Below are 57671 nucleotides of genomic sequence, written 5' to 3'. Positions count from 1 at the left end.
TAACAATCCCAATACGGATTTACAACGCCATTGACACAGCACAAAAAGTGCAATTCAACCTACTCTCCAAGGAAACGAATAATCCTGTTAAATATGAGAAACGCGACAAGGTAACCGGAGATGTACTAAGGCAAGAAGATATCGTCAAGGGGTATCAGTATGAGCCGGGACAGTTTGTGATCATCGAGCCGGATGATTTTGAAAAGGTAAAACTTAAGAGTACAAAGGTTATAGAACTGGAGGGATTCGTAGACGCCAAAGAAGTTCATGAAACGCTATATGATGCGCCATATTTTGCTGGTCCTGATGGAGATGTTGCCAGTAAGACTTATGCACTCTTAAGTCAGGCATTGAGAGAATCTGGAAAAGTAGGGGTAGGAAAGGTAGTTCTACGAGATCGGGAAAGTGTTGTTTTGCTAACTCCACACGATCGAGGGATCATGATCTATAAGCTTCGATACCCAAATGAAGTTCGAAGTATCAAAGATGTTCCAAACGTGCGAATAGAAGAAGACGCAGATGAGGAGCAATTGAAGCTTGCTAATATGCTCATCAAATCTATGACAAAAAAATTCAAGAAGATTGAATTGGAAGATAAATACAATGAAGCGCTTCGAGACATGATCGACAATAAGATCAAAGGAAATGAGGTGGTTTCATATGTAGAAGAAGAACCGGAAGTGGTTGACATCATGACTGCACTTAAGGCCAGTATAGATCAGGCAAAAGAGTCTAAGAAACCTATGAAAAAGGCTGACAAGAAAGATAAATCTGAAGAAAAAGAAGTAAAAAGAAAAGCTAGCTGATAATGACTAAGGTCGTTCAATTTCCGGTAAATCCTCCCCAAAAACTTGGACCTAAAAAGGTCAGGAGGAGGAAACAACCTAACCTGGAAGATTATGGCCAGCTGAATATCTTTGATCAATTGCCTGAAACACCAATTGTTTCTTTACCAAAGGCGGGTTCATTTTTTGAAGAAGCATTAGTACTCGATGAGCAGGGAAAGGCCGAGGCAGAGAAATTCTATTTACTTTCGATTGAAAATGAACAGTCTGTGGAAGATGCATACTGCAACCTTGGAATACTTAAATCAAGTCAGGGAGATTTGAGTAAAGCAATCGATTATTTGACACAATGCCTGAAAAAGAACCCACGGCATTTTGAAGCACATTATAATTTAGGAAATGTATATTCTGATTTGGGAAATTTAGCCCTTGCAAAAGTGCACTATGAACTCTCAGCTCAGATTGAACCGGAATATCCAAATAGTTACTATAATCTTGGACTGGTCCTTATTTCATGGAAAAAGTACCAGGAAGCCATCCAAAGTATTAATAAATTCGTTGAATTAGCTCCTAGTTCTGAGCATCAAGTAGCAAATGAACTAATCAAGACCTTAAACGCCATAGCCAAATGACAAAAGATAAACACCCTGTACTCAGTGAACATTTTGATCGCTTGAAGGAGTTGATGCCAGATGTATATGCCAAGCATTTTCGTGAAGAACGTGAGACTAAGAATCAGAAATTATTTCGAATGTTAAAACATTCCTTAGGGGTAATCGAGGCTGTTTATCTTCAAAACAGGGATAACTTTTCTATATCGAAAGCTGAAGAATACAGTAAGATTATTGAGGAGTTAAAAGAGATTGGTTACAGCTACTCAGGTCAACAAGAGTTGCTAAATCTTGCTGCTAATTTCATGATTATGAAAGCGAAAAAGCCCATGGTCAAGGCAAAAGGCAAATCACAGGAAAATGAAGGTCGTCAGGCGATGTGATTTTTTTGTGACAGAAATACACCCGCAATTTTTCTTCGTAAATAGCTGAAAAATGTAATGTTTATCAGCATAATCATTCCCACCCTGAACGAAGAAGGCCATATTGGTCGATTGTTGCATTTCTTGAGTACTCATCCTCAAAAGCATGACTATGAGATTATTGTAGTTGATGGGGGTAGTAAAGATAAAACAACCTCAATCGTTAGAGAATTTGGCTTGGAACCTGAAAGTACCAATATGGCCTCTCGAGCGCATCAAATGAATGTAGGGGCTATTCAATCTAAAGGGAAGGTGCTGTATTTTGTGCATGCAGACACGCAACCCGCTGAAAGTTTTGTAGCTGACATCAGATCTGCCATTGAAAATGGAGTTGAGAGTGGATGTTATCGTTTTAAGTTTGACAATCCCCAAAATCCATTGCTGCATGTAAATGGTTTTTTCACCAGATTTCCCTTTAAATGGTGTAGAGGAGGGGATCAAACTCTTTTTATTCAAAAGGACACTTTTGACATGCTTGGAGGCTTTGATGAAAAGTATGTAATCATGGAAGATTATGATATACTCGACAGAATAGAGAGGGAAGGTATTTCTTTTTCTGTTTTGCCAAAAAGTGTAAAGGTCTCTGCAAGGAAGTATCACCAAAATTCCTATTTAAAAGTGCAAATAACCAACTTTAAGGCTATGAAAATGTACCGACAAGGAGCAGATCCAGTCCGAATAAAAAATTATTATACCAATGCCTTGAATTAACTCATCAGCTAGTGCTTTAGGTACTATCTTTAAATAACCTAACGAAAATCATGAGTGACATTCCTGAAAATCAGATAGAGAGCTGGCTGAAAAAGCTGGAGCGTGAAAGCTGGCAATTAGAGTTGTTGGTATCCGCTTTTACCATTTTTCTTCTGATAGGTGCTAACTCGGCCTATAAGGAGTTTTTGCATAGCTTAAGTTATGAGTACAATATGGGAACGCCGGCATTTGGCATTGCAGGGTTGTTTCTAATGATTATCAAAAACTCCATTCAAGCTCTGACCATTGCACTCATTATTCATCTGATGTTACGAGGTTTTTGGATAGGAACAATAGGTCTTAGGTCAGTTCAGCCTACAGTAGACTTTGAAAAACTTAAGTACAATAAGTTTTTTACTGAAAAATTGAAAAAGAATGGAGTGATCAGCCTGGATAAAATGGTTGTTCAACTGGACGAAATCTGCAGTGTCATTTTTGCTTTCTCCTTTTTGATTATCTCTGTATTAATTGCTTTTGCAATGTATTTAATGGGCCTTGGTCTCATTGGAGTTGTTCTTTCCTGGTTTATTAACGTTAGCTCTGGAACCATAGCCACCATATTTATCGTGCTATCCGTGATTGTAGCGCTGGTCTATATAATTATGGGGCTGATTTATATGCTGGATTATTTGACGTTGGGGTTCTTCAAAAAGATCAGTTGGTTTTCAAAAATCTACTATCCTTTTTATAGGCTGTTTAATTTCATAACGCTTTCCAGACTGAGTAAGAGCATATATTATTATTTGATTAGCAAGTTTTCAAAGAATAGAATCAGGATTGTATTTACCGTACTGGGATGCATTGTATTATTTATGTTTTTATTTGAGTATGATCAAAATCGCTATTTCCCGGAAGCGGAAAATACCCTGACTATTAGTGCTGATATGTACGATGATGTTAGGTCGGCAGATGACTACATAGAGACCATAAGTATCCCATCTCAATTTATAGATAAACCTTTTTTTCCGTTATTCCTTCGCTATAATCCTGGTGACAATTCAATCATTCAAGGGAATTGCATGGACTTTGAACCATTAAAAGAGGATGGACTCAATTCGACGATGGGAATAAAAACAGGCAAAGGAGGGTTCCACATAACAAGTAAGGATTATTCGGTCGAGGATTTTGAGCAGCTACTTGCATGCCAGTCCTCTATCTACCAGATTATGGTAAATGATTCTATTTACGAAAACCTCACGTTTCGATTTTATGCACATCCACATAAGGATCAAAAGGGATTGTTGACTGTAATTCCAACAGAAGGATTTAAATCGGGAGAAAATGTGCTGGAAATTAAGAAGGTACACCTTGATTCACTTGGAGATGCTAAAATCAATAAATATGTGACAGTCCCTTTTTGGTTTAAGCCTAGCTAACCAGATTTTTAATCCATGTTGCAGATTTGATTGCGAGTAGATCAAGGATTTCGTCTGTTGTTTTCCCACTCCTTTTTGGGACATTAAATGAATGATCACCTTCTTCAATGATTTCAAGTTGAGCATCTGTTAACTCGCTTGTAACTTCTTTCATCAATTCCAAGTTGGCAAGCTTGTCTTTTGTTCCCTGAATAAACATTTGGGGAACTTTAATATGAGTAAGGTGGGAAGCTCGATCGGTTGAATCCCTACCAGGCGCATGTAAGGGAAAACCGTAATAAATGATTCCCTTTACTTCTTCAATGGAGTTTTCAGCAATGAGGTGAGATGCCATTCTACCTCCGTAGCTCTTTCCAGACAAAAATAGGGGTAATGATGGGTAAATACCTGCGACATGATTTAGGACCATGCTCCATGTTTCAATGTTAGCTTTAGGAGAGCCAGGGGATTTGCGACCTTGCTCCATATACGGGAAATTAAACCGAATAGTAGAGATACCTTCGTTTACTATTCGAACTGCCAGATTACTCATGAATGGGTGATGCATACCTGCTCCGGCACCATGTGCAATGATTAGTACGGCCTCTGGTTCTGACGCCTGATCTATTTCAAATGTGATTTTCCCAAGTTTGTCATTTAAGAATAGCTCCATGCCGTAAATTTACGGGGAGCAGAAATAATAAGAGTATTTAAATGGAATTGACTGTTTTAGGGTGTGGTGATGCTTTCGGTAACGGTGGGAGAAACAACACCTCTTTTTTACTATCCGCTAGTGGGGAGCATGTATTGCTTGATTGTGGTGCGAGTACTTTGATCCGTCTAAAACATGAAGGAATTAATCTAGAAGATATTTCTACGATTATAATCACCCATTTTCATGGCGATCATTTCGGAGGTATTCCATTCTTTTTGATCAGTAGCATGTTTGAACATCCAAGAAAAAAACCGCTCACAATCATAGGACCTAAAGGAGTGAATAAAAAGGTATATGACCTACAGGAAGCCATGTATCCAGGTACAGCTGAAGCTACCATGGAATTAGCAATTAGTTATTTAGAATATGAGGAGGGTATTCCATTGATAATCGGGAATAAAACGATTGTGGCGTGGGAGGTTGACCACAGTATTCCGTCCATCCCCCATGGGGTAAGACTGGAGTGGCAAGGAAAGAAAATAGCATTCTCGGGTGATACTTCATGGACAGATAACTTGATTCCCTTGTCAAAGGAGACCGATTTATTTATTTGTGAATGCAATTTCCTTGATAAAGTAAGTTTTGGACACCTCAGCTATACCGAACTACTAGATACCTTTAATAAATTTGAAACTAAACAACTCTGGCTTACACATATGGCAGATGAAGTAATCGATGCTGATCATTTTATTCTAAATAGACTGTCAGACGGTCAAAAACTGAAGATCTAAATTGAGGAACAATAGAATTTGGTTTATTCCGGCTATCACTGTTACATTAGGTATTTTCCTACTGTCTACTTTTCTGGCTTTTCCGATGCAAGTAGAGGGAGTGGGCTATTTGGATAAAATAGAGCATTGTTTTGCGTATGCAGTACTCGTAATTAGTTTTTTGCTTGCTTTTAAAAAGGCAGAAGGACTTACAAAACGTAAAATTTACTTACTTATATTCTGGGCTTCTATTTATGGTTTTTCGCTTGAGCTCGTTCAATTTGTATTCCTTTCGTATCGCTTTTTTGAATGGAAAGATGCCCTCGCTAACCTGCTTGGTATCTTTAGTGGTCTAGCAATATTTAAATTGTTCGATCGTGGCTAAACAAAAACTATATTATGTTATTCATAAGCCGTTTAAAGTGCTTAGCCAGTTTTCTAATGAAGCCAATAATATAGGGCTGGGTGAAATTTATGCAGGGCTACCCAAAGATGTATATCCAGTAGGTCGACTTGACCTGGATAGTGAAGGTTTGCTCATTTTAACCAATGACAAATCATTAAATAATAGACTATTAAATCCTAAACATCATCACAAAAGAATCTATTGGGTGGAGGTGGATGGCCAGCCGGACCCAAAAGGGCTAAAGCAATTGGAGTCTGGTGTTGATATTAACATAAATGGGAAAACGCATTTTACTAAGAAAGCGAAAGTCAAGGTTATCGCTCCGGATGTTGAAGAGCGAAATCCACCGGTGAATTATAAAAAGCATCCGGTTAGGTCCTGGCTACAAATCGAATTAACGGAAGGAAAAAATAGGCAGGTCAGGAGAATGACCGCTAAGGTTGGACATCCAACTCTTCGGCTTATTCGTGTGGCAATTGAAGATCTATCACTCGAACCTTTAAAGTCCGGTGAAATCACACAGATCAGCGAAAAAGTGATTTACAAAAAATTAAACCTTCTTTAGCTTCCAGTCCAAAGAGTATTTACCACTACCTAATAGGAAAATTGCTGCGAATCCAAAGAAGTATAGCAGTGGAAATTCTTTCTTGCCCCAAGGGTCATCTGCATGCACTACCAATGCCGCAACAAGCATGGTAAGCCCGGGAAGTATCGCACTTAGTCGAGTCTTAAATCCCACAATAAGAAATATTGGAAATACAAACTCACCAAGCACGGCAGCAATTAATGTTGGAGTTTCGCCGAGACCAACTGGATCAGCAAAGGAGTAGTCACCGGACAGCAATCTATTTAGTTTTCCCCATCCGTGGGTGAGCATCATTCCACCAAAACTTAATCTAAGTATCAATGAAGCGAGATTTGTATATACCATGTATTAATTGTTTTTTTTCATTTTAAGTGCACGTCGATACACTTGAGGTGAACTTATTACGATCATAAAAGTATCCCAAAATCTCACCCAATTATTAGGTCGGCTCTCATCTTTTTCCCGAGATTCAAAAAACTTAATTGTTTTCTTCAAGGTGTTGTCCAGTAAAGCCAAATACAATAATATGGTCATAAACCAGATAAAGCATATGTTAAAGTAGAAAGTAGAAACTTCAAGATTTCCCAAAATTTTGATTGGTGCATAAAAGTGTGCTCTACCGATATGGGAATAAGGTCTCATATAGACTGGATCTTTTTTCTGAATAAGTTGATCATCCCCCCGATATACCATGTCCAGGTGAGCTCGATTCATCAGTAAATCAGCCAAGAATTCGTTGTGATATTTCTGTTCCAGTTCAGCAAATCCTTCTCGTCCAAGTTCTTCGACCAAATCAGCATATAGTTTATCTCTTTTTTCCTGAGCCTTTAAATACTCTTTGGCAAAGTAATCTTTGGCATATGCCAGGTAGTTATTTAGTCTTTTGCCAATAGCGGTACTGAAGTACTCGGTATTTAGCTGATCCTCATATGGGAATTGACGCAAGCCATGTATTTCATTCAACGCCTTAATTTCATTTCTTAGGATTCTAAATAAACGCTCTTTATCGCTCCAGTCAGCACTGTCCCGAAGTATTTCATTGTTCACACTAATCATCTCCGGCACCATGAAAGATCGGTAAACTGAATTTTTACTAATGTCTTTATTTACTTCAAAGAAGTGATTTTCATAATCGTTATATCTAAACTGAGCGACTGCCAGCGCTTCATAAGCCCACCTGGATGCCATCATATCACCCACAACCGGGACATTCTTTTGATTATTCAACGTGTGATGTAGTTCATCAAACTTAATCATGGCCCCACCCAATAGCAGTTGAGGCACCAGAATAAATGGTATAAGAATGTAAATATTTATTACTGAATTAAGTGCTGATGAGATATTTAACCCGATCAGGTTAGCAAAGCAAGAAACGGTGAATAAGACAGCCCAATAGTAAATGGTCATCCCATGTATTTCCAGGATATAATTTCCCAGCAGCACAAAGGAAAGTGTTTGTATCGCCGACAGTACAAATAGGAATACTATCTTTGAATTGATATAGCTTAATCTTGAAAGATTAAGAAAGGACTCCCGTTCCAAAATTTGCCTGTCTTTATAAATTTCTTGTGCACTGACTGTAAGCCCCATAAAAAGAGACACAACAATGGACATAAATAGATAGACAGGGAGGTTGATGTTCTCGGAAAAAGCGTACACATTTTCAGGTGAGTATTTAGAAAAGAACCCTAATATGAAAGCTAAAAGCGGAGCTTCTAACATGTTGATTAAAACGTATTGGCGGTTCGAAATTTTAGCGAGTAGATTTCGCCTACTGAAGATTTTAAACTGCTCCCAACTATCCGGAATACGGAAATTGGTAGGAGGAAGGACTGATTCATATTTGAGATGGACCAACTTTGGTTGAATGTTTTCTTTGTACTTAGCATACCAAACAGAAGGATTCACTCTTCTTTTCTTAGTCGATCTACCTCTATCGTCAATTTCCCGGGCCTCAATTATTTGAAGTATTTGTTCGGGTATCACATTACCACATCTAGGACACTCGCTTTCTGCTGCATTTACCTGTGTATTCATCGTCTTGAAATAGACAACAGCATCAATGGGATTTCCATTGTAGATGGGATAACCACCCTTATCCAAAATCCATAATCGATCAAAAAGCTTGAATATTTCAGAAGAAGGCTGATGGATAATAGCTACCACCAGTTTTCCTTTTCGTGTCAGGTCCTTTAGAAGCAGCATCATCTTCTCAGAATCCATAGATGATAGGCCTGAGGTTGGTTCATCTACAAATAGGACCGAGGGTTCTCTCATCAACTCCAGGGCGATATTCAATCGTTTTCTTTGCCCTCCTGAAATTGTTTTATTCAATGGATCTCCTACTTTAAGATCTTTAATGTCCTCAAGATCCAAATCCTCCAATACTTTGTTGACAGTTCGATCGATTAAATCCTCCGAAAAATCACTAAAGCATGTTCTTGCATTGAAGTATAAGTTTTGATAAACCGTCAGTTCTTCAAAAAGGAGGTCGTCTTGCGGAACATAGCCAATTACTCCTTCTGTAGTTGCTTGTTCAATTGAAAATCCATTAATGTGAAGCCGTCCACTATCTAAAGGTATTTTGCCATTCAGAATATTTATTAGGGTAGTCTTGCCTGTACCACTACCACCCATTATTCCTACTAATCTGCCCGAATCCTCTGAAAACGAAAAGGGCTTTAACCCATTACTACTATTCTTAAATTTGAATTCGATTTTATCACCTGCAAGAACCACTCTGGTACTCGTTTCATCCTGAATAAACTTTCGCGTAACCTCAGACTCATAAATCGATGAAATGTTGGGTCCTTTGATGATCGATCCGGGTTTAAGGATATAAGACTTAGCAGGTATGACTTTAATCCCCTCCAAAAACAGATTTAATGGGCCATCGTATCGGAAAACGAATGTGTCCACACTCTTTAGATAGAGTACAGTTATTTTCCCAAACAAGTTTTGAACAAAAAGGTGACGGATTTCATTCGTGGATTTTTTCTTACGAATAATCCAGGCCATTTCTTCAGGCCATTCCGTTTGTTTATTGTCAATGATCAGTATCTTATCCTTACTGATTTCCTTTTCATCAGGATTTAATATAAAATTTTTAAGATTGACAACATCTTCCTGATCCAGATTGAAATTGAGAGCTACAAGAGCTGCAAATTCCTCTTCTTTAGCAGTTACTTTTTCGTCTGCTCGAATTAGCTCCATTAATTGCATAAAAACAATCAGTCTCTCGGACCTAAGGAGCTCTTTATTAAGTTGATTACAGATTTTGGCAATTTGAAGAATACTTGTGCTATCAATAGTGATGCCTTCAGCATCCTTTGCAGTTGGTTGTTCTTTGTAGAAGTTGAGGTAGTCGTAAAATAATTTTATGTACTCAGCGGTGAGTGTTTCATTATTGAGATTCTTTTGAAGGTAGGGGCGAATGACCAATTCTCCTGAATCAACGACACCAGTATCTTCTTTAGCACTTTCTATTATAGCAAAGAGATGAACTAATGCATTAATGATGGATTCGGTCATATTAGGTCTTAAAGATAAAAAAAGCCTCAACTGAAGGTTGAGGCTCTAAAAATATATTTTCAAAATCGATTATCCAACGATGTGATCCCTCATCTCTTTTACACTGTTGGCAATATCGTTGAATTGACCCTCAGTCATCTCTGTTCCATCTCCTAGTTGATCGTAAACAAGATTAATATATCTGAGGTTTGGAAGCACTTTAGATACGTTTTCATCATCCTGATGATTTTCCATGAGCTCAACAAGTTTAACAACCTGAGCTTTTTGATTAGCTAATACAGCCATCAACTCTCCCTTGTTTTCACTCATTTTCACAAGCTCGCATGTAATATGAAGTCCTTCTATCACACTACCGGCGATTACCAAAATGGAAGTTTTTTCTTCACCATTTTGATTTAGGTAATTATATGTATCGTAAAAGGATTCAGTTACAATGAAAATCAATGAATCAATATTGTCCATGTTATTTTCAATGCGTTGAGCCATTGATACATTAAAAGCGGATGTAATATTTAGGTCGTCAATCAACTTCTTAGAAACGTCTAGAAAATCTATTGTTTCCTGAGTTTTATCAAATGTTGCAGCATAACTCAGATCAGCACCATAAACTCCAAGGTTTGCTGCTTTTTGCCAGGTAGCAACGTACTGATCAGCTTTTGATGGATCATTTACTATATCAGGTGAATAGGTGGTATTAGCGTTTCCGAGCATTTGAGAGACCTCAAAAGCAGTTGGAAGTGGATAAGTGAATTCCTTTTCAACGAAACTTTCAATTTCTTCCTTTTTTTCAGCACTGGACTCCTCATTAGCCTTTTTGCCGCCTCCACAAGAGATTAAAAAGAATGCTGAGGTTAAAAATGAAATGTATACTAGATTCTTTTTCATGAGATTGGTTTGTTTATCGTCAATTCAAATTCAAGATTAATCTTTTAATCTTTTTCTTCAAACACTATTGCAGGTAAATTACCTTATTTACTTGATTTAAGTCCAAATTTTGATGAATGCCACGCTCTTTCATGCAAATAATAAAAAAGCATTTTTAATATGCTTTCCACAAAAGCAATGCCGGAAGCTTTCTGAATAGCTGCCGGATCCTCACGGAAGATAAAAAAAGCAATTAAAAAAGTGGTGACTGAAGCGATAATTCTCCACGTCAAAGTCTTATACAGATGCCTAATAGTACTTTTTATCTGAAGCTTTGTTGAAAACCAGGCTCTTTCATGGTAGTAGTATAGAATCATCTTAAGAACTGTTTCAATTAAAGCCACCCAAGAAGCCTTTTCTGTAGCGTTTGGATCTTCACTAAAAAAGATCATTGTAAGAATGAATGTAGTCCCAGTAGCTATAATCCGCCAGGTAATTGTCTTTGCGATATGTCTTTTTTGACCACTCATTTCGGGAAGCGGCAAAAATATGCTTAGAAATCAATTATTAGAGTAATCGCTCTTTAAATTCAGTATTTCGATTTGATTTTATCTGTATTTGAAGGTCTTGGTCATTTTACTGATATGGATTTAAGTGAATTTCATTTGTATATTGTTTTTAAAATGATCGATTTTTACACAAAATGTGCTAATGGCCTTAGGAAGTAACCTTACAAAAAAGGAACCGGAAGAAAACTCGCCTCCAGTTGACCCTCATTCAGAATCAAAAGAATCTGATTCAATTGAAACTATTGAGAGACAGGATGACTCCAAGGTTCAAAACGAAAGCGTAGATGAGGAATCTGTCAGCTATGAGCAGTTCTGTGTGTTTAAGGCTGGAGGTGAGGAATATGCGATCCCTATCAATTTGGTGAAGGAGGTGGTTCCTTATCCTGCAGTTTCTAAAATACCTCAAATGCCTCTGTATATTAAAGGTATGTCAAATGTTAGAGGAAACATATTTGGCGTGATGGATCTAAACCTCTTTTTTGGTGGTGATAAGCAGTCCAAAAATTTGGATGTAAAGTACCTTTTGGTCATTGATCATGAAAAATACCATATGGCCATTGAAATCCCGGAGGTACCGGATACACTAATGGCTTCCGAGAATATGATAGAAAAGCTCTCATCCACTAGATTAAAATCCAAAATAGGACAGAAATATTTAAAAGGAATTATTAAAAAAGATCGAAGGATGATCATCCTATTTGATATATTAGGAATAATTTCAAGCGAGAAGTTCACTGTTGCTGGCTGACACTTTATAGTATTTACAATACCAATATGCTTAAAAATTTTACGATCCGCAGAAAAATGATGTTGTTCATTCTTGGACTAACCATCATAATCTACGTACTCTCGCTGGGATACATTAGCTACAATTTGAGAAGTAATGCCATTTCGGAAGCAGAAAATCTGGCAGATTCTTATGCACTGCAGAAGGCAAACGAAATAAAAGCAATTATAGATGAGGATTTAGCAGTTGCGCGGATCATGGCAGAGACGGTGGAAGAGTATACTTTAATGCCTGATGAGCAGCGTAATTCTTTAAGAAAAACCTTTCTAGATAATGTCCTTTTGCTTTACCCGAAGTATGATGCTACCTGGATGAGTTGGCAGTTAGAATTTATAGATCCAGATTGGAATCAAAGCTACGGCCGAGAGCGGTTTAACTCCTACATGGATGGAGGTGAAGTGAAGTCATCCTTAGAGCTGGCTGAACTTGACGGTAGCAAGGCAAGTGCCATTTACGAAGAGTTTAAAGCTGATGATAGTATGATTGAGCTCTTGAGTGAACCCTATTGGTACCTCGATTATGACTATTCGTCCGAAACAAGGGATTCTTTATTAGGGATCTCACCAACAGTAAGAATTGAAGTAAATGGCAAGTTTGCAGGGGTAGTGGGAACAGACATGTCAGTTGAGGATTTTCAAGGGATTTCAGATGTAGACTTTTATAAAAATGCGTACGCCTTACTTGTGTCTAACGGAGGGATTATAACCGCACATAAAAACGCAAACCTTTTTAACCAGCCAATGGACACTCTCAACATTATCAAAGAGAGTAATTTAGATATCTCAGCTAAAATGGAAGTAGGCGAGCCTTTCTCCTATAGAGCTCATGATGAATCGCTAAATGATAATGTATATGTGTCATTTGCCAGCATTCCAATTGGAAGGACAGACGATACCTGGTGGGCCGTTTTCGTAGTTCCGGTTTCTGAGATAACAGCTGCATTTAATGCTACATTAAGATATACACTTTTAATCGGTCTGATAGGCCTGGTAATTCTTACATATACAATTTGGAAACTGGCTGGAAGTATAACTGATTCCCTGGATGAGTCCAGCAATTTGTTGAAAAACCTTGCTAAGGGAGTATTAGATAATTCATTATTAATTAAGAAAAAATCTAATGATGAACTGGGTGATATAGCTGAATCTGTCAACAAACTATTAGAAGAACTTCGAAAAAAGGCTGAATTCTCACGCCAAGTTGGGGAAGGTAACCTAAATGCTGATTTTGAAATATCGGGAGAAAATGATGTCCTTGGGGCTTCATTGATCATGATGAGAAATAATCTTAGATCTGTGATTGATGAAACCAATGAGGTTGTGAAGCACGCGGAGGTTGAGGGAGACTTGACCTCTCGAATGAATCCTGAAGGAAAAGGAGGAGCGTGGAAAGAGCTAAGTGAATCAATTAATAATCTTTTGGAATCTGTTTCCAAGCCGTTTGCCATTTTAAATGAAATTGCCAACCGAATGGCAGAAGGAGACCTGACGGTCAGGTATACAGAAGAGGCTAAGGGAGATATTTTGAATCTTGCCGAGAATCTTAATAAAGCGCTCGACAATCTCGATGAACTTCTGGATGGAATAGTACAAAATGCCAATATCATTGGTGATTCTTCTCTTGAAATGCTTTCTGCAAGTGAAGAAATGAATACAAATACTGGGGAGATTGCTTCTGCAATAGCTGAGATGAGTAGTGGAGCTCAAACGCAAGTAACAAAAGTCGATGAATCATCTAACCTGGTTGAAAGTATTCAAAGAGCGGCCAGCATCATGAGTAATCAAGCGGAGGAAATTAATAGTGCTGCACACAAAGTGTCCGAGAGCTCAGAAAATGGACTGAAAATGGTGAATAAAGTCGGATTCAGCATGAAAGACATAAAGGCGTTCGCTAATGAAACGGATAAGTCTATTCAGGTTTTAACCGATAGGTCCAAGGAAATTACCCGAGTACTAGGAATAATCACAGACATAGCGGCTCAAACAAATCTTTTAGCACTTAATGCTGCGATAGAAGCAGCTCAGGCTGGCGATGCAGGACGAGGTTTTGCAGTAGTTGCTGAAGAAATCAGAAAGCTTGCAGAAGACTCGCGCACATCCGCAAGGGAAATTGAAAAACTCATTACTGACGTACAAAATGATACAGCTGCCGCTGCAAAAGTCATTGAAGTAATGAATGAAAGTATTTTAGGTGGAGAGAGTGCATCCAATGATGCTTCTGAAGCTTTTAGAGAGATCGCTACCTCCTCCAATCAGAATTTAGAGATATCAAAACAGATTCTTGATGCAACCAACGAACAGATGGAAAGCATAAAGAATGTAGTTAGCATTACAGAAGGCATTGTCGTGATTGCTGAAGAGACTGCAGCTGGCACAGAGCAGGTAGCTAGTTCTGCTACGGAGCTATCTGCAGGAATGGAGAGTTATACTCAAAAATCAGAAGAAGTGACCGAGATTGCCCGCAAACTAAAAGATAAGGTTGGCACCTTTAAATTGTCTAATTAATTGATAAATATCTCAGTTGATAAAAATTGGTATTAGCTAACAATTAGGCTATACTTCAGTTTTTTTTCCTTTCAACACCATTTTCGTGCTATTTATCGAACTATCATAAGGATTTCATTTTCTCTATGCTATACTTGTTTTATTATCATTTGATAATAACTAACAGTTGTTTGTAATACTTTAACCATTAATCATAGAGAAATGAAGAAAAATTTCCTGACAAAAAGAGTTTTCTATTCCTTCTTTACAATTTTATCATGCACATTCGTGATGGCTCAAGATGATGATTTTGATGCTACTGTAGATGAGGATAAGAAAAAAACAGCAACGGGTGGGTTTGGTGCCGACCTTGCTAAGAACGTTAGCTTTGTAAATTTCAACGGGTACATAACGAATGAGTTTTTCTCAGCCCAAGGAGCTAACACCACATTTGACAATCACTACTTCAATATTTTTATATCGTCACAACTGACAGATAGAATATTTATTGAAGGACAGCTTGAATATGAGCATGGTGGAAAAGACATTGATGTAAGATATGCCTATGCAGATTACAAAGTTTCAGAAGCATTTGTTATTCGATCAGGTAAGTTCCTGGTACCAGCAGGTCAATTCAATGAATATCTATATCCTGAATACTTGAACAAGACTGTAAGTAGGGCTTATGTCAATAGAGAGATTGCTCCATCTGCCTGGGGTGAGGTAGGAGTTCAGGTTCGTGGTAGATTAGGTGATAATTCAGAGATGACTCCATTCTATGCTGTTTATGTAGTAAACGGACTAAATGGAGATTCAGGATCTGGAATTAGAGACCTAAGAGGAAACGATAGAGATACCAAAGGTGGAAATGACAACAAAGCATTTGGTGGAGCTTTTGGTGTTGATTTCGGTGATGACATCACCGTTGCGGCAAATTATTACAGTGGAAAATACACGCCGGATAATGAACTGAACCTTGCAATCCTTGGTGCTTCTTTTTACATGAACAAGGAAAAGTACAGTTTGTGGGGTGAGTATCACATGGCTAACCAAGAGGCTTATAATGATGCTACCGATCCAACATCAGGATTTACAGAGTTGAAAAAGAATGGCTTCTATGTTCAAGGTGGTTACATGATAACAGACAAACTGGAACCAATCCTTCGATACGATGCAATTGCGTTAGACGGAGCACCGGATGCGGACAGAAGCAGAATAACACTAGGAGCGAATTATTACCTGGCTGAGACTGCCGTCGTGAAAGTAAACTACGAGTTGGTTAGCGACGATGGAGCCGACTTGGATGATAATGTATTCGGCGTTCAGTTGTCCGTTGGATTTTAATTAAGGAAATCATGCGAAGCATTATAATATGTATTGCTGTTGTGCTGATTTCTGGATTTGGAATGAAAACCACAGCCCAGGTAAACAAATTTCAGGCTCTCTATCTTGTGAATTTCACAAAAAATTTAGATTGGCCAGGAGATAAAGTAACCATAGGTGTGGTTGGCAATACCAAAGCCTTAATTGAACTTGAGTCTTTAGCCGCCAAGTATCCGGATATTTCTCTAAAGAAAATATCTGGAAGTGAATCTATTTCGGATTGTAATTTGATTTTTTTACCATCAGCTCAGAGTAGAAACTTTTCCTTGATCCAAGGAAAAATCGGGAACTCAGCTATTGTTTTAGTAGCAGAAGATCAAAACCTGATATCAGATGGAGCGGAGATGGCCTTTTATATGGAAGGCAATAAACTCAAGTTTTTAATTAATAAATCAGAACTGGACAAAGCTGGTGTTTCAGCCACTGATAAACTTTTATCTGTTGCGAAAGTTGTAAACTAGCAATGGATCATTCAAGCTTTAATCAAGGCAGCCAATTTTATTGGCAGCCTTGATTTATACCTGTAAGTTTAATAAGCCACAACCTAAAACTTCCCCATGAAAGAACGACTAATCAAAATTTTCGGAAGATTTAATATTGCCAAAAAGATTGCGCTGAGTAGTTTAATTGTCATTATTCTTGCTGCAGTTAGCGGGATATACAGTTTAGTAACTCTCCGATCTAGCCGTATTATAGATAATCAAATCACGAGTGATTATTATCCATTGACAAGTAACCTTAAAGATTTTGAAGATCTGGTTGCAAACACCAATAGTTTATCTACGAACTGGATGTATTTGCCCAATCCGGCAGATAAAGCAGCACTTAATGAGATTGAAAATTCAGAATACCCATTTCTGAAAAAAGAAATACTATCCCACGTACATGTATTGGGAGAAGATCATCAGGCAAGAATAAATAAGGCGCTCAACTCTTTTGAGGAAATCTTTGAAAGTGTTCGGGAGTTAAAGAATGGACTCAGTTCGGATGAAGCTTATCAAGACGATTTTTTGATGTTTGAATTAATTCCACTTCTGGACGATCAGATATCAGAGCCTCTTAAGACTTTGCGTGTCAGTGTAATTGAGTGCACTATGTTAGTGCAAACACGATCTGATGAATTGATTGAAGCAAAGTTTAATTCCTTCGATGGAGTTGAAACCGTAATCATTATAATGACGCTGATGGCGATTGTTATTGGTGCTATTACCACTTATTTGACAACCAGGAGAATAGTGGGACCAATAACCAAAGTAAATAGCTTGATTACTCAAATGAGTCGTGGAGAGCTTCCGGAGTTCGAAGCGAGAGAAACCAATGATGAAATTGGAGATATGATTTCCTCAATGAAAATCTTGCGAGAAGGACTTTCAAGCACAGCACAATTTGCAGATGATATTAAACGGGGAGACCTAAATACAGATCACGAATTATTGAGTGAAAATGACATTCTTGGGCACGCATTGGTCTCTATGCGAGATAACCTAAAAAGTGTGATTGATGAAACTAATTCTATTGTATTACTTGTAGCGGAAGAGGGAATTCTGGATAGAAGGTTAGCGACCGATGAAAAGGAAGGTGCCTGGAAAGATATAGCTGATTCAATCAATAGGCTTTTTGAATCCATTTCACGTCCTATTAAACCAATGAGTCAGATTCTTGAAGCTGTGGCGTCAGGAGATCTTTCAGTAAGGTTTGAGGATGATTTGAAAGGTGATTTTAAAAAACTAACCGACAGCTTAAATTTTGCATTAAAAAATTTAAATACTTTTCTTAGCGATATTAGGATCAACGCTAACGTAATTGATGAGTCAACATCGGAAATGTTGTCTAGTGGTGAGGAGATGTCATCCAGTACAGGAGAAATAGCCAGTGCAATTTCGCAAATGAGTCATGGCGCTCAATCTCAAGTTCAAAAAGTAGATGAATCTTCTCAGTTGGTAGAAAATATATTGACCAGCTCGAAGGATGTTTCTTCAAATTCTGAAGGAATTAATAAAGCAGCAAAAAAAGGAGTTGAGAATAGTCAGAAGGGTACAACAATGGTCGAAAATGTCACTGCCAGTATGAATGAAATTATGGGAGTTTCAAGTTCTACCAATGAGTCAATGCAAGTGCTTTTGCAACGGTCAAAGGAAATAGAACGAGTGTTGGGCGTCATCACAGATATTGCATCACAAACAAATTTATTAGCGTTAAATGCAGCGATTGAGGCAGCACAGGCAGGAGATGCAGGCAGAGGGTTTGCTGTGGTAGCAGAAGAGATTAGAAAATTGGCAGAGGATTCCAGAAGCTCAGCTAAAGAAATCGAGAGCCTCATATCAGGCGTTAGTAATGACACAGAGAAAACGGCAAGAATGATGGAAGCCATGAGTCAAAGCGTTGCTAAAGGTGTAGAGGCATCCAGCGAGGCATCAACCGTTTTTGAAGAAATGTCTACCTCCTCAACCCAAACGCTCACGTACTCAGAAGAAATTTTAAAATCGGGTACCGAGCAATCAGAAAAGATCAAGGATGTTGTGACAATCACGGAAGCGATCGTGGTTATTGCAGAGCAAACATCTGCTGGAACCGAAGAAGTTGCATCCTCAGCTACTCAATTATCAGCCGGAATGGATAGTTATATCAAAAAATCTAAGACACTTAACGATATTTCACTAAAATTAAAAGAAGGATTAAGTAAGTTCAAATTATCTTAATCGTTCGAAACTATGCCAGTTATATCAATTGTAAATCAAAAAGGGGGTACAGGTAAAACTACAACCACTATAAATCTAGGAAGTGCACTCGCATCGCTTAATAAAAGTGTGCTGGTAATTGACATGGATTCACAAGGGAATCTGGGTTATAGTTTAGGTTTGGAAATTGATAAGACCATTTCAGATGTTTTTAATTCGGAAGCATCTATTAATGAAATTGTGGAAAGTAGCGAAGGCATGCATGTGGCCCCTTCAGATATGCGACTGGTTGATATAGAATTATCTCTGATCGATTTAGATGACAGACATACTATATTGCATAGAAATTTAGCGAAGCTTTCTAATAGCTATGACTATATTCTGATCGACTGTCCTCCGTCATTATCAATTCTGGCAGTCAACGCATTGTTTGCATCTGATTTAGTCATTATTCCAATGCTGATGGAGGTACTTAGTTTGCAAGGGCTGGACCAAATTATTCATACCATCGCAAAGATCAACAAGACCTATAAGAGGAGTCTTGAGGTTCTGGGGGTTTTACCTGTGATGGTCGATAAAAGACGCAAGTTAAGTGAAGAAGTAAAGGATTATATTAATGAAAATTACGACTTACGAATTTTTGAATCCATGATTCGAAACAATGTTAAAGCATCTGAAGCTCCTTCATTTGGCCAAAGTGTCATTGAATATGCACCCTCATCCAATAGTGCAAAGGATTATATGCAATTTGCAAAAGAAGTAGTGAAATTAATTAAGTAGGCAAATGGCTTTAGGTAAGAATCTTAAAAAGAAAAAGCTTATTCCCTCTGAAGAAGAGGTCAAACCCGCTAAACCCAAAAGAAAAAGCAAACCAGTTCAAAAACAAACCAAACTGATTGCTAAAAAGAAGCCTATTGAAAAGTCTAAGGCAAGAAAGCAACCTAAAAAACCCACGGTTAAGACCAAGCCAAAAGTAAAGGAGCCGGAGATTGAAGTTGCGAAAACATCATCTTTTGCAATTCCTTCCTACATAGCGAGTGAGTTAAACGAGAAAAAGAAGGTTTTACGGGAAAGGTATAAACAGGAAATACAAAGCATAAAAGGTCATGAACTCCAATTCGTTTCTTTTGAGATAGGTAAGGAAACATATGCAGTTGGAATTGAGGACGTAAAAGAGGTTGTTCCGCTCCCAAAACTTTCTGAAACTCCAAATACTCCAAAACACATAAAAGGATTGGCAAATGTAAGAGGCAGTACTTATGTAGTTTTTGATCTTGCCAAGCGATTCAATCTGATGGAAGAAAGGGAGCCCGTATACCTCTTAATTTTAAATTCCACTGATATTAAAGCAGGGTTAATATTACCCGTTTTACCTTCTACCTTTAAATCCAACGGAAATTTGATATCATCTGAATTACAATTGATTGAAGATGCATCTCTTGATGTCTCTTACATAAAAGGGATTATTCAGCAGCAGGAAAAATTGATATTCTTTCTTGATGCGATAGAAATGCTTAAAAACGATAAGGCAGTTGTGGTTCCGGACCAATTAATTAATGAAGGCAAATGAGTAATAGCAAGCTCAAAATATTGGTTGTAGAGGATTCTGCCTTCATGCGATTGCTGATAACGGACCTACTTTCAGATGACAATCAGCTTGAGGTAATAGGTACAGCTGTAAATGGACTTGAAGCTATAGAAAAGGTAAAGGATTTGAAGCCTGATATTGTGCTTCTTGATCTCAATATGGCAGATTATGATGGCCTATATGCGATTAAAGGTATAATGAATGACCGGCCGACCCCCATCCTGATATTAAGCTCGGTTGGTAACACAAACCTGCAACCAGTTTTTGATGCACTTAAGCACGGAGCAGTTGATTACATTAACAAGCCGGATCGCAACAAATCCAAAATGAGAGAGCTTCAAGTGGAGCTCATTCAAAAGATAAAAAGTACTTCCAGAGCAAAGCCTAAAAAAGTTAATATCAGCAAGGCTAAGGTTGAGGTAGTAGCCAAGAAACGAAGAAAAAAGTCTGACTATGACCTGATAGCTATCGGTGCATCAACTGGTGGACCTACGGCAATAGAACGTGTCATTTGTTCATTACCGGCAGATTTTGATATTCCCATTATCGTATGCCAGCATATGCCTGCTATATTCATTCCGCAGTTTGTTCAGCGATTGGGAGCCTTGACTTCATTAGAGGTTGTGGCTGCTACTAAAGGTATGGAACCTACCCCGGGTGTTGTTATTTTTTGTCCAGGTCATGCCAATTTAATATTGTCAGGAGATACCAAAAGTCCGTCTATTGACTTTACTGATAAAGTCTATCGCGAGTATAACAAGCCCTCCATAAATGCGATGATGCAAAGCGCAGCTGTTATTTATGGTAAAAAAATGGTAGGTGTACTACTAACAGGAATGGGTAAAGATGGAGTTAATGGTATGAAAGACATCCATAATTCGGGTGGTAGGACAATTGCACAAAATAAGGAAAGTAGTGTAATCTACGGTATGCCTAAAGCAGCTTTTGAAGCTGGAGCAGTTGATGAAGTACTAGATATAAGAGAAATTGGAAATTACTTAGTTAATAATTTATAGTGTCATCCAAGGAAGAAGAATATCGTCAATTATTTCTAACAGAAGCTCTTGAAAATTTTGAAGAGCTCAATCGTCTATTTGTTAATCTGGAAAAAGACCATACTAACAAAAAGACCATCGCCAACATTTTCCGAATTGTACATACTTTAAAAGGGAATGCAATGGGAATGGGATATGACAAGATAGCCGATCTATCTCATACGGTGGAGGATGTATTTGGAGCCATTAAAAGTGGGCAAATTCCATTAGATGCTGAGCTGGTCGATGCGCTTTTCAGAGCAAATGATAAATTGGGAGGCCTAATCAATGCCATTACTTCCGGCGAGCGAATCAGTTTTCTTGGTATTAAAACCAAACTGGCAGTATACCTTAAAAATGCGCTGGAAGAAAATGAGGGAATTGAGCCGGAGCAGTCAGCAGAATCAGAAATACCAGCTCCTGAATCGCAGGAAAGTGAAGCTGCAGGTCAAGAAAACAGTAGCATTCAATTTGCGGATGTGGTACAAATTCCTGTAAAAAAGATGGATAATCTCCTCAACATGGTAGGTGAGCTTGTCATAGAGAGGGATCGCTTAATCTCATTATTTGGAGAGGAAGGCAAAAGCACATTAGAGTTTGAAAGAATAAAGCGAATTTCTTCAAATCTTCATTACGGAATCATGAACGTCCGAATGGTTCAAATGGGCTTTCTATTTAATAAATTCCATCGTGTATTGAGAGATGCTGCATCCACAGAAAAAAAAGCAGTGGAATTAGTGCTGAAAGGAACTGAAGTTGAGATCGATAGAAATATCCTCAAGATTATTAGTGATTCTATGGTTCATCTCGTACGAAACGCAGTAGGACACGGAATAGAATCTGTTGCTGAAAGGAAAAACTCAGGTAAGGCACTCACAGCAACAGTTACGCTGGATGCTAAGCTGGAAAAAGATAGTGTCGTGATAACAGTTTCCGATGATGGAAAGGGAATCGATCATCAAACGATAAAAGAAAAAATTGTCCGTCAGAAAATGGTGTCAAAAGATGTTGCTGATAAGCTTACTGAGACAGAGGTCATCAGATACATTTTTGAGCCGGGATTTTCCAGTGCCGATAAAGTCACCGAAATTTCAGGTAGAGGTGTTGGAATGGACGTGGTAAAAAAGGCCGTTGAGTCGATAGGAGGTCAGGTTTTAGTTGAAACAGAACTTGGTATTGGAACTTCCATTCACTTGGTTTTACCTTCTTCATTGGCATTAAAAGGGGCATTGTTGTTCGAAGTGAATAAACAGGATTATGCGATTCCATTAGCTTACATTGATTCCGTGACGTATTTGAATAGAGAAGATATTCATCATGTAGGAGATAGTCTTATGGTCGATTATCAAGATAAGTCGCTCCCGGTGATATTCTTGGGTGGATTATTGGACGTTCAAAATACGAGTGATATTGATCAAACTCAAATAGGCCAACTCAGGCTGAAGGAGGTGGAAAACGATGAACAATTTAATGTGATTGTGACTACCCACTCTGGTAGGTTACTTGGGTTGATTGTCGATCGCCTACAAAGGCAAAAAGAAATAATTGAAAAAAAATTACCTAAACCACTGGATTCCAGCAAGTTGCTGAGTGGGACTACAATACTAGGATCTGGAAATGTTTGCCCTGTTTTAGACGTTGCGTCTATTATGGATACTTTATTTCAATCTTCCACCAAAACAGGACAATCATAGGAACTATAACAACCGATATGATCAGCGATGAGGAGCTCACCGCTCTGATGCAGGCGATCAATAATAGATATGGTCTGGATTTCACCAATTATGAGCGTACTTCTCTGAAGCGAGGAATTGTTCGATTGATGATGAAGAATAAGATGGAATCAATCATCGAATTGTGGTCATTGGTTCTAAAGGATAATGAATTTTTTCAATTAACCATTGATGAGTTATTGGTGAATCTAACGGAGCTGTTTCGCAATCCGGATGTATGGATCAAGCTTCGGGAGATGGTTATTCCTGAAATTGAGAACAAGTCATTAAATATTTGGCATGCGGGATGTTCTACAGGTGAGGAAGTTTATACCATGAATATTGTACTGGAAACACTGAATCTCTTAAATAAATCGAAACTTTTAGCAACAGATTTAAGCAAAAAGGCACTCAATAAAGCCAAAAAGGGAGAATACTCATTAGTTACCTTAAAGCAGTACCTGGTTCCTTTTCTTAAGTTTTTCCCGAATAGGGAAATGAGTGATTATTTCGATTTCCATGATAAACATGCTAATATCAAGTCCAAATACGCTACTAACGTGACTTTTAAGAGGCACAACTTGGTCATGGATAAAATGGATGGAAAGTACGATATCATCTTTTGCAGAAATGTGATGATTTACTTTGACGATAGCCTTAAAAAAAGAGTTTTAGACCTTCTACACAGCAGTCTGAAGGATAACGGGTATCTCATTATAGGGTATTATGATATAATGCCTGATTATGGTAAAACGAAGTTTAGCATTTACGATGTTAGAACCCGCATATATAAAAAAATTTCGCAACCTAAATAATAGCTTATGCGAGTACTTATAGTTGACGATTCTACATATATCAGATCAAGCCTTCGCTCACTACTCACTGAAAATGGTTATGAAGTAATAGGAGAGGCAAAAAATGGGGAAATGGCCATTGATTTGGCACTAGACCTAAAGCCAGATGTCATTACGTTAGATAATATTTTACCAGACATGACAGGTCTAGACGTACTAAAGACAATAAACACAGATGACTTTACAGCCAAAGTGATTATGATAAGTGCTGTGGGGCAACTTTCAGCGATTGTGGATGCAAAGGAAAATGGGGCTTTGCATTATCTGGTTAAACCATTTAATAACTCAGAATTAATCGGCATTTTGAAGGAACTCGATGAACAATTCTAATGGTTCGCCTAAAAGTTTCCTAGGATAGGAAATAAAGCACTATTTTGAGACCCCAACTATAAAAGACTTAAAAGAGAACTAAAGATGATAGCAAACTTGAACGACTCGGAGATGAAAGTAGCCACAAAATTGATTTTCGATGGATTATCAATGGCAAAGGCCTCCATGGAGCAAATTTTGCAAAGCCCGATCAATATTGAGCAGATAGATTATGTAAATGCGGAACTTGATATGGAGAGATTCGGAGGCCCTGATCAAGAAGTGCATCTAATAAAAACAGAGCTTATGGGTGAGCTGAAAGGCACCAGCCATTTAATTTTTTCTGAGAATGAAGTAGCCAAACTCTATGAGGCCTGTTTGCCAGAAAAAATAGCTAAAGATGATTCTCAGGAAAGCACCATCATGAAGCTTGGCTTTCTGACAGAAATAGACAATATGGTGTCGGCAGCTGTCATAACAGAGTTCTCTAATAAGCTTGACGTAGAAATATACGGGAATGTCCCGTCACTAAAAGTTTTAAAAGCAACGGAATTAAATGATTTTATAGTTAAAGAATCCAGCGAATTCGAGTCAATAATTCATTTTAAGGCAGTTTTTCATGGAAAAGAACTAGATATTTGTCCTGACTTTATTTGGGTATTTCATAATAAGTTTGTGGATAGAATTAAGGATCTCGTTTAGTTACTCATTATCACCCTATTACACTGCTAGTCGGTGAATCGTTTTAAAATAAAGTGATAAAAACAGTAATAAAAAGAAAAAAATGAGCAAGACAGTATTAATAGTAGATGACTCCATTTATATGCGGTCATTGATAAAGTCTGCAATGGAAGGTGCAGGTTTTGAAGTAGTGGGTGAAGCCCAAAATGGTGAAAGTGCAATAGACCTTGCGGTTCAATTGCAACCCGATTTGATTACCTTGGATAATATCCTACCTGATATGATGGGTTTTGAAATACTGAAAGTATTGAAAGATGAGGAGGTACCCTCCAAAGTAATCATGGTAAGTGCAGTAGGTCAACAAACTGTTGTCAATAAAGGCATATCATTGGGAGCTTCAGAGTATATTGTGAAACCATTTACCGAAGAAGATTTACTTAAGGTCGTGGAAAAAGTATTAGCATAGGAATCAGCACCCTACATGATAAAGAGATTAACCAATTTACCTATACGCCAAAAGTTCGCGGTTATTATTATTCCGCTTATCGTAATCATTTTGGCATTTGATTACCTTCAGGTAAGGTATCACTACCTTGATTATTCTGATAGTGTACGATTAAATAAGGCAATCACGGTCGGGATTGAGATCAATCATGTGGTGCATGAGATTCAGAAAGAACGAAGTATCTCATCTGGGTTTTTAGCAAATGAAGGAGAAAGCTTTGGAATAAAACTCAGTAAACAAAGAGATCGAACGGATAGCACACTTCAGCAGTACTACAATGAATTATCAAGTGGGGAACTTGATGAATTGATGGAACTGCACCGTGTGGACCTTGATGAGCTAAATTCCTATTTTGAAAAGCTATCTGCACTCAGAAAAGGAATCGATCAACATAGAATTACTTCAGAACAATCGATCGATCGGTTTTCAGAGATCAATAATGTAGCACTGAATACGGTAATTAAGCTTATTGATGAAACCAGAGATAAGGAAATAGCGCAGCAGATTCATGCAATAATCTATTTTTTAAAATCAAAGGAGTATGCAAGTATTGAAAGAGCCATCGGAACCCAGGTTTTCTCGCTTAATCATATCGGTTTTGACCTATATAATAGGTTTACTACACTAGTGTCCAGGCAAAACTCTTACCTGGATGCATTCATAATTATTGCCAATGAGGAATCAATTAATTACTACAGTCAGATTGTAAAAGGTGATGAAGTCGATGAGGTCAATCGAATGCGAGAAGTCGTGTTTGCCAATGACACGTTAGTAGAAAATCCCGATATTTGGTATGAGGTTAGCACAGCTAAGATTAATGCGCTCAAAAGGGTAGAAGACTATATGTCGGATAATATCCAGAAGAGAACCGAAGAGATTGCTTCTTCCTCCGTACGCAACTTTTGGACGTTTTTAATTTTAGATGTTACCATTGGTATTATTGCTTTCTGGTTGATGACCACATTGGTGACTAACCTATTAAAGAATGTGAGCATTCTTGAAGCCTATACGAAACGGATTTCAGCAGGGGATATGTCCAAAAAAGTGGTCATACCTACAAAAGATGAATTAGGGCAGTATGCAAATACCTTTAATAAGATGGTATTTGAAATCCGAAAATCACATTTCGAACTTCGCAAACAACGAGATCGGGCTAAATTCTTGTATAAAAATATATATGGAGTTTCACTGGTTGTTTTTGAGAATATCGAACAGGGAATTTTTCTGCTTGACAAGGAATTTAAAATCTCAAAGTTTCATTCAAAGGCAATGAAAGAGATTTTCAGCAATGATCACATTGCTGGAGAGAATTTCACAAATTTCATGCGACCTCTAATTCTACCAAGAGAACTGGAGGCATTGGAAATGTTCATGCGTCACCTTTTCAATGAGGATATGGATGAGGATGTGGTTAATCAATTAAATCCGATAGATCAGGTTAAAATCCATACGGAGCAGGATGGAATCGTAGCTACGAAATACATTCGAGTAGATTTCACCAGGATTTTTAGAAAGAATAAGATTCAGAATATCATGGTAACTGTATCTGATGAAACTGAATCGATCTTGTTGCAGCAACACTTAAACGAGGCTGAGAAGAAGAAACAACAAGAAACAGAAAGAGTGCTTAGCATTCTTAAAATTGATCCATCCATACTTCGAGGGTTCTTACATAACTCAAGAAAAATGCTGAAAAGTATTTCTGAGCGATATGAAAAGAATGAAGAAGATGAGTATTCAGAGTTATTAAGTTTCACGTTTGATATCATTCACAACTTAAAAGGAAACGCTGTAGTGATTGGAATGGAATTGATGGCGGATAAATTCCATGAAATTGAGGATGCAATTACTGCATTGCAATCTAAAGACGTAAGGGGCAAGGATTTTCTAGCGATTCTCTATGAAGTAGACGAGGCAGATAGAATGATCGCTGAGATTTCTGAAATGCTTTATAAGATTATCAATATCTATAAGAAATTTCCTGCCGAAGGTGACTCAGTATCTAATATCATGGTCATTGATTCTCTGGAGCGTGGGGCAGAATTAATAGCTAAGGAAGTTGGCAAGACCGTTAATCTGACCTTTAACAACATAGATAATGTGATTTTACCTGAAACATATGTCAATCCTTTTAAGGATATGATGATACAGTTGATTAGAAACTCGGTTGTTCACGGCATTGAAGACTCCAATGTTCGTTTGAATGACGGAAAGGTTATAACAGGGGAACTCCTAATAGAGCTTTCAAAAAGTGACAATGAAGTGTTTATCCGCTATAAAGATGATGGAAGAGGAATTGACCTTGAGCAGGTAAAAATCAAAGCTGTTGAGCATGGAGTGATAACTGAAACGGCATTGAAATCAATGGAAGACTTTGAAATTCAGGATTTGATTTTTCACGAAGGATTTTCAACCGCGGATCAATCTGATACCCATGCCGGAAGAGGCCAGGGTATGCATTTGGTTAAATCAATAATTGATGAATACAGAGGAGCATATGAAATCACTTCGACTTCAGGAAAGTCTTTTGAAATGATGATTAAACTTCCAATTCTAGATCAGGAAACGGAGGAAGAAGGATGAAAAAGAGATTGCTAATAGTTGACGACTCATCTGTAATGCGTCGTACTATAGAAAAAAATCTTGCTAATTATGATTTGGAAATAATTGGCCAGGCAGCTAATGGAGTAGAGGCTGTACAAATGGTTATGGACAAGAAACCTGATGTAGTCACTTTAGATATTACCATGCCTGAAATGGATGGAATAGCCTGTTTGCAAGAGATTATGAAAATCAACCCTGAAACAAAAGTGATGATTATAACCGCTCTCGCTGATAAGCTTACTGGTCTAATTGCTTTAGATAAAGGGGCTCGTGGTTTTATGTACAAGCCTGTGAATGCTGCTGACCTTGCGAAATCCTTCGATAAACTATTGAAAAGGGATGGAGAGTAGGAAAGAAGAATTTGAAGCTACCTGTAATTTGTTCATAAATTCTGTGAGCAACTACTTCAAGCACTTAACTGAGATTGACTCGGATATGAAGGTGCCTTATTTGAAGGAATCCGAAGGACTGGTCTTAAAGGACTTTACAGGAATGATCGGAATATCCGGTAGTCGACAGGGGTTTGTTTATATTTCTGCTAATAGGGAGATGTTTGCAGATCTTATCAATATGTTTATCGGAATTGAGGATCCAAGTGAAGAGGATATACTAGATATGGCGGGTGAGATATCTAATGTAGTAGCAGGGAATGTTAGAGCAAACCTCGGAGCTAATTTTATGATTTCTGTACCTACGGTGTTTGAGGGCATGCCAAAAGAACTTCAAATCCCGGATAATGTTTCCATGTATGTTATTCCAATTAAATGGAATAACCATGAGGCTTTCGTAGTATTAGGCTTAGATTAAGGACGATATGGGGGAGTCAGGTAAGAAATCAAACGAATCTAATTGGATCATAAACATTGATCAGATTCAGGATAGCACACGAAGGAATTATTTTTCAGTGCTTCCAGAAGAGAAAAAACTACAGGAGTTTTTCTCAGATGCCTTTGTAATAAACAACCCTAAAGGAAGTGTGGGAGGTGACGGATTTTGGTTACACAATCACGATGATGATGTATATCTGGCGCTTTTTACTTGTGTAGGAGAAGGTCACCTGGCAAGCATGATGATTAGAATCTACATGAATGCCCTTAAAAAAATGGTAGAAGGTTATTCCATTGATTTTCCGGGATCTATTCTGCAGTTTTTACATCGAGAAGTTCAAGCACGTTTCAAGGATAAAAACAATATCCTCCTAAATACCAATGCAAATGTGGGTATTGTAAAACTTAATCGAGTATCTAAGCAGATGGAATTTGCAGGCGCTAATATGGACCTTCTTCAGGTTCATAGAAATGGAGCACACGTAATTAAAGGGGAGGAAAGTCAGGTAGGGGAGACAGGCGAACACAGGCCCAGTTACAACTCTATTTCACTTGAAAATACAACGGATTCGAACTTCTATCTCTGTAGCACCGGCACTTTCAATTTGATTGGTGGCCCGGACTTGAAAAAGATAACTGTCAATCAGTTAGGCACATTCTTAAGAGATAAACGAAGAATGGAAATGGACGAACAAAAAGCGATTATAGATCAATACTTAACTGCCTGGACAGGAGCTAATCGTCAAAACGACGATATCATGGTAATTGGGTTTAAATCCTAAACTCCTTGTGCAATCATTTTTTTCTTTTCCAAAAACTCATCATACGTACTTAAAGTATCGGTATAACCATCAGGTCGTAATTCTAGAACTCGATTGGCAACCGTCTGTGTGAATGTATGATCATGTGAGGTAAACAAAATTGTCCCTGGAAACTCTTTTAAAGAGTTATTTAATGCCGTAATTGATTCCAGGTCTAAATGGTTAGTTGGTTCGTCAAGAATGAGCAGGTTAGCGCCTTGTAACATCATCCTGGAAAGCATACAACGTACCTTTTCTCCTCCGGATAGCACACTACACTTCTTAAGTGTTTCTTGACCGGAGAAAAGCATTTTTCCTAAGAAACCACGTATGTATACTTCGTCTTTCTCCTCATCTTTTGAATACTGCCTTAACCAGTCGATTAAGTTATCATCACCTTTAAAGAATTCAGAGTTTTCATTGGGCAAGTAGGCATGTGTAATTGTTTGTCCAAATTTGAATGTTCCAGCTGTTGCCTGTTGCTCCTCCATTAGGATTTGGAAGAAGGAAGTCACAGCAAGGCTTTCATCACTTACCACAGCTATTTTATCACCTTTATTCACAAATAGATCCAGGTCTTTAAAAAGATACTCCCCATTTACTTCTTTTGATAGGCCTTTTGTCTCTAAAATTTGATCACCGGCAGGTCTGTTTTGTGTGAAAATAATTGCTGGATATTTTCTGTTTGAAGGTTGAATTTCGTCTACATTAATTTTGTCTAACAGCTTTTTCCTACTCGTGGCTTGTTTAGACTTAGAAGCGTTTGCACTAAATCGAGCGATAAATTCCTGAAGTTCCTTTTTCTTTTCCTCAGCCTTTTTATTCGCAGAAGAGCGTTGACTTAGCGCTAATTGACTGGATTCGTACCAAAATGAATAGTTGCCTGTAAAAAGCTTTATCTGGCCAAAATCTATATCAGCAATGTGGGTACAGACGGTATCGAGAAAGTGTCTGTCGTGAGATACAACGATGAGGGTATTGTTAAACTCTAATAAGTAGTCTTCAAGCCATGAGATTGTCTGAATATCCAAATCATTGGTAGGCTCATCTAAAATAAGAATATCCGGATTACCAAACAAAGCCTGAGCTAAAAGAACTCTTACTTTTTCAGTACCATTTAGCTCTTTAACTAATTTGTAGTGATCTGATTCTACTATACCCAGACCACTTAAAAGGGCTGCAGCGTCTGATTCAGCATTCCAACCATCCATATCTGCAAACTTTGCTTCCAGTTCTGATGCTCTGTTTCCATCCTCCTCGTTGAAATCAGGTTTTGCATAGATGGCATCTTTCTCCTTCATAATATCCCATAATACCTTATGGCCTATCATCACTGTATCCAAAACAGGTGTTTCATCATATTCATGATGGTTCTGTTTTAGTACGGCCATTCGCTTCCCAGGCTCAATTTTAACTTTTCCGGCATTCGCGGCTATTTCGCCTGATAATATCTTTAAAAAAGTAGATTTACCAGCTCCATTAGCTCCAATAATTCCATAGCAATTGCCAGATGTGAAATTGATATTGACCTCATCAAAAAGGACTCTTTTGCCGTATTGGAGGGAAATATTCTCAGTAGAAATCATTTTTAAATTCGATTAAGCCGCGAAGTTAGATATAATTAAGGCCATGTTAAAGCATTAAAGGGAAATTGGATTCAAATCGATCCTCTCTAAACCTAATTCTAATATTTTGGTACCTACATCGGCAATATTTTCAACTCCATCGAATGATCTCAAATCGATGCTATATAATACGTACTTTAGGTGATGTTAAGTTCAGATTCACTAAAACAGTTATATCAATTATCAAATAATTAAATGGCATTACACGTATCAACTTGCACTGTGATGGATAAAAGTAATAGTCAGGCATTTTCATTTTTGTATGAATTGCTGGATGGAGATCCAGACAAAATCTCGCTAATAGTGAATATGGCCGTTCATTCAATTGAAAGAGATTTGAGTGGCAGCTTTGAGGCTGTTGAAAATCGAGATATCAAAAAAGCGCAAGATCATTTACATAAGATGAAGTCCAACCTCGCCCATCTGGATCTTAAAGAGATTTCTTCCCGCATACCTAACCATAAAAATGAAGATTTTTGGTTCGCATTGCCCGCGTACTTGGAGGAGGTGAAGGCTAATATGTGTCAAGTCAAGAAATTGATGTAATTCTCTCATTATCCCTAACTTTATGATTGTATGAAGAGGGGAGTTTACGTGTTACTTTCGGTAATGATTGGATGTAGTGTATCCAATCAGGTAAATAGTGATTCAAGCTAAATTTTCTTTTTTCGGAGTAAAATACCCTATTATGGGTATTGACTGCCAGTCAGTTATAGCTTACCTTTAGTTTACATTAATCTATCACCATGGACCCTAATCAATCACTGGCTAATAAGAAACTAGAAGTAGAAATTCAACTTCTTGAGGAGCAGCTAAGTGAAAAGAGAAAGCCAAAATCAATCAGTAAACTTGAGATTATTAATTCCTGGATAAAACGATGGTCAGTTACTATTTTGACTTTAGTTTCAATAATTGGTGGCGTGTGGGGATTAATACTCCCAATCAAATCATACTACGATGAGCGAAGTAAGGCTTTAAAGTACACTTTAAATTCACAAATGGTTCAGTTGGTGAATGGATTAAAAACTGAAGAGGAGGTCGAAGAATCTATCATGATGCTTCAGTACTATGAAATGAACTCTTTAGATATCCTTCTATTCAAGTTGGAGCGTGCTGGAAGTGACACGCTATTGAGAAATAACATTTCTGTTGCAGTAAACAATATCTATAAAAAAAACCACCCAGAGTGTATTGAGCCATTGGCATCAAATGCCCTTAGGCATTTAAGAAAGTCATACGTCAATAAAACAATCGTTGAATCGCCTTTCAGGGCGTTAATGAATTATATATATGTAATTAATGAACTGGAGTGTGATGGTAGTGATCAAAAAAAACTGATAAAGGCCTTAAATCCACTATATGAAGCTGTTCCACAGTCTGAGTCATTTAACGCAGCAAGAAGAAAATTAGAAAAAATAATCAATCGAACTTCATGAGAAAATGCAATGTGTTTTTCTCGATCTTATTTATACTAATGGGTTTAGATATTGATGCCCAAACACGAAGAATACTACTATTATCTCCTCATTATCAGGTACGATCACATCAGAATATCTCATCAGAGATATACAAGCAACTTGGTGAAACAAATCTTTTTGAACAAAGAAAAAAAAGTGCCTATTGGGAAACAGCCCTGCAAGAAGACAAAAGACGAATACTTGAAAAAGTAGATTACATTTTTAAGAGTACATTAACGTCTACAGGCAGATCTATACTTTTAAACCTGGCACTATATGATGATCAAGGTAAACAGATAGAAAATAGTGTTTTGTCAATCAATTTGAGAAAAGAATCCTGGCAAAATGGTGTTAACGATGCTGTTGAAAAAGTAAAGAAAAAGCTAAACTATTTTGATATACATGGTCAATTCAAAAAGCCAATTAAAGTGGAAACAATGGATTGCTCTCATTTAAAAGATACGTTTCAACGTTGGCTTGTACGTTCTCTTCAAAAAAATACAAGGCTGAGTAAATTTCATACCATTTGCATTGATGAGCAATGTATTACAGATCTTGTGATTGATGATTTTGATTGTTGGGAAGAAGATGATGGTAAAAAGAGTTTAATTCTCACAATAAAATATAGAGATAACACAGTAGATATTGAAGGTAATATTGATGATGATTATCGTGTGTTTACCACAGCCCTTGCAGAGCAAATATTTATAAAACTGAAAGAAATCCAATGAAGTCAAAACCTATATTCATTCTATTTTTTTGCGTGGCTATTTGCTTTAATATCGTCGGTCAAGCTACCTATAGGTCTCGACCAAACCTAATTCAAGTTGAGGTTGAGACTTTTCGAGATATTTCAACGAATGTTAAAAGCACAAGTATCGAAAATCAAGTAAGGGAAAGTTTTATCTTAGGATTAAAGGGATATGATTTATTTCGAGTGATTTCAAATGATTATAGCAAATCAAATGAGCAAGTAGCAACTAAGAATAAGCAAGAAAAAAAAGAAGTGATCAATAATTCCTCTTACTCAATTAGGGGGGATTTCACTTTAAATAATAATGATTTCAGTATTTATGTAAGAATAAAAACACCCAGTGGTGAATTTCATACTATAGATAAAATAGTCCGACCATCCAGAGAGATTCTGTCAGTACTTAATGATGCTGTCTCGAATACGACTGCAAAAATCAATCAATTGCAGTTAGATAATATAATCGGCACAAAAAAATTAGCAATTATACCCTTGCAAATCTCGGAGAAAGATGATGATTATCTGAGAACATATTTGAAAGAATTAGTTGTCAGAACAAGCTTATCCGTGCATAACTCAATGATCCAAATAGTTCCTTGGAAAGAGGTAGAACCATTATTTTTTGTTGAAAAAGATGTTAAGAAGCTTTTTCAGCAAAATCAAGAGTACGATGGAATAATATCATATTCAGCTAAATATCAAGATTCTGATTATATAGTGGTCTCAAAGTTGGCCATTAAGGGTCAAAAAAAATCTCTAAATCTATTTGAATACAATTTTTTTGGAGAGGAGATCGAGTATGCCTCGAACGATATTGAATTACTTCTCGGTCATATAATTAATGAGGACGGCTCATGGAATACCGATGATTTGGTATTTGAGGCAGACGATGAGCAGGAATATCTTAAAAGAGCTTTGACATATCGCACTCGAAGAAACTATATATTATCCAATTTCATGCTACAAAAAGCCATTCAAGTTAATCCACTCTCTGCTCTCTCCCATTATGAATTAGGGATTAACTATTTCGAAATGGGATTAGAATCGGACAGTATTGGCGATTATGATCGAGCTGAAATACACTATTCAACAGCTGAAACGCAACTTAGACAAGCTTACAGTATTGATTCTTCATCTTTTGATACTAAGAAAAAACTAGGAGAAGTACTAGAGTATCAAGGGGCAACAGTTGAATCGAAGTACTATTATGAGCTTGCTTTCAATCAAAACCCTAATGATTTAATATTAAGAACACGACTTGGCATAGCTTACTATTGGAATTTAGAATACGACAAAACGGTCAAAGTTTTCAACCCTGTAGTAGAGAATGCAGGATTACCTATACTCAGGTATTACCTCGGTTTAGCTTACTCAGGTATAAATAATGATGAAAAGGCCCTTTATCATATGCAGATACTCTATGAGAAAAACCCTGAAAACATTGATTATCAATATGGCCTAAGTACATTATATGTAAAAAAAGCGCTTGCCTCTTATTCTGCAGAAAACTACGTTGGAGCAATAGAGCTTTTTGACCATGCGGCATCATACTATCCGCTCGGTGGCTATATGATAAATTACTACAGAATGGCTTTGCTCAAGCAAGGGGATTTTGTCAAGGCAGATGAATTTCTCTCTGTTCAGATTAATAGTGATAACTTGGAAGAGGCATACATATTATATGAACACTCAAGTGACCTTATCGGGATGTGGTTTACTACCCAGACCAAAGCGCTAGAACTTTTCCAACAAGCTGAAAAATATGCCCTAAAGTATGCTGAAATGGCTCCAGGAGACCCTCGGGCATATTCTTTACTTGGTTTGATCTATTACAATGCAGGAGAGAATCAAAAAGGACTTGAAAATATGGAGAAAGGTTGGGCATTAGATTCTACTGACATATGGGCAGGAGTGAATTTACTTGAGTCATATCTTACTGAAAGTCAATACGATAAATCCTTAAAATTACTTGATTACCTTCAAGGATTTGAACTGGATAGCGAAACCTACAGTGATCAACTAATTATGATGAATCTAATGGGATTTCTAGGTAAAAATATGACTAATCAAAACAGTGGATCTGAAAGACGTTACATTGATCAATTCCTGGAATCGGGCAAAAGTATTGAAAGCTGGTATTACAACCTTTTGGACGATTGGATGAAGGAAATTGAAAATAACGTTTCTGCGAATAGATTGAATCAAATGAAATCATATATAGATAAAGTTCGTAATGTCACAGTTATCAAATAGTCCGTACATTTCAACTTAGTTATTGTTAACTCAAGCCCTTTAAGCTATTAGGTTTAAATAATTAAAAATTGTTTACTTTATAGTAGCTTTTAGGAACATGTTGAAGAGGGGAGTTTATGTGTTACTTTTGGTAATGATTGGATGTAGTGTGTCCAATCAAGGCAACAGCGATAGCATACGTATGGTAAAACTCAGCTTTAAAGAATGTGGTCCTGACTTACCATACAATAAAATTGAGCTTAAAATCCCTGAAGGATTTACTCAGGAACGTTTTAATGATCAACATGGGTTTTGTGAATATCGGTTTTCATACCTTGATGAATCGATTTTATACGTAAGCTCAAACATTTATTACGGCTCCTCGCTGAATTACCAAAACCGCTTAAATGCTGGTATTAAAACCTATTCCAATAATCGTACTTTGAACGACTCAATCTCAAATTCAGGAAGAGATAACAATCAAAAATATTGGATGGAATTAGTAGGTTCAAACTACGTTATCGGTTATCTCAATTATCCCGATTCTATTTCAATCACTGAATTATTTCAGGATATTATGTTGATTAACTAGTTGGGTTCAACTTCTTGCCGGAAAGGGGAGAGGAATAGTATAAGGAATACCGTTTGCAACAAGAGCGCTGCTTCCATTTTTTAAATCAATTCTTAGTTTTTTGTGAAGCTCTCTTCGTATCATGTTTTCATGAAATAGTGCACGAACCTCCCTGGCCGGAATAATCATTCCGTAGGCTTGTACAAGTCGGTCATCTAATAACCCAAAATTGGCATCATATGCATGTGCTAATTCGTGTGCAAGATGCATTTTTTTATGTCTGCTACTCCATCGTATCTCTGCTCCACTTCCTATTTGATTGAATGGAGCATAGTCAACAATATTTTCCTTTTGTTCCATGATTTGGAATGCATATGCGTTGTTATTTAGCACGCCAAATCGATTACCAGGTATGGGCACCAGTGTATAGCTGTCTATAGCATTCACAATAGCTATCGTAAACTTGTTTTCCGATTCTTGTAACGTTTTTATGATGTTCTTGGCGTACGGAGATTTGGTGTACAAAGAATTCAAAGAATTCAATACTTTCCTTAAATACCTGCCTGATTTTTTGCCATCTACTTCTTTGAGTTCACACTTTGACTCAGTCAACTCATAAATTTTCTCATCTTTATAAAGAAACTCCTTTTCCTTCAATTTGATCCAAAGACCTCTTTTATCAATATTATTCAAATTCTTGTATGAAGTAGTGCGTAAAAATTGAGCATTGGGACCCAATGGGCTGAATACATTTTCTTTTTTTTTCAAATCTTTCTTATGCAAGAAAGAATAATTATTAAAGGGTTTCAGTAGAGAATCAGTTTCGCCCCTATATTGACCGAATGTGTTAAGAGTGGCAATCAATATTAAGAACGTAATCCAATATTTTGATATTGGTTTTAAAGCCATTTTAGATAGTCCAGTAGTTTTGAGTAATGACTTTAAAACGAGAATGTTTGGACTAAAACTGACTATTCGCTTAAAAAGAAGCGTTTTTTGTAAAAAAGAAGATTAATCTTAGTGTATTTGCTGTTTATGCCAGCTGAAATTGTGCAAAAAAGCTAGCACCCTGGCCCTTCTCACTCTTGCACCAGATTTTCCCACCCATAGCATCTATGTATTTCTTTACGATAGATAACCCAAGTCCACTGGAAGTTTCATTGCCAGTTGGTGAGGCACTTAATTTTTGGAATACTTGGAATAGTTTCCCTTGCTCTTCCTTGGAAATACCAGGGCCCTGATCCTTAACTTCAAGTTGTGCTTTACCTTTGCGTGTTCCTAGTGAGATAAATACTGTCCTATCAGCCGGAGAAAATTTTATTGCGTTTGAGATCAAATTTTCGATGATCTGGTTGACATAGGTCTGTTCTCCCTGGATCATTATACGTTTGGTAATTTTGGAATGAATTTCGATTTGTTTAGCTATTGCTTGCGATTCAAATTCTTTGCAAATTGATGATAGTGTTTCTGAGAGATTAACTGATTCCAGCTCAAGGTTTGATAACCCCCGTTCTATGGCTTCAACATCAAGAATTTTAGAGACCATGGAAGATAAGCGGGTAGCACTTCCTTCAATTATTTCAAGTGGTACATCCAATTCCTTTTCAGTGGCAATGGTTTCTTCCTTTATTAGCTGGACTGATCCCATTATATTGAACAGGGGATTTTTTAAATCATGCGCAACAATATTGATTAAACTGTTCTTTTCCTTATCAAGTGCTTCCAGGTCTTTATTCTTCTTATCAATGAGTTCGTTTTGCTTTTCTAATTGATCATTTGCTTCTGATAAATTGATTCCCAGCTGTTTTTGTTTTTTGTAGTTCTTTAATATGATAATTGTAAAAAATACAATGACGAAGGTAAGGGCGATCAAGAAATTAGTTTGAAAGGTTTTTTGTTGGAGCTCTAATGATTGGGCGGCAAGCTGTTTGCCAATCTGTTCTTCTTGGATTTTCGCGAACATTCCTTCAATACTTCTTAGATTATTGTCTTTTTTCTGAATTGATTCTAGTTCGTTGTATTTGGTATAGTATAGACGAAGACTATCAAGGTTTAACTTTATCTCATGGCTATATAAAGCAATGAGGTTCTTGTAGTTAGCAAGAATGATATCATTGAGGTTTAAACCTTTGGCTATTGAAAGACTTTTCTGCGCATAGTAAATGGCTGAATCTGGTTCTACATCTATATGTAAAGTGCTTAGGTCAAGAAAGACCTCAGCTATATAAGCTTGATCATCTAGTTCAACAAATAAATCGAAAGCATTATGAAAGTACCTCTTAGCGATTTTTTTGTCACCCTTATTATAGAATAATCTGCCTAGCCCCTGATTGGCATATGCTACATATCTCCTTTCACCAATTTCATTGCCAATTTCTATAATTGTTTGATATGATTTTTCTGCTTCAGTTAGGTTCCCTTTTGAGAGGTTTGCACGAGCTAAACTGACTTCAGCAAGTAGATGCCTTGATGTATTTGGCCTTTCCTCTGTAAGTGAAACAGCCATAGTAGCGTACTTAATAGCGCTATCATATTGTGATAAATCATGATAGACTTCAGAAATGTTCGAAATGATGACAGAAAGGCTTTCAAAATCTGGCAATTGCTTACCAATCAGGAAGGACATATAATAGTAATTCAATGCTTCAACATAACTACCAACTGTTTGAGAGGTTACACCCAGGTTGTTATAGGTAGGAGATAATAAGCCTGGATCATCAAGCTGAAGAGCGAGCTTTAATGCTTGGGATTTATAGTAGCGACCAGAATCAATTAGACTCATATAGTTATATAGGCCCCCAAACAACCTATAGGAAATAGATTGAAGCTCAAGATCGTTCAAGTCTTTTGAAATAGCGATTGCCTCGCGTCCATATTTAACGGCACGATTTGGCTCAATCGTCCATGATGCTTTTACGAGTTCATGGAGCAAAGCAACTCGCTCTTCACCATTTAAACCAGGAAGTTGTAACTCAAGGCTATCAATCTTTGAAGACTGACCAAAAGCGTTAAAAACAAATAAAAGGCATGCGATGACGGTAATCTTATGCATGGATAATCTATGTGCCAATTAATTTACTTAAAAAAGGGAGCAAAACAGTTAATCAATTAAAGGAATCATATTTACATATAACTACTTTATACTCAATTGTTTATGATTTTGTAAATTTTATAAGCTATCAATAAAAAGTATTGATGAGGTGGGTTGGTTAGGGTTTTGACTAAAGCTGGCTATTCATACTAGCTGGTGGTCAGCCTTACTCAGGCGCTTTTTCTATTTGGCTGTTCGTTTGGATGATATTCAATGAACCTAAAATTCATATCAAGTAAGTCACTATAGTCCTCACCTGCTTCCAGCATGTCTTCATCGTCTTCATCATAGTACCATCGCACTATTACCTCTTTGCCTTTTACTTCCAATGATTTTATTTCTTTTAGTAAATCGTAAATACATTTAGAAGAGCTTGTATTGAAGTATTCCATTTTTATTCTTACATCCAATCTGTCTGAAACCATTTCGCTTGAAAGTGTAGACCTCAGTGGTTCATAAAACTGAATGCTATTCTCAGGACTCGATCTACCGAATAATTTGAATACACCTTTCGAAGGATCGAGAAGAACAGCTGGGGTGTTTCTAGTAGGATAAATTTTGATCGGTTCCATTGATGACATTTTCTACCTTAAAAAGACTAAATTTTTTTGAAACATGGGAGTGTTTTTAGGTGAGAAGTCGATTTTGCTCGTTAAGTGATTCTCACAACTTGATAAAGAACTTTGAATTAAAAAACGTCATAGTTTTATGTGAAGAATTAATGGTATTAATCGAAGAGTATGCTAGTCGTAGCTAATTTTAACGATAGACATTTTCCGAGTTTTATTCCCTAAATCAAGAGAAGCTTGGTCACCAACTTTCTTACCTGATAGCAATCGAGCAATAGGAGAGGTAAAAGCTATTTTGGCATCTTTTACATTCGCCTCATCAACTCCTACAATCTGAAAAGTTTGACTTGAGTTTTCACCCTCAAATTTTAAGGTGACAATCGCTCCAAACCTGACTTCATTTTTCTCCTCACTGGATAAGGATAACAACCTTGCGGATTGTATCCGTTCGTCCAATAAGGTAAGCTTCCCTTTAATTAATTGTTTGGAGAATCTTTTCGCCTTGTCATCGTCACCAGGTAAAGAATCCATTTCTTCCTGAAGCTTTACTCTTTCAGACTTTAACTGCTGCAGCCCAAAGGGCGTTACATAATTAATAGAACCGTTTGGTAAGGGGGCTCTGGGCGGAATTAGCGGGGCTTCTTCCTGATTATCCTCATTGACAAATGCTCTGCTCATTTAAGTAGTAAAAGATAAATTAGATTGAAAAATTGAACCTAACGAAAGTGGGTTAACTGATGAATCGATTTGTAACGTCTTTGTACGTACAAATAACTCGAATAATTGACCCTACTTCCAGTATAGGATGGGCATTAACTTCCAGCCAAACCTGATCGTTTTTTAAAGGCCTGGAAACACCCATGATAACTCCAAGTTTGGGTTTATAGTTCGTGATCACATCGATGATTGGAAAATCATATGTTTCAAATTTGCTACCATCTTCATGTATTACCTTCCAATACGGGTCCATGGCTGAATTACCAAGAAATTGCTCTTTGGAAAGTCCCAGCAGTTCGTAAGCAGCCGAATTACAGGCTATAGGTGTGGCGTTAGGATTATAAATTCCAACACCAATGTCAAGTCCTTCAACCAAATTAAGAAAGGATTCTTCACTCTCTTGAAATGCAGTATTTAGTTTTTCAATTTCTAAGTGGGCAGTCATCAAACATAGAAGTCAGTTACTATAAAGATAAAGAATCGACGGCTTTAATCTTACTTTTATAATGGTCAATCCAACTTCAAATGATGAATGTGTTCGTCAATTAGATCTATTCTTTCAGTGATGTGACTGACATACTTGTCTAATTCCTTTTCTAATTTTTCTATTTCCTTGAAGTACTTGGAGCTGTTAGGGTCATATTCCTTTCCTATTTCTTCAAACTTTTGACATTCCGTTTGAAGAAAAGTTTTAAAATTAGGTGTCGTATATTCGGTCTCAACGGTGAGAATGTCCGCTAAGGTTGCCTCTGCTTCTTTGTCTTTTTTATTCTCATACTTTTCACTGACTATATTATAAAGCACTGTATCGTAGTGATGAATTTTGTCCAGTAGACCAATCGTTTTTTCTCGATAAACATCAGATGAACAGTAATATTTTATTCCGGAAAATTTACTTAGATCAACTGCTTGCTTATCCCATTTGGCGGTTAGATTGTCAATGGTTTTAACTATGTCTTCGTTTTGAGAAAAGCTTAAAAAAGAAACTGTGAGTAAGAAGATAGATAGGATAGGTTTCATGGGTTGCTTTTTAATTACAAATGAAATTACCATAAAATACCTTTTTTGACGGCCTAATTAGTCGTCAATATCTACTTATAGACCGAAAAGTCATGAAAAGGACTCGTTAGAGCATGAAGCATTTACTACTTCACAACAATCTTTTTGGTTGTAATTGCATTGTTAATGTTCAGCCTAATAAAGTAGATGCCCTCTGTTAAATCAAAAGGAGTTACAATATTTTCATTAATCGTTCCTTCCTGATTGGTGATAATGAATGTACTCCAAATCTGACTTCCATCAAGCTTAAATAGTGAAATAGGTACAATTGCATTTTTCTCAATTCCTGAGATAATCAATTGAAACGAACCCTGATTTGGATTTGGGTAGATAGAGAATTTATCGGCACTTGTGTTCCAATATACCCGAACGATTTTTGAGTAATTCTTAGCACCATCGTAATCAGTCTGGCTTAACCGATAAAAACTTGCCCCCACGAATGGTGAAGCGTCAATAGCTTGATAACTAAGTCTCTCATTGCTATTTCCGGCACCTGATATCTTATGAATTCCTTCAAAATTGAGACCATCCACAGATCGTTCAAGAGTAAAATAATCGTTGTTTACCTCCGTACGTGTGGACCACTCTACTAAAACACTATCGCCCATATGCAGGGCAGTAAAATCCTCTAATTCCACTGGTAAAACGCTTGGAGAGGAGCCACCTCCAACTGGACTAAAAGAGCTCACGCCAGAGACTGAAGCTGCATAAGGATCCGATCCTGTGGCACTAATTCCACTTCCATAAACCTCCCAATCCATTCCATTGTAATGACTTATGAACATGTCTGTGCGATCAAAATCGGTGAGCTCATGAGCTGCATCCCATTCTATGGTTAAGGTTACATCTGACCCGCCCGAAGAGCCCTCGCTTACAAACCAGGTACGATCTATAGCGTCAGCAGTTTGCTGAGTTCCTGATCCAATCTGTCCTTCGGAGTAAACTGTGCTGACAACCCGTGCACAAAAATCATCGGCTGTACCCACGTTATTAATGCTGAGGGGGTTATAACTTGAAGCACTTGGGCCTATTGGAAATACTCGAGTACCATCAGCACTTTCCAAATCATTCTGACATAGCTCACCTAACCCATCTGTGACAATAAAAGCGGAACTACTTCCACCGGAAATAGTTGCAGTGTTTTCGATAGTAAGGTTATTATCATTCAGGGAAAGGTTTCCTGCTGTCAGCGTTAACTGGTTTCCTACGTTTGCAGTTTGTCGTAGTTCAGCGGATTGACTGGTCTTATTAACAACTATATTATGGAAAGTGGTAGGGGTGGAGCCAGTAATGTCTTGCTCTTGCGCACCTGAAAATTCGATGGTTCCTCCATTCGTGGTTAATGTACCATCATTGATGAAGTCTCCTTCCAACGTTAGAGAAAAACCTGATAAATCCAGTGATGCTCCAGATTCAATATTCAAAACTCCTATTGTTCGAGATTGATCCAGGACGGGATAGTCTGTCAATCCAGTTGGAATGAGTATGTCATTACTTATAGTGGGAACTGAGCAAAAGCTCCAATTACCAGCTTCATTCCAATTCGTGTTTCCATTGCCTCCTGTCCATCTATTCTCCGCAGTTTCCCCCTCAATGGTATAAAAACTACTGGGATCTGACTGATTATTATACTCAGTGAGTATCCAATCTGATGACCGTGCCACATCTGAAACTTTCACTTCATCAACAAGTCCATCGAGCTCATTGCCATTCCATCGGGCTATTTCAAGATTATTAGCAGCGGTAGTTAAAGCAGCAGTAGTATTGTCAAAAAGAACTCCATCATAATACAGCTTAACAACTGTTCCATCATAGGCAAGAGCGTAGTGGTGCCAACCAGTTGAACTATTGCTCAAGGTAAACTCATCATTGTTGCCATTGTATTCTATGTCCCAATTATCATCAGTTCCATTATCGGTGTGAAGCGAAAAATCATTTGCTATTGTGCCTCCCTGAAATAATCCACCGTCATCAAAAGCATCTGCCTGAGCCCACAATTCAACTGTTCTTGTGCCGGCTGCTGTGGATTGCGGTCCTGTTCCCAGGTTGATATAATCATCAACACCATCAAAATCAAAACCGTCACCTATTTGAGCGCTTACAACATCCGCACCGTTCATGGTGCCATTTGAGGTCCCATCATTCATGTTGCTAGTTCGATCATCCACCACAGTTGTGGCTGCCAAATCGTCGTTGAAGTGATATACTCCAAGGTAGTTTGTGTTATAGGTGGCGTTTACAGAAGGATCACCGCCGGCATAACTACAATTGCCGTAATACATAAAAATCTCTGTATCGGCATTTACAAATAGGGTAGGAATCCGAATCCATGTAATATATTCCCCTGTTGTTCCATCATATTTTTCAATATCAAAATCAAGTGTGGTTCCATCAGCGAGTGTAAAGAGAATGTCGTATCCATTAGCGTCCTGCACCTTGCCTGATGCTTGAGCAAGATCAACATCTGTAGTACTAAAAAGAATTGGAAAGTCGATATGATTGCTGCTTCCGGCTACTAATGTATTATCAATGGTTATTTTCTTGCGAAAGGAGTAGTCCGCGATAAAGTCTGGACGAACAGTTATTTGAACCACATTTGAATAGATAATACATGAACCATTATCCACTTCGGCACGAAAATAAGTTTTTTCAGTCAGGCTCCCAGTGTTTAGTGTACTCGAAGTTTCACCACCAACATCTGAAAAGGAAGAATTATCTGAAGAGGTTTGCCATTGAATGGTACCAGATTCTCCGGTTAGTGTAATTGTTGCACTTGCATTATAATCAATGGTAGCGTTATCCGCTGTAGCTGTCCCTCCATTTCCATTGTAATCTTCGATACCTAGTGAATAGAAGGTGGCAGGATCATTTTGACTGTTATATTCTGTTGCAATCCAATCTGCTGATCTAGCAGAGTTTGATATTCTTAATTCATCCAGGACCCCACGATATCTGCGGTTATCTAAGCGTCTCCCTATGTAAAGAGGATTGGTGTTGTCACTTAGGATATTTCCGTCTGCATCGTTACTTGTATTTAAAACGCCATCTACATATAATTTCATTCTGGGATTTGCTGCCAAATCCGCATCATAGGTTAACACAAAATGATGCCACTCGGCATCAACAGCACCATTATCATACCGGAAGTGACCTGAACCAGTCGTGATTCGTTGGTTTAATGCTGCAGGGTTTGTTCCTCCATCTGTACCTAGCATGTATCGTTCCTGATTTACTGCAGGAGATTTCATGATAAAGGGCGCATCTTGTGGAACAGGCAGAAAGTACCTGGCCCAGGCTTCCAGGGTAACCTGATTGGTTATATCCGTGTCAATACTAGTGCTGTTTGTAACACTTATCCAGCTATCTCCATTATCTACTCCCGAAAAACCTCTACCATGGGATATAATACCAATTTCATCATCGGTACTCCCGGCTGAGCCTTCTGTTCCGTCATTGTTATTCGAGGTAGCATCCAGGAAGTCATCCTCAAAATGCCATATCGCTTTATAATTACTGTCCCAGGTAGTAGTTACTGATGGATCTGCCGAAATTGAAGAATTACCATAATGCATATAAAGTACGGTATTTTCTGAAGTCGAAACTGCAGGAACTCTAATCCATGCTATCAAATTACCGGTTCCGGCAGTATAGCTTTCAATTTCATGATCTAATTCTGCACCATTGGCATCAGTAAACTTAATATCGTATCCATTCGCGTTTGTGACCTGACCATTATTTGCATTTGTCCGCAGATCAGGGTCAGTTGAATTGAACAGCATAGGAAAATTACTTAAGTCCGTGCTTCCACTCACTTTGTTTACATCGATAATCACCTTCTTTCTGTAGCAATATCCACTCAGATAATCAGGTTGAACGGTGACTGTAGATATAGTTGAATAGGCTTCACACCCACTATCAGTGACTTCTGCCCTGAAATACGTGGTAGCAGTCAAATTACCAGTGTTAAGTGTAATAGACGTTTCGCTGCTGATATCAGAAAAAGTGATGTTATCGGTCGAAGATTGCCACTGAATTGTACTTCCACTTTCCTGACCTGAAAGTGTGATAGTTGTGCTAGTATTATAATCAATCTCGCTAGATGATGCTGTAGCTGTACCACCATCATGAGGGTACTCTTCCTCACTAAAGGCATAAAAGGTTGAAGGATCACTTTGATTGTTATATTCAGTCAGTACCCATCCTGCAGTATGAGCCGCTTCAGATATACGGAGTTCATCTAGAATGCCTTCAAAAAATCGTGTGCCAGTGAGATCAGCTCGGGTTCCAAGGAGAACGACTTCACCAACTCCAGCATCAATGTTGGTGGAAAAAGCAGAGCTAAATTGCTCTACACCATTTATATAGCCGATCACATTTGTGCCATCATAAGCGACAGTTACGTATGCCCATTCAGTAGTAGGAATAGCTCCACCTTCAAAGTTATTACCACTGTCATTAATCCTGCCCCGGAGTTCTTCATTGCTTGCTCCAGCATCGTTGGTGCCAAGCATATAGCTCTCGTCATTATTTGCCCCTTTCAAAATAAACCCTTCATCATTATCCAGATTTCCTTCAGTATCTACCCATGCGCTAAGCGTGAGGGTATTATCTGTAATCTGAAGACTCGCATCATCAGGCACTGTTATATAATCATCTGTTCCGTCAAAATCTATTGCATTGCCGATTTGACCAGTTACCAAATCAGCAGTGGTCATGGTACCTTGTGGTTGTCCATCGTTGTTATTACCCGTGGCATCAAGTATCGAACCGGCAACATCCCCATTTGGGTCTTCCTCAAGGTGCCAGACAGCTACATAGTCACTATTCCAGGTGGCGGTGGTCGATGGATCGCCGGAAACTGCAGAGTTTCCGTAATAGATATAAATATCTGTATTTGCATTATAAGAGACAGTCGGAACGTTAACCCAGGCTACATATTCACCGGTTGTTGCATCGAAAGAAATGATTTCATGATTCAGCCCGGTAGTTCCATCAGAGGTAGTAAATGTGATATCATAACCATTAGCATTTTCCACATTACCATTATTGGCTACTGTTCTCAGGTCGATATCAGTTGTAGATATCAAAACAGGGAAGTTGCTCAAATCGGCACTGCCACCAACCAGATCTCTATCGACGGTAATTTTTTTACGGTAACAGTATCCACTTGCGAAAGGAGGGAGCACAGTTACTGAGGTGGTAGACGATAGTACCTGACATGAAGCTGATCCAACCTTTACCTGATAATATGTTGTTGCTGTCAAGACTCCAGTGTTTAGGGAGGTGCCTGTTTCACCTCCAATATCTGAAAAGGTCACATTGTCGGTTGAAGACTGCCATTGCAATGGGGTAGTATTACTCCCGGATAGCGTAATTGTCGTAGATTCACCTGAGCGAATGGTACCCTCGGCTGCTGAGGTTGTACCACCTTCAGGTACAGGGGATCCGCATTGTTCTTCTGTTCCTACAGTTGAGACAAACCCTGTTGGGTCATCCTCAATATTGAATTGAGTCAAAAGCCAGTCGGCAGATCGTGCCAAATCTGAAACTCGTGCTTCTTGCATTTGTCCATTAAAGTCTCGACCACCCCCAGGTATATTTCCAAGAGTGGCAAAATCAGTTTCAGAGGGTTCTCCGCTTAAAGTCAGATTTGATCCTGTTAATGCGCCTGTTTGCACCTCTGTACCATTTAGGTAGACACGCACCGTGTTATCTGAGGCATCCCAAGTGTAAGCCGCCAGGTACCATGTTCCTGTATTGTAGGCTACCGGGACGTCATCATCATCTATTTCTGCATCGTTATCTGTGCCTCCATTGTTTACATTAGTTCTGCTCCCAATCACTCCGCCTGTTTGCCTCAGCAGCCAGGTTTCATCATCTCCACCTGTTCCCCAGCATTTACCGAAAATTCGATCATCCCCAGTATCATCTGGGTTGATCCAGACCTGAACTGTGAAAGACGACCAGGAATTATCATTAATAGCCTGAAGACGGATTCTATCATTCGTTCCATCAAAATCCTGAGCAGAGCCAAATTTCCCCGTCGTTTGTGTTGGAGTTGCCGCTGTAGTTCCACTATTTGGAAGCCCGCCCCCTGTGCCGTGCACCCCGTTAGGAGAGGAGTCTGCAAATTCATCTGTACTACCATCTCCGGATTCTTGTAGGTGTAAGACAGCCTGAAAATTACTATTCCAGGTATTTTGAGACGAAGGGTCAGTAGATGCATCACTATTACCATAATACATATAAATGGTCTTATTGGTGGCATTGGTCAAGTCAGTCTTAACGTATGCTCGATAGGCGCCAGTGCCACTAGTGAAGGAAATTAACTCATGATTAAGCTGTGTAATACCATCTGCGTCTGTAAATACTATATCATATCCATCCGACCGTGCATCTGCCGCCAAGTCAGTGTCTGAAGCAAGTTCGAATAGAAGTGGGAAGTCGGAATGGGTGCCACTTATCTCCGTACCATCTAATGTGATTTCTTTTCTGAATTCATACCCCGAAAGCCAGGTTTGAGCAAAAATTGGATATAACGATACCGTAAATATCCCAGTAAAGATTACTTTGATTATGTAGTTAGAGCGTAGCATGTAGAGACGGTTAATCTGTATCTAAGATAACTTTTTTATAAGCAAATGAGGCTTTTTTTCGAGGAGTAAGAGGAATTAATAGCTAAAGGAGAACGGTAATCAGCTTATTGATGTAGTCGTCACTTAATGTTCGGTATTGCCCGAAAACGTTATTATTTAGCGTGGCACGGCTAGAGGAAAAGAAATCATTAATCGCTTCATACATCTCAGCTTTGCTGAGGACTCCATCTTTATTAATGTCTAATTCCTTGAAAGCAAATATGATATTGCTTCGTTTTAAACCAAGCACCTGATAGAGGGATTCAAATTCATCAAAGTCGATAAAACCATCCTTATTGTGATCAAACAAGTCAAATAAAAACCGTACAGCTGAAACAGAAAACCATCTAATAAAGTAAGATTCCTTATCTGTTTCATTATTTTTTTTAATTATCCGGACCCATTCCAGAATACTGATTTGACGAGCTTTCCCGGTATGCGCTTCTATTAGAAGACGATCAAAGCTTTTTAATGATATGTAGCGCAGGTGTTTCTGCTCACCTCTACTGAATAGGCCGGGTTTGACATTGACCAGACGATTGATTATTTCATCTATGTCAGCTGGCTCTAATACGCCATCACGGTTGGCATCCAGCACATAGAAAAAGAACATCCACTTTTTTATTGTATCCTCGAGTTGCAAATCTTATGGGTAATCAAAGGCTAAATGAGCTCAAATCGGCTTATAGAGCAAGTAATCTGATTTTAAATATACGATTTATATAGTTTGATCAAATTAATCAATGATTAGGAGTCTTGATTATGTACACTTAAGAATAATTCACGTACATTTGCAGTGCTCAAGAGAATTTTGAGTACAATAATTAAGTAAAATACGCTGCTCCACGCAGTAGGTAGTATCCGTTCAAGAGTAATTTCCAACAAAAATTCCCTAAACGTGTCCACTCAAGTTGATTTGGCTTATGCCAAATTCAAACGTCTTTTCTTCATTATTGAAGTAATTCGATGGTTGTGAGATTCTAACTAATTAAATCAATCTTCCATCACAAAAAATAAAAAGTTAATTAGATTAAAATGCAAGAAGGAACAGTAAAGTTTTTCAACAGTGAAAAAGGTTTTGGATTTATTACTCCAGACAATTCAAAAAAAGATGTTTTTGTTCACGTTAGTGGATTGATACATGAGATCATTGAAAATGATAAAGTAGCGTTTGAGGTAGAAGAAGGTAAAAAAGGACCACACGCAATCAATGTAGAGCGTATCGACTAATCGCCATACAAGAAATTAGAAGAGAGGATTTGTTATCATCTCTGATTTAGAGAAAAGGTGGATTTACGATGGTAGATCCACCTTTTTTATTTTGGAATAGATATAAGAATGATAGCGATTGTAGATTTTATTTCAAACCAGCAGCTTTGATCTTCATGCAGGATTTAAATGTTAAAATACTCGAAATAACAGGAGCAAAGTCTATTATTTGTTCTGAGTCAGTTCAAAGACTGTGGAGTGGTTATGGGGAGATTCGGCGCTATTACCTAAAAGGGGGGAAGTACCCAAGTATTATTGTGAAGCATATTCGGTTACCCAATAAACCGGATCATCCTAAAGGCTGGAATACTTCCTTGTCTCACCAAAGAAAACTCACATCCTATCTTGTAGAACGGAAATGGTATCAGAATTATACGAAGCAAACCAATCGCTGCTGTAGAACTCCTCAATGTTATCATGCAATTGAGGAAGGAAATGAATTATTGCTAATCATGGAAGATCTTGATGCATCAGGATACGATACCCGAATACATCACGATCAGGTTTCAATGGATCAGGCGAAAGTTTGTTTGAGTTGGTTGGCGCATTTTCATGCAACCTTTATGGGAGTGGAGCCAGAAGGGTTGTGGCCTGTTGGCACCTATTGGCATCTGGAAACTCGTCTGGAAGAGCTAGAAAGTATGCAAAACGACTTACTTAAGAGTGCTGCCAAAATGATAGACGCACATTTAACAAATGCAAAGTACCAGACGCTTGTCCATGGTGACGCTAAGTTGGCTAACTTCTGCTTTGGAGCAACGGAAGTTGCAGCTGTTGATTTTCAATATGTTGGAAAGGGTTGTGGAATGAAGGATGTCGCATACTTTATAAGCAGTTGTTTTGAAGAAAAGGATTGCGAGATATTTGAAATGGAATTGTTAGATCACTATTTTAATAAACTTGAGGTTACTATGGATAACACCATTGATTTTCAGTTAGTTAAAAAAGAGTGGAGCGAGCTGTATCGTTATGCATGGGCAGATTTTTATCGGTTCCTCGATGGCTGGAGTCCGGGACACTGGAAGATAAATGACTATAGTAAGAAACTAACCAATCAGGTGATTAAAGAACTAAACGAAAAATGAAGCTAAGTTCTGAAGATCTGACTTCATTACGTGATATCGCTTTGCGAGCGGCTCAAGAAGCTGGAAGATATATTCAATCACAGTTCGATAAGCATAATGATAGGCATTACAAGCAAGGGGGTGACACGCCCGCTTCACAAGTGGTGACTGCAGTAGATGCTACAGCTCAGAAAATCATTTTAAAACACCTTGAGGACAGCATTCAAAAATATGATTTAGGCCTGTTAACAGAGGAACAGGCAGATGATCGCTCACGGCTAATCAAGGATTTTTTCTGGTGTATTGATCCCATGGATGGGACCCTGGCATTTATTGAGAAACGATCCGGATATGCAGTTTCTGTCGCATTGGTAACTCATGCAGGCGACCCGATAATTGGTGTGGTATATGTACCTGATTCTGAGGAAACTTATACCTCAATGCAAGGAAGTGGAGTTCAATTAAATAGCGTTGATTTTAAAAGACCCAAACTGAATGATGAGTCTATTCATGTATTCATGGATCGCAGTATGCCAACTCAACCTTATTTTGATCAAGTGACTTCCCAACTAGCAGACTATGCTATAAAGCAGAACAAAACACCCATTGAATTCCATTCCAATTTTGGTGCGGTAAGAAATGTAATAGAAGTCCTTAACTCAGGAACAGGTTGTTATTTTAAGTTTCCAAAGCGCAATAAAGGCGGTGGAAGTATCTGGGATTTTGCTGCTACTCGGCTTTTCTGTGAAGAGTTAGGTGTTTGTGTTTCCAATGCTTCGGGTGAGTCTTTACATCTAAATAATCCTGATAACACCTTTATGAATGAAGTAGGTGTCGTTTATGCTACCAACAAGGAATTATCAAAATGGATCATCCAATTGAATAAGCGGGTATCCATTTAAGAAGGCATTTGTGTTTACTTAGCCAAATGTTGACCTTCAAGAGATTCCTTATATCTGTCAATTTTTTGATGCATTACCTTGAACCAAATGGGAGGGACCAGCGCCATTAACATCATGCCGGGGTATCCTGTTGGCATTTGTGGACTCTCATCAAAGTGACGTAACACCTGATAAGGTCTGCTCGCCATGTAGTGGTGATCGGAGTGTCTGGAAAGTTCCAGCAAAACCAGTCTTCCCAACGGGTGATTGGAATTCCATGAATGAATGGGCAAGGTTCGTTCATATCTATCCCCTTTCATTTTTCTTTGCAAACCATAGTGTTCGATGTAGTTAACAGTCTCCAATTGCATAAATCCGGCCACAGCACCTAAAACAAAAAGAAACATGGGCTGAAGGCCAAGGAAGAATCCGATAGCTAACACGAGCCCTAATTGAATTAGCTGAAAAAGAAGCATTTCATTATGTAAACTCCAAAATGATTTTTTGACTTTGATCAGTCGCTCTTTTTCAAGTTTCCATGCAGATAACCAACCATCTTTGACGGTCCTCAAGTAAAAAGCATAAATAATTTCTCCATAGCGACTGGATGCCGGGTCTTCTTTTGTTGCCACATTTCGATGATGTCCTCTATTATGTTCGATAAAAAAGTGCATGTACAAAGAGGTCATGAGCAATATTTTGCTCAAAAACTGCTCGTGCCTGTTGCTTCTATGACCCAGTTCATGGGCGTTGTTGATAGCTACTCCACAAGCTACCCCATAGGCAAGGGTCATTCCCACCAATTCATATGTTTCCAGTCCTCCGACACTAATCCTAAATAGGAAATAACCAAGGATAAAAAGCTGAGTGGGTACTAGCCCATAGAGTAGGTAGTCATATACACGATCTTTTCGCACTATTTCTTCCTGCGCTTTATCCATATTCTTTATTGATCCACTGGTTAAGAGCTCAAAAAAAGGAATAAGTCCAAACGCATAAATGATAGCTGAATAACTAAACCAGCCTCCAAAGTATATTGAACACAACACAGCTAAAGGCACACTATAAACCGCCAAATATTTTAACCATTTCAATCTCATATTTACAAGCTTTGTCTTTGCTGCATCCGAAGTTAGAGGCTGAAGGTTATAGTTTTTAATCGGTAACCGTTCAAAAAGTGAAAAAAATAATAGGCTATTTAATATGTTTGATTAGCGCCTGAAGTTCCTCAAGATAATCTCTGAGCCACTGAATAGATAGTGTGGTTTCCTGAATACGTAATAAGAAATTATCGCTTACAAGGCCCACCAATGCGTTGGAAAAAAGCTGTTTATCCTTTATACCAAGCCCTTCACTTAGTTTGGCTACCAAAGGGTCTTTCACATACGCATATGCTTTTTCATAGTGTTCTTTGTATACCAGAGGATCTCCAAGCTTTAATTGTTTATGAAATAGAAAATCAATTTTGTGATCCATAATAATATGTATGACATCTGGATCTAAAGCGATAGCGTCTTTGATTTTGCGTCCGACTTCATTTGAATTTTGCAGGTGTTGAGTGAGAATCTCGAATGTAAGTACTTGTAAATCACCAAAATAGTGATAGAACGAAGATTTGTTCTTGCCCAAATCTCTGGCTATTGCTTCGACAGTCAATCCAGCTTCTCCATGCAAAGCAAAACGTCGGTATGCCGCATCGATCCAGATGTTCCGTTTGTCTCCCTTCATTTCCTTTGACGAAAATTAAATTGGTTATCTATGTCAGTAAGCCTGGAAGTAATATATAAAAAGCAGTATTTAGTTACCTTTAATCTAAACAATCATTAAGCGCATGAATGAACACTCGAACAGCGGCGGAAGAATTTTACTCATTATCATAGCAACCATTGTTGTACTTGGCGGAGCAATAGGGGCGTGGTATTGGTTGAGCTATAAACCAGAACAAGATGCAAAAGAGCAAGCACGCCTGGAGCAAGTTGCTCTAGAACAGGCGGAACAAAAAAGGAAGGAAGATGCTGCGAAGAGGGAAGCAGAATATGATCGATTAATTAACGAGGCAGATGCCGCATTTGATCAAGAAGAATGGGAATTAGCACAGTCGAGTTACAGTAGAGCGTCTTCACTATTTCCAAATCAGGACTATCCTAAGAGCAAGCTGATTTTGGTAAATGAAAAATTAGATGAATTAGCAGCTTTAGAAGCAAAGAGAGCTGCTGGCATTGTAGAAACAGTTTCAGAACCTACTAATCGATTTTATGTGATCGTTTCCAGTAGTATTGATGATGATTTAGCATCAGATTATGCCAGCAAATTGGCCTCCGAAGGAAATAATGTAAAATTGGTAAAGCACAATGCGAATGAACTACCTTTTCATGGTGTGTCTGTTGCTGATTATGAGACGTGGGAACAAGCGCAAGGTGCGTTACCTTCTTTTAGCAACTTTGGATCGGGTGTTTGGGTGTTGAAGTTTTAAAGGCTTAGTGATTTTCAGCTGTTCTTAGAGTAGTACCATTATTTCTTCATTGAGTACTACCGTCAATTGGAAAATACCTTAAAATAGGTATTGGAAAATAACTTCACCAATCATTAGCTTTATTCAAGTGAATATCATCAATAAGATTGTATTTTCATTATTCCTATTGACTATCGGTGTGGTGTATGCACAGGATAGCTATGAAGGTTTTATTAAGAAAGGAGATTCTTCAGCCTATCTAGATCCTCTATCCTCCTTAAAATATTATAAAGAATCCTTAAAATACGCTGAAGGCAAAGCACAACTTCGGGCTCTATACAAGCTTGGAAACTCCTATTTATTCAATAATCAGCTAGATAGCATGTTGATTATTGCGATAAAAATTGATAGCCTTTGTTTAATTTCTACTCTTGACTTAGACATTGAGCTTACATTTTCTGATTTTCTAAAAGGGAATTACTATTTAGCTTCAGACACTTCAAAGGCACGGGCTCTTCATGATTCGGTCTTGCTGGTCCGGTTAAAGTATCAGCAAGACTATCCGCTAGATTTAAGCAAATCATATGGTTCACTTGGTTTAATTGAAGCAAACAAAGGGCAACCTCAAAAAGCGTTGTGGTATTTTAAAAAAGCATACGAGATTCGTAGGAAACTTAGAGATCCGGATTTAAGTCTCGAAAGGGCGATAGCCGCAAAAAACGTAGCACTAGGATACGTAATGACAGGTAGATTTGATTCTGCCTCATTTTTTATTGATAATGCAATGGAAGTTTTTGAAATGGAACTTCCACCAGGTAATCCTCAATTTTCAGATATTTATACAAGAAAAGCTTTCATCAGCTTTCGAACCAACAGATTTTACGATGCTTTATCCTATCAAAGAAAGGCTAATGAGATTCTTGAAGAGAATAACCTTTTTAATGATAGTAATTTCAACCTCTACTATTGGCAGGGTATATACGCGCAAAACAATAGACTCTTAAATGAAGCTAAGCAATCCTTTGCAAAGTATTTGAAGCTTTCAAATGATCTACCAATATTTGAAAGAGGCTATGCATATGAGTTTTCAGGCCACTATCATTGGGAAAAGAAGAAGCGATTAGATTCCGCAAAATTCTTCTATCTAAAGGCTCTGAAGATTTATTCTACATTGGATATTCCTCCAGATGACTTAAGAAAGGAAAATCTTCTTTATTGGCTTGCGCAGGTTTTATCTGGAGATTTCCCAGGCGTTACAAATTTGTTAGAAGCAAAAAAATTACACCTCCAGATACAGGACCTATTAGAAGAAAAGGAAAAGGAGACGAACGGTTTATATTTTCTTTCGAAATCAGAGATTGGATGGATATATGCTAATCTGGGAGTTTTGGATTCAGCTGAATTAAGTTTAAATGAGGCTGAGATTTTAAAACAAAATAGTGTCTGGCAACCTGGATATAACCCTTCACAAAACATTTCAAGGAACAAATCATTTCTTGCTTTTTTGAAACTTCGACAGAGGGAATGGTCTCAATCCAATGCATTTATAAATCAAGTTCAAAATGAGGATTATAATTCACACGTTTTAATTTTTGAAGGTTTCACTGAATACATGATGGGAAACAAAGCGAAGAGTTTTGAACTTTATCGTGAGGCAATAAAAGCATATCCTAGTGACTTTGAGAAACAGGGGATAGCGAATTTTGATGAGCATGCCAGCCCTTCTCCCTATGTTCCTTTTGGCCAAATGACAAACACTTTACTAAAGGCAAAAGATGCCTTTTTAGCTGAAAATTTTCTTCGATCCCTAGTTGATTTTTATGATTCTTCGTCTGGGCTTGATGGTGAGATCAAAGTAGGAGCACTTAAAGATTTGCTTCTTTTATTTTATACCAAAAATCAGACTTCTAAAACCATAAAAATCGCTGCTGAAATAGATAATTATCTCATGAAGTACGAGCTCAGCAGTTATGCTGAATTGATGTGCGCCTACGAAGTGTTGAGACATTATAATTTCAGACAGGATTTCTCCAGCTGTAAAAGAATACTCGATCGCATTGAGAGTTCACGGTTATTTGGTGAGTTGAAAACCGCACCAATGGTTATTATTCAGCATGGATTTCTTTCTTTCGAAGCTTATGATCGAATTGGTGAGAGAGATAAGGCAATTAGTGTATTGCAAAATGCTCTTAAGACCTCTAAAGAAATCGGAAACATGCCAATGTCGATTCAGCTTATGGGTAGTTTAGCGATGATTCACACCAAAAACGGAGCTCATGAAATCAGTAAAGCCTACTTGGAAGAAGCGATAAAACTTGCAGAAAAAAATGCTCCAAACCTGATTGCAAGCTTATATATGATGAAAGGAGACTCTTATACATCCATGTCAAATAATTCAACACTTTCAGACTATAAAAAGGGATTAGAGTATGCCCAAAAAAGTAATGATTTCTTTTATGATGAGGTTCAATTAAGACTTAGAATGTCTAACTATCTAAGTTCGACTGGTAAAGATATTGAGGCAATTGAGAATGTCAGCATTGCATTAAATAGATTACCAGAAGATATGGGTTCAATGAAATTTAGGCTTTTGGAATTAAGAGCCAAATCATATCTTAATGTTAATTTATTTCAAGAGGCAGAAAAGGATATACTAACTCTTTCAAAAATTGATTCACCTCAAAAGGGAAACTATTTGTTTATTAATTGGCTGAGATCTCAACTTGCATTTAAAAAAGGTATAGAAGCTGAAGGATTCAAACTACTGGAGGACAATTACTCATTTATTCAGAATAATGACAGTGCATTATCAATAATTGAATTGGAGACCTATTATGGTATTTTGACAACTGAAGCCAATAAGCTTAATAGTGAAGTCACAGAAAAAATATTTCATTTGGTTTTTGACCAAATTGAGAAATCTGGCTTTGAAAATGCGGCTAGAATTTACTCCAACATTGCTACTTCTCTTGCAACTAAAGGAGATAATAAATTATGTATTGAGTACCTAAAAAGGGCGAAAGCGAAAGCTACTGAAAATAATAGCTATGATCTATTATTCCTTGTCTATAAGGATTTATCGATCAACTATAACATTCTGCAAGAATCAGACTCTTCTAGTTTTTATGCACTAAAAGCAATTGATCTAAGCGAAAAAAAAAGTTTAGTTTCATATTCACAGATTCCGTATTTGTATATCCAACTCGCTAGTAATTATTCGAAGCGATTGAATTGGACACTAACTAAAAGTTATGTGGATTTAGCGACCAAGTCGGCCGATAAATACCTTGCTAATAACCTTCTGGACAAAGCATATATTTATTCTCAAAGTGGTTCAATTTTGAACTATGGTGGATTTGATTTAGAAAACTTGGAAAAAGCAGAGCGGTATCTGGTTACGTCCTTAAAAATAAGGGATAGTTTAGGAGTACGTGAGGAATTTATAGTTCCCGATCTTATAAACCTGGATAATAATTATAAATTCAGAAATGCTCCTAATCCATATAAACCTATGATTTCCAAAATCATTCAAGGTTTATCTTCTGACAAAAGTCAGACAAGTCCTGATTTACGGGTATCGAGAGATTTAATGATTGCCAACCTTCTTGTTACAAATGATCAAGTAGATGAAGCAATTAGCATGTTAAAAGAAACGGAAGAATACCTAAAAGACGCAGCTAACTCAATTCAGGATAGTAGTAAAATGACCACATTATATTGGAGAATAGCAGATTTAATGATGAATAGGG

Annotated in this window: 51 protein-coding genes (2 of these 51 running past the window's edge); 35 read left to right on the top strand and 16 right to left on the bottom strand. The window is 37.8% G+C overall.

Features of this window, described 5'->3' with window-relative positions:
- The 5 genes in view from ACO05G_RS08245 to ACO05G_RS08225 are tightly spaced (at most 57 nt apart) and all read left to right on the top strand, a layout consistent with a single transcriptional unit that may run on beyond the window.
- Positions 1-806, top strand: the 3' portion of a protein-coding gene (locus ACO05G_RS08245; RefSeq protein ID WP_421765528.1) for a Ku protein. The gene continues 40 nt to the left of window position 1, outside the view; the window shows 806 of its 846 coding nt (coding positions 41-846); its start codon lies off the left edge, out of view; it ends in the stop codon at positions 804-806.
- A gap of 2 nt (positions 807-808) precedes the next feature.
- A complete protein-coding gene (locus ACO05G_RS08240; RefSeq protein WP_421765527.1) occupies positions 809-1417 on the top strand; it encodes a tetratricopeptide repeat protein in 609 nt (202 codons plus the stop codon).
- Positions 1414-1779, top strand: coding sequence for a hypothetical protein (locus ACO05G_RS08235; protein WP_348282200.1), 366 nt, complete (start codon positions 1414-1416; stop codon positions 1777-1779). Before ACO05G_RS08240 ends, ACO05G_RS08235 begins: the two co-directional genes overlap by 4 nt.
- Positions 1780-1836: 57 nt before the next feature.
- Positions 1837-2529, top strand: coding sequence for a TIGR04283 family arsenosugar biosynthesis glycosyltransferase (locus ACO05G_RS08230; protein ID WP_421765526.1), 693 nt, complete (start codon positions 1837-1839; stop codon positions 2527-2529).
- A 50-nt stretch (positions 2530-2579) separates the two neighbouring features.
- Entirely contained in the window at positions 2580-3944 is a 1365-nt protein-coding gene (locus ACO05G_RS08225; RefSeq protein ID WP_421765525.1) for a hypothetical protein, read from the top strand.
- Here ACO05G_RS08225 and ACO05G_RS08220 read toward each other — a convergent pair.
- The gene (locus ACO05G_RS08220; RefSeq protein WP_421765524.1) at positions 3937-4596 is read right to left on the bottom strand and encodes an alpha/beta family hydrolase; all 660 of its coding nucleotides are present in this window, start codon (positions 4594-4596) and stop codon (positions 3937-3939) included. The genes ACO05G_RS08225 and ACO05G_RS08220 overlap by 8 nt on opposite strands.
- A 41-nt stretch (positions 4597-4637) precedes the next feature.
- On the opposite strand from ACO05G_RS08220, the gene ACO05G_RS08215 reads away from it, so the two are divergent.
- The 3 genes from ACO05G_RS08215 to ACO05G_RS08205 all read left to right on the top strand — a co-directional run bounded on the left by ACO05G_RS08215 (position 4638) and on the right by ACO05G_RS08205 (position 6319).
- Positions 4638-5369, top strand: a complete 732-nt coding sequence (locus tag ACO05G_RS08215) for an MBL fold metallo-hydrolase (RefSeq protein ID WP_421765523.1) — start codon at positions 4638-4640, stop codon at positions 5367-5369.
- A gap of 85 nt (positions 5370-5454) precedes the next feature.
- Positions 5455-5733 (top strand): VanZ family protein, encoded by a 279-nt coding sequence (locus tag ACO05G_RS08210; protein ID WP_421765522.1) that lies wholly within the window; start codon positions 5455-5457, stop codon positions 5731-5733.
- The gene (locus ACO05G_RS08205) at positions 5726-6319 is read left to right on the top strand and encodes a pseudouridine synthase (protein WP_421765521.1); all 594 of its coding nucleotides are present in this window, start codon (positions 5726-5728) and stop codon (positions 6317-6319) included. Before ACO05G_RS08210 ends, ACO05G_RS08205 begins: the two co-directional genes overlap by 8 nt.
- Here ACO05G_RS08205 and ACO05G_RS08200 read toward each other — a convergent pair.
- From ACO05G_RS08200 to ACO05G_RS08185, 4 genes are all read right to left on the bottom strand, one after another.
- The gene (locus ACO05G_RS08200) at positions 6305-6685 is read right to left on the bottom strand and encodes a DoxX family protein (RefSeq protein ID WP_421765520.1); all 381 of its coding nucleotides are present in this window, start codon (positions 6683-6685) and stop codon (positions 6305-6307) included. The genes ACO05G_RS08205 and ACO05G_RS08200 overlap by 15 nt on opposite strands.
- A 3-nt stretch (positions 6686-6688) precedes the next feature.
- The gene (locus ACO05G_RS08195; protein WP_348282208.1) at positions 6689-9871 is read right to left on the bottom strand and encodes an ATP-binding cassette domain-containing protein; all 3183 of its coding nucleotides are present in this window, start codon (positions 9869-9871) and stop codon (positions 6689-6691) included.
- A 69-nt stretch (positions 9872-9940) separates the two neighbouring features.
- Positions 9941-10756 (bottom strand): hypothetical protein, encoded by an 816-nt coding sequence (locus tag ACO05G_RS08190; RefSeq protein WP_348282209.1) that lies wholly within the window; start codon positions 10754-10756, stop codon positions 9941-9943.
- A gap of 83 nt (positions 10757-10839) precedes the next feature.
- A complete protein-coding gene (locus ACO05G_RS08185) occupies positions 10840-11265 on the bottom strand; it encodes a DUF2061 domain-containing protein (RefSeq protein WP_421765519.1) in 426 nt (141 codons plus the stop codon).
- 181 nt (positions 11266-11446) lie between these two features.
- On the opposite strand from ACO05G_RS08185, the gene ACO05G_RS08180 reads away from it, so the two are divergent.
- The 17 genes from ACO05G_RS08180 to ACO05G_RS08100 all read left to right on the top strand — a co-directional run bounded on the left by ACO05G_RS08180 (position 11447) and on the right by ACO05G_RS08100 (position 29531).
- Positions 11447-12052 carry a chemotaxis protein CheW gene (locus ACO05G_RS08180; RefSeq protein WP_421765518.1) on the top strand — a complete coding sequence of 202 codons (606 nt, stop codon included), beginning with the start codon at positions 11447-11449 and terminating at the stop codon, positions 12050-12052.
- 26 nt (positions 12053-12078) lie between these two features.
- On the top strand, positions 12079-14595 hold the full coding sequence (locus ACO05G_RS08175; RefSeq protein ID WP_421765517.1) for a methyl-accepting chemotaxis protein: 2517 nt from the start codon (positions 12079-12081) through the stop codon (positions 14593-14595).
- Between the two features lie 201 nt (positions 14596-14796).
- Positions 14797-15918, top strand: a complete 1122-nt coding sequence (locus ACO05G_RS08170) for a hypothetical protein (RefSeq protein ID WP_421765516.1) — start codon at positions 14797-14799, stop codon at positions 15916-15918.
- 11 nt (positions 15919-15929) lie between these two features.
- Positions 15930-16418, top strand: coding sequence for a YfiR family protein (locus ACO05G_RS08165; protein ID WP_348282214.1), 489 nt, complete (start codon positions 15930-15932; stop codon positions 16416-16418).
- A 96-nt stretch (positions 16419-16514) separates the two neighbouring features.
- Positions 16515-18656, top strand: a complete 2142-nt coding sequence (locus tag ACO05G_RS08160; protein WP_421765515.1) for a methyl-accepting chemotaxis protein — start codon at positions 16515-16517, stop codon at positions 18654-18656.
- A 12-nt stretch (positions 18657-18668) separates the two neighbouring features.
- The gene (locus ACO05G_RS08155; RefSeq protein ID WP_421765514.1) at positions 18669-19415 is read left to right on the top strand and encodes a ParA family protein; all 747 of its coding nucleotides are present in this window, start codon (positions 18669-18671) and stop codon (positions 19413-19415) included.
- 4 nt (positions 19416-19419) lie between these two features.
- Positions 19420-20205: a chemotaxis protein CheW gene (locus ACO05G_RS08150; protein ID WP_421765513.1), complete on the top strand. Its 786-nt coding sequence runs from the start codon at positions 19420-19422 to the stop codon at positions 20203-20205.
- Positions 20202-21239 (top strand): chemotaxis-specific protein-glutamate methyltransferase CheB, encoded by a 1038-nt coding sequence (gene cheB / locus ACO05G_RS08145; protein WP_421765512.1) that lies wholly within the window; start codon positions 20202-20204, stop codon positions 21237-21239. The genes ACO05G_RS08150 and cheB overlap by 4 nt, the downstream gene beginning before the upstream one ends.
- Positions 21239-22951 (top strand): chemotaxis protein CheA, encoded by a 1713-nt coding sequence (locus ACO05G_RS08140; protein WP_421765511.1) that lies wholly within the window; start codon positions 21239-21241, stop codon positions 22949-22951. The genes cheB and ACO05G_RS08140 overlap by 1 nt, the downstream gene beginning before the upstream one ends.
- Positions 22952-22968: 17 nt before the next feature.
- On the top strand, positions 22969-23784 hold the full coding sequence (locus ACO05G_RS08135; RefSeq protein ID WP_421765510.1) for a CheR family methyltransferase: 816 nt from the start codon (positions 22969-22971) through the stop codon (positions 23782-23784).
- A gap of 6 nt (positions 23785-23790) precedes the next feature.
- Positions 23791-24153: a response regulator gene (locus ACO05G_RS08130; RefSeq protein ID WP_421765509.1), complete on the top strand. Its 363-nt coding sequence runs from the start codon at positions 23791-23793 to the stop codon at positions 24151-24153.
- Positions 24154-24237: 84 nt separating this feature from the next.
- Positions 24238-24834: a hypothetical protein gene (locus ACO05G_RS08125; RefSeq protein WP_348282222.1), complete on the top strand. Its 597-nt coding sequence runs from the start codon at positions 24238-24240 to the stop codon at positions 24832-24834.
- An 82-nt stretch (positions 24835-24916) separates the two neighbouring features.
- Complete coding sequence (locus ACO05G_RS08120; RefSeq protein WP_348282223.1) at positions 24917-25279, top strand: response regulator; 363 nt, start codon at positions 24917-24919, stop codon at positions 25277-25279.
- 15 nt (positions 25280-25294) lie between these two features.
- Complete coding sequence (locus tag ACO05G_RS08115) at positions 25295-27901, top strand: nitrate- and nitrite sensing domain-containing protein (protein ID WP_421765508.1); 2607 nt, start codon at positions 25295-25297, stop codon at positions 27899-27901.
- Positions 27898-28272: a response regulator gene (locus ACO05G_RS08110; RefSeq protein WP_348282225.1), complete on the top strand. Its 375-nt coding sequence runs from the start codon at positions 27898-27900 to the stop codon at positions 28270-28272. The genes ACO05G_RS08115 and ACO05G_RS08110 overlap by 4 nt, the downstream gene beginning before the upstream one ends.
- Positions 28262-28729: a chemotaxis protein CheX gene (locus tag ACO05G_RS08105; RefSeq protein WP_421765507.1), complete on the top strand. Its 468-nt coding sequence runs from the start codon at positions 28262-28264 to the stop codon at positions 28727-28729. The genes ACO05G_RS08110 and ACO05G_RS08105 overlap by 11 nt, the downstream gene beginning before the upstream one ends.
- A gap of 7 nt (positions 28730-28736) precedes the next feature.
- Positions 28737-29531 carry a hypothetical protein gene (locus tag ACO05G_RS08100; RefSeq protein ID WP_421765506.1) on the top strand — a complete coding sequence of 265 codons (795 nt, stop codon included), beginning with the start codon at positions 28737-28739 and terminating at the stop codon, positions 29529-29531.
- Here ACO05G_RS08100 and ACO05G_RS08095 read toward each other — a convergent pair.
- Positions 29528-31135: an ABC-F family ATP-binding cassette domain-containing protein gene (locus tag ACO05G_RS08095; RefSeq protein WP_421765505.1), complete on the bottom strand. Its 1608-nt coding sequence runs from the start codon at positions 31133-31135 to the stop codon at positions 29528-29530. The genes ACO05G_RS08100 and ACO05G_RS08095 overlap by 4 nt on opposite strands.
- Positions 31136-31399: 264 nt before the next feature.
- Here ACO05G_RS08095 and ACO05G_RS08090 point away from each other — a divergent pair, with 264 nt between their 5' ends.
- The 5 genes from ACO05G_RS08090 to ACO05G_RS08070 all read left to right on the top strand — a co-directional run bounded on the left by ACO05G_RS08090 (position 31400) and on the right by ACO05G_RS08070 (position 36206).
- On the top strand, positions 31400-31720 hold the full coding sequence (locus ACO05G_RS08090) for a hypothetical protein (protein WP_421765504.1): 321 nt from the start codon (positions 31400-31402) through the stop codon (positions 31718-31720).
- Between the two features lie 200 nt (positions 31721-31920).
- Positions 31921-32610, top strand: coding sequence for a hypothetical protein (locus ACO05G_RS08085; protein WP_421765503.1), 690 nt, complete (start codon positions 31921-31923; stop codon positions 32608-32610).
- 38 nt (positions 32611-32648) lie between these two features.
- Positions 32649-33362: a hypothetical protein gene (locus ACO05G_RS08080; RefSeq protein ID WP_421765502.1), complete on the top strand. Its 714-nt coding sequence runs from the start codon at positions 32649-32651 to the stop codon at positions 33360-33362.
- Positions 33359-35635: a tetratricopeptide repeat protein gene (locus ACO05G_RS08075; RefSeq protein ID WP_421765501.1), complete on the top strand. Its 2277-nt coding sequence runs from the start codon at positions 33359-33361 to the stop codon at positions 35633-35635. The genes ACO05G_RS08080 and ACO05G_RS08075 overlap by 4 nt, the downstream gene beginning before the upstream one ends.
- 97 nt (positions 35636-35732) lie before the next feature.
- Positions 35733-36206: a hypothetical protein gene (locus ACO05G_RS08070; protein WP_421765500.1), complete on the top strand. Its 474-nt coding sequence runs from the start codon at positions 35733-35735 to the stop codon at positions 36204-36206.
- Between the two features lie 6 nt (positions 36207-36212).
- Here the strand turns inward: ACO05G_RS08070 and ACO05G_RS08065 are convergent, their stop codons facing one another.
- From ACO05G_RS08065 to ACO05G_RS08030, 8 genes are all read right to left on the bottom strand, one after another.
- Positions 36213-36968, bottom strand: coding sequence for a M91 family zinc metallopeptidase (locus ACO05G_RS08065; RefSeq protein ID WP_421765499.1), 756 nt, complete (start codon positions 36966-36968; stop codon positions 36213-36215).
- Positions 36969-37218: 250 nt separating this feature from the next.
- Complete coding sequence (locus tag ACO05G_RS08060) at positions 37219-39237, bottom strand: tetratricopeptide repeat-containing sensor histidine kinase (RefSeq protein WP_421765498.1); 2019 nt, start codon at positions 39235-39237, stop codon at positions 37219-37221.
- Between the two features lie 209 nt (positions 39238-39446).
- The gene (locus ACO05G_RS08055) at positions 39447-39848 is read right to left on the bottom strand and encodes a DUF1987 domain-containing protein (RefSeq protein ID WP_421765497.1); all 402 of its coding nucleotides are present in this window, start codon (positions 39846-39848) and stop codon (positions 39447-39449) included.
- Positions 39849-40019: 171 nt separating this feature from the next.
- Entirely contained in the window at positions 40020-40523 is a 504-nt protein-coding gene (locus tag ACO05G_RS08050; RefSeq protein WP_421765496.1) for a GreA/GreB family elongation factor, read from the bottom strand.
- 52 nt (positions 40524-40575) lie between these two features.
- Positions 40576-41007 (bottom strand): PAS domain-containing protein, encoded by a 432-nt coding sequence (locus ACO05G_RS08045; protein ID WP_421765495.1) that lies wholly within the window; start codon positions 41005-41007, stop codon positions 40576-40578.
- A 65-nt stretch (positions 41008-41072) separates the two neighbouring features.
- Positions 41073-41582 (bottom strand): hypothetical protein, encoded by a 510-nt coding sequence (locus ACO05G_RS08040; RefSeq protein ID WP_421765494.1) that lies wholly within the window; start codon positions 41580-41582, stop codon positions 41073-41075.
- Positions 41583-41707: 125 nt separating this feature from the next.
- Positions 41708-48217 (bottom strand): DUF2341 domain-containing protein, encoded by a 6510-nt coding sequence (locus tag ACO05G_RS08035; protein WP_421765493.1) that lies wholly within the window; start codon positions 48215-48217, stop codon positions 41708-41710.
- 82 nt (positions 48218-48299) lie between these two features.
- Positions 48300-48869 carry an EF-hand domain-containing protein gene (locus tag ACO05G_RS08030; RefSeq protein WP_421765492.1) on the bottom strand — a complete coding sequence of 190 codons (570 nt, stop codon included), beginning with the start codon at positions 48867-48869 and terminating at the stop codon, positions 48300-48302.
- A 422-nt stretch (positions 48870-49291) separates the two neighbouring features.
- On the opposite strand from ACO05G_RS08030, the gene ACO05G_RS08025 reads away from it, so the two are divergent.
- From ACO05G_RS08025 to ACO05G_RS08015, 3 genes are all read left to right on the top strand, one after another.
- Positions 49292-49486, top strand: coding sequence for a cold-shock protein (locus ACO05G_RS08025; RefSeq protein WP_348282238.1), 195 nt, complete (start codon positions 49292-49294; stop codon positions 49484-49486).
- A gap of 155 nt (positions 49487-49641) precedes the next feature.
- Positions 49642-50610, top strand: a complete 969-nt coding sequence (locus ACO05G_RS08020; protein ID WP_421765491.1) for a phosphotransferase — start codon at positions 49642-49644, stop codon at positions 50608-50610.
- Positions 50607-51491, top strand: a complete 885-nt coding sequence (locus ACO05G_RS08015) for a 3'(2'),5'-bisphosphate nucleotidase CysQ family protein (protein WP_421765490.1) — start codon at positions 50607-50609, stop codon at positions 51489-51491. The genes ACO05G_RS08020 and ACO05G_RS08015 overlap by 4 nt, the downstream gene beginning before the upstream one ends.
- 14 nt (positions 51492-51505) lie before the next feature.
- Here ACO05G_RS08015 and ACO05G_RS08010 read toward each other — a convergent pair whose 3' ends face one another.
- Positions 51506-52570, bottom strand: a complete 1065-nt coding sequence (locus tag ACO05G_RS08010; RefSeq protein ID WP_421765489.1) for an alkane 1-monooxygenase — start codon at positions 52568-52570, stop codon at positions 51506-51508.
- Positions 52571-52664: 94 nt separating this feature from the next.
- Positions 52665-53198, bottom strand: coding sequence for a TetR/AcrR family transcriptional regulator (locus tag ACO05G_RS08005; protein WP_421765488.1), 534 nt, complete (start codon positions 53196-53198; stop codon positions 52665-52667).
- Between the two features lie 103 nt (positions 53199-53301).
- On the opposite strand from ACO05G_RS08005, the gene ACO05G_RS08000 reads away from it, so the two are divergent.
- Together ACO05G_RS08000 and ACO05G_RS07995 are read left to right on the top strand one after the other, a co-directional pair.
- Positions 53302-53943, top strand: coding sequence for a hypothetical protein (locus ACO05G_RS08000; protein WP_421765487.1), 642 nt, complete (start codon positions 53302-53304; stop codon positions 53941-53943).
- Between the two features lie 127 nt (positions 53944-54070).
- Positions 54071-57671 carry the 5' portion of a CHAT domain-containing protein gene (locus ACO05G_RS07995; RefSeq protein WP_421765486.1) on the top strand. Its footprint extends 1958 nt past the window's final position, so only the first 3601 of its 5559 coding nucleotides appear in the window; its start codon is at positions 54071-54073; its stop codon lies beyond the right edge, outside the window.

The sequence above is a fragment of the Ekhidna sp. genome (assembly GCF_965227465.1).
Classification (GTDB): domain Bacteria; phylum Bacteroidota; class Bacteroidia; order Cytophagales; family Cyclobacteriaceae; genus Ekhidna.
This window is presented reverse-complemented; position numbering and strand designations above follow the sequence as displayed.

Excerpts from the sequence above, each read along its gene's own strand:
- ACO05G_RS08240 (WP_421765527.1), top strand. The coding sequence starts at position 809 with ATGACTAAGGTCGTTCAATTTCCGGTAAATCCTCCCCAAAAACTTGGA.
- ACO05G_RS08235 (WP_348282200.1), top strand. The coding sequence starts at position 1,414 with ATGACAAAAGATAAACACCCTGTACTCAGTGAACATTTTGATCGCTTG.
- ACO05G_RS08230 (WP_421765526.1), top strand. The coding sequence starts at position 1,837 with ATGTTTATCAGCATAATCATTCCCACCCTGAACGAAGAAGGCCATATT.
- ACO05G_RS08225 (WP_421765525.1), top strand. The coding sequence starts at position 2,580 with ATGAGTGACATTCCTGAAAATCAGATAGAGAGCTGGCTGAAAAAGCTG.
- ACO05G_RS08220 (WP_421765524.1), bottom strand. The coding sequence starts at position 4,596 with ATGGAGCTATTCTTAAATGACAAACTTGGGAAAATCACATTTGAAATA.
- ACO05G_RS08215 (WP_421765523.1), top strand. The coding sequence starts at position 4,638 with ATGGAATTGACTGTTTTAGGGTGTGGTGATGCTTTCGGTAACGGTGGG.
- ACO05G_RS08210 (WP_421765522.1), top strand. The coding sequence starts at position 5,455 with ATGCAAGTAGAGGGAGTGGGCTATTTGGATAAAATAGAGCATTGTTTT.
- ACO05G_RS08200 (WP_421765520.1), bottom strand. The coding sequence starts at position 6,685 with ATGGTATATACAAATCTCGCTTCATTGATACTTAGATTAAGTTTTGGT.
- ACO05G_RS08195 (WP_348282208.1), bottom strand. The coding sequence starts at position 9,871 with ATGACCGAATCCATCATTAATGCATTAGTTCATCTCTTTGCTATAATA.
- ACO05G_RS08190 (WP_348282209.1), bottom strand. The coding sequence starts at position 10,756 with ATGAAAAAGAATCTAGTATACATTTCATTTTTAACCTCAGCATTCTTT.
- ACO05G_RS08185 (WP_421765519.1), bottom strand. The coding sequence starts at position 11,265 with ATGAGTGGTCAAAAAAGACATATCGCAAAGACAATTACCTGGCGGATT.
- ACO05G_RS08180 (WP_421765518.1), top strand. The coding sequence starts at position 11,447 with ATGGCCTTAGGAAGTAACCTTACAAAAAAGGAACCGGAAGAAAACTCG.
- ACO05G_RS08175 (WP_421765517.1), top strand. The coding sequence starts at position 12,079 with ATGCTTAAAAATTTTACGATCCGCAGAAAAATGATGTTGTTCATTCTT.
- ACO05G_RS08170 (WP_421765516.1), top strand. The coding sequence starts at position 14,797 with ATGAAGAAAAATTTCCTGACAAAAAGAGTTTTCTATTCCTTCTTTACA.
- ACO05G_RS08165 (WP_348282214.1), top strand. The coding sequence starts at position 15,930 with ATGCGAAGCATTATAATATGTATTGCTGTTGTGCTGATTTCTGGATTT.
- ACO05G_RS08160 (WP_421765515.1), top strand. The coding sequence starts at position 16,515 with ATGAAAGAACGACTAATCAAAATTTTCGGAAGATTTAATATTGCCAAA.
- ACO05G_RS08155 (WP_421765514.1), top strand. The coding sequence starts at position 18,669 with ATGCCAGTTATATCAATTGTAAATCAAAAAGGGGGTACAGGTAAAACT.
- ACO05G_RS08150 (WP_421765513.1), top strand. The coding sequence starts at position 19,420 with ATGGCTTTAGGTAAGAATCTTAAAAAGAAAAAGCTTATTCCCTCTGAA.
- cheB (WP_421765512.1), top strand. The coding sequence starts at position 20,202 with ATGAGTAATAGCAAGCTCAAAATATTGGTTGTAGAGGATTCTGCCTTC.
- ACO05G_RS08135 (WP_421765510.1), top strand. The coding sequence starts at position 22,969 with ATGATCAGCGATGAGGAGCTCACCGCTCTGATGCAGGCGATCAATAAT.
- ACO05G_RS08130 (WP_421765509.1), top strand. The coding sequence starts at position 23,791 with ATGCGAGTACTTATAGTTGACGATTCTACATATATCAGATCAAGCCTT.
- ACO05G_RS08125 (WP_348282222.1), top strand. The coding sequence starts at position 24,238 with ATGATAGCAAACTTGAACGACTCGGAGATGAAAGTAGCCACAAAATTG.
- ACO05G_RS08120 (WP_348282223.1), top strand. The coding sequence starts at position 24,917 with ATGAGCAAGACAGTATTAATAGTAGATGACTCCATTTATATGCGGTCA.
- ACO05G_RS08115 (WP_421765508.1), top strand. The coding sequence starts at position 25,295 with ATGATAAAGAGATTAACCAATTTACCTATACGCCAAAAGTTCGCGGTT.
- ACO05G_RS08110 (WP_348282225.1), top strand. The coding sequence starts at position 27,898 with ATGAAAAAGAGATTGCTAATAGTTGACGACTCATCTGTAATGCGTCGT.
- ACO05G_RS08105 (WP_421765507.1), top strand. The coding sequence starts at position 28,262 with ATGGAGAGTAGGAAAGAAGAATTTGAAGCTACCTGTAATTTGTTCATA.
- ACO05G_RS08100 (WP_421765506.1), top strand. The coding sequence starts at position 28,737 with ATGGGGGAGTCAGGTAAGAAATCAAACGAATCTAATTGGATCATAAAC.
- ACO05G_RS08095 (WP_421765505.1), bottom strand. The coding sequence starts at position 31,135 with ATGATTTCTACTGAGAATATTTCCCTCCAATACGGCAAAAGAGTCCTT.
- ACO05G_RS08090 (WP_421765504.1), top strand. The coding sequence starts at position 31,400 with ATGGATAAAAGTAATAGTCAGGCATTTTCATTTTTGTATGAATTGCTG.
- ACO05G_RS08085 (WP_421765503.1), top strand. The coding sequence starts at position 31,921 with ATGGACCCTAATCAATCACTGGCTAATAAGAAACTAGAAGTAGAAATT.
- ACO05G_RS08080 (WP_421765502.1), top strand. The coding sequence starts at position 32,649 with ATGGGTTTAGATATTGATGCCCAAACACGAAGAATACTACTATTATCT.
- ACO05G_RS08075 (WP_421765501.1), top strand. The coding sequence starts at position 33,359 with ATGAAGTCAAAACCTATATTCATTCTATTTTTTTGCGTGGCTATTTGC.
- ACO05G_RS08070 (WP_421765500.1), top strand. The coding sequence starts at position 35,733 with ATGTTGAAGAGGGGAGTTTATGTGTTACTTTTGGTAATGATTGGATGT.
- ACO05G_RS08060 (WP_421765498.1), bottom strand. The coding sequence starts at position 39,237 with ATGCATAAGATTACCGTCATCGCATGCCTTTTATTTGTTTTTAACGCT.
- ACO05G_RS08055 (WP_421765497.1), bottom strand. The coding sequence starts at position 39,848 with ATGGAACCGATCAAAATTTATCCTACTAGAAACACCCCAGCTGTTCTT.
- ACO05G_RS08050 (WP_421765496.1), bottom strand. The coding sequence starts at position 40,523 with ATGAGCAGAGCATTTGTCAATGAGGATAATCAGGAAGAAGCCCCGCTA.
- ACO05G_RS08045 (WP_421765495.1), bottom strand. The coding sequence starts at position 41,007 with ATGACTGCCCACTTAGAAATTGAAAAACTAAATACTGCATTTCAAGAG.
- ACO05G_RS08040 (WP_421765494.1), bottom strand. The coding sequence starts at position 41,582 with ATGAAACCTATCCTATCTATCTTCTTACTCACAGTTTCTTTTTTAAGC.
- ACO05G_RS08035 (WP_421765493.1), bottom strand. The coding sequence starts at position 48,217 with ATGCTACGCTCTAACTACATAATCAAAGTAATCTTTACTGGGATATTT.
- ACO05G_RS08030 (WP_421765492.1), bottom strand. The coding sequence starts at position 48,869 with ATGTTCTTTTTCTATGTGCTGGATGCCAACCGTGATGGCGTATTAGAG.
- ACO05G_RS08025 (WP_348282238.1), top strand. The coding sequence starts at position 49,292 with ATGCAAGAAGGAACAGTAAAGTTTTTCAACAGTGAAAAAGGTTTTGGA.
- ACO05G_RS08020 (WP_421765491.1), top strand. The coding sequence starts at position 49,642 with ATGCAGGATTTAAATGTTAAAATACTCGAAATAACAGGAGCAAAGTCT.
- ACO05G_RS08015 (WP_421765490.1), top strand. The coding sequence starts at position 50,607 with ATGAAGCTAAGTTCTGAAGATCTGACTTCATTACGTGATATCGCTTTG.
- ACO05G_RS08010 (WP_421765489.1), bottom strand. The coding sequence starts at position 52,570 with ATGAGATTGAAATGGTTAAAATATTTGGCGGTTTATAGTGTGCCTTTA.
- ACO05G_RS08005 (WP_421765488.1), bottom strand. The coding sequence starts at position 53,198 with ATGAAGGGAGACAAACGGAACATCTGGATCGATGCGGCATACCGACGT.
- ACO05G_RS08000 (WP_421765487.1), top strand. The coding sequence starts at position 53,302 with ATGAATGAACACTCGAACAGCGGCGGAAGAATTTTACTCATTATCATA.